Below are 56,290 nucleotides of genomic sequence, written 5' to 3'. Positions count from 1 at the left end.
GCTGAACTACGACAAGCTGCCGTTCTTCAACACAGGCAAGACCTACTCGGCGTATTTCGCCGAGGCCGGCGGCCTGGCGCCCGGCAACGCTGTTCAGGTGTCGGGTTTCCGGGTAGGTCAAGTCTCGAGCGTCGAGCTGGACGGACCGCGGGTGCTGGTTAAGTTCCATGTCGCCGGCGACGTGCGGCTCGGTGATCGCACCGAGGCAGCAATTAAATTGAAGACCTTACTCGGCAGCAAGGTCCTCGAGGTCACTCCACGCGGAGACGGAAAACTGACCGGTCCCATACCGCTCGACCGGACCAGGCCGGCCTATCAATTGCCTGACGCGCTGGGCGATCTCACGACAACCATCAGCGGGTTGAATACCGACCAACTATCCAACTCGCTGGCCGTGCTGTCCGACACCTTCGCCGATACCCCACCCGACCTGAAGGCGGCGGTGCAGGGGCTGGCGAGGTTCTCCCAGACACTGGACCAACGCGACGCCCAGCTGCGAAACCTGTTGAGTAACGCCAACAAAGCGACGAAGGTGCTCGCCGAACGCAGCGACGAAGTCGTCAACCTGGTCGCCAACACCAACGCCCTTTTGGCGCAACTGAAAAGCCAGAGCAGCGCACTGGACCAGATCTCCAGCAATCTCTCCGCGGTGGCCCGCCAGGTAAAGGGTTTCATCGCCGAGAACCGCGACACCCTCAAGCCGGCGCTGGACAGGCTCAACCAGGTATTAGGAATCGTCGACAACCGCAAAGAACGCGTGCAGAAGGCGCTCACGGGGCTGAACAGCTTTTCGTTGAGGCTTGGCGAAACGGTGTCGGCCGCCCCGTTCTACAAGGCTTACGTCGCTAACCTGTTGCCCGGGCAGTTCGTCCAACCGTTCATCGACGCGGCCTTCTCCGACCTGGGCCTGGATCCGAACGTGCTGCTGCCCACTCAGCGCGCCGACCCGGAGGTCGGCCAGCCGGGAACACCGCCGCTGCCGGTACCCTTCCCGCGGACCGGCCAGGGCGGGGAACCGCGCATGACCATCCCGGACGCCATCACGGGTAACCCCAGTGACCATCCGTGTGGTCTGCCCGGTGCGGCATTGCCCGGTCCCGGCTGCTACCCGTACCGGGAGCCACCACCGGCACCACCACCCGGCGGCCCGCCGCCAGGACCGCCCGCGCCTCCGAATCCGCAGCCGGTTCAGGGCGGTGGACAGTGAATTCACGCAACGCCAAGATCGGCTTGGCCTTCGCGCTGGTCCTGTTGCTGATCGGCGGCATCGTGACGGCGGTAAGGTCGGTCAGCGGTATTGGCCGCACCACTGTCACCGGCTACTTCGCGGATAGCACCGGGCTCTACAACGGGGATGACGTCGTTATTCTCGGCGTCCGCGTCGGCAAGATCGAGAAGATCGAACCACAGCCCAGCCGTGTCAAGATCACCTTCTGGTACCACGGCAAATACAAGGTGCCCGCCGACGCCAAGGCCGTGATCTTGTCACCGTCCCTGGTGACACCTCGATCCATCCAGTTGACACCCGCCTACACGGGTGGTCCGGTGATGGCCACCGGCGCGGTAATCCCGCAGGTTCGCACCGCTGTTCCGGTGGAATACGACGACTTGCGCCAGCAACTCGAGAAGCTGACGCAGACGCTGCAGCCCGCCGAACCGGGCGGCACCAGCACTTTGGGGGCATTTATCAACACCGCCGCCGACAACTTGCGTGGCCAAGGCCCAGATATCCGTGACACCCTCATCAAGCTGTCACAGGCGATATCGGCGATCGGCGACCACAGCAACGACCTGTTCTCCACCGTGAAGAACTTGTCGATCCTGGTCTCCGCGCTGCATGACAGCAGCGACCTGCTGCGTCACCTGAACCAGAACCTGGCCGCGGTGACCAACCTGTTGGCCAACGACCCAAATGAGGTCGGAAATGCGGTTCGCGATCTCAACGAGGTGGCCGATGACGTCCGAAACTTTGTGGCCGATAACCGGGAGACCCTGGGTGACACCTCCGACAAGCTGGCGTCGGTGTCACAGGCGCTCAACGCGAGCCTCGACGACGTCAAACAAGTTCTGCATGTCGCGCCGACAGCCTTTCAAAACTTCCTTAACATCTATCAGCCCGCCCAGGGCGCGTTGACCGGTTCGCTGGCGGTGAACCAATTCGCCAACCCGATCCAATTCCTCTGCAGTGCGGTAGAGGCGGCCTCGCGGCGCGGTGGCAAAGAGTCAGCGAAACTCTGTGTGCAGTACCTGGCGCCGATCATCAAGAACCGTCAATACAACTTCCCGCCGCTGGCCGAGAACCTTTTCGTCGGAACCACCGCGCGCCCCAACGAAATAACTTATAGCGAGGACTGGCTGCGGCCCGATTATGTTCCCCCGCGGTCAGCAGAGCCCACCGGCCCCGCCAACCCCGCGCCGGCAAACACCCCACCGGGGTCCCCACCCTCGCCACCAGCGCCGGCGGCACCGCCGGCGCCCGCCCAACCAGTAGCCACCAACCCGGCCGCCGGCCTGCGCGGGATGATGGTGCCGTCCGGAGGTGGACAGTGATCCGATCAGGGCGCGTGTCGCGAGCAGCCGTAGGGCTGGCGGCGGCACTTGTGGTGGCGGCACTCTCCGGCTGCGGGTTCCGCGGGGCGAACTCGTTTCCGTTGCCGGGAACTCAGGGCGGTGGGCCGGGTTCGTACACCGTCCAAGCGCAGATGCCCGACGTGCAGAATCTGGAACGGAATTCCCGGGTCCGGGTCAACGATGTCACCGTCGGCAAGGTGACGAACATCGAGCTTCAGAACTGGCATGCACTGGTCACCATGACGATCAACGGTGATGTCAACCTGCCCGCCAACGCGACCGCCACGGTCGGGCAGACCAGCCTGCTGGGTTCGGTGCACGTCGAATTGGCGCCACCCGCTGGGGTCCCGCCTCAAGGCAAGCTCAAAAACGGGTCAATGATCCCGATGTCGTCAGCGGGCACCTATCCATCAACCGAAAGGACATTGGCCGCGGTTTCGTTGGTGCTCAACGGCGGCGGCCTAGGGCAGATCCAGGACATCACCAAGTCTTTAAGCACTGCTTTCACCGGCCGCGAGGCGGACCTGAGGAGCCTGCTCGGGCAACTCGATAAGTTCGTCGGGTACCTCAACGACCAAAAAGACGACATTATCGCCGCAACGGAAAGCTTGAACAACCTAACTGGTCAATTCGCCGACCAGAAGCCGGTGATCGACAAAGCGTTGAAGACCATACCGGGCGCATTGACCGTGCTGAAAGACGAGCGGACCGCCCTCGCCGATGCGCTCGGTGACGTCAGCAGATTCGGCGCACTTGCCGCTGACTCAGTCAACAAGACCAAGGAAAACCTGGTCAAGGAGCTGAGGGATCTCGGCCCGGTGCTGCAGTCACTGGCCGATGCCGGGCCGGCGCTGACCCGTGCACTGGACTTCTACGGGACCTTCCCGTTCCCCACGAGCACACTCAGCAAATGGATGCGCGGCGACTATGCCAACCTGACAGCCGTCATCGACCTGACGCTGAGCCGGCTGGACGCGTCCTTTTTCACCGGTACCCGGTTCGAGTGCAATCTGACCGAGCTGGAACTGCAGTGGGGGCGCACCATCGGCCAGATGCCCAGCCCCTGTACTGGTGGCGGCCCATACAATCCCGGGAACCCACTGGTTGTTCCCTACCACTTCGACCAGGGGCGCTGACATCGTGCTCACTAGGCGAATAAAAATCCAGCTGATCGTTTTCGCGGTGGTCAGCCTGACCGCGGGCACCATCATGTTTTTCAACTACATGCAGATCCCGACGACGTTCTTTGGGGTCGACCGCTACACCGTGACGGTGCAGCTGCCCGAGGCTGGCGGCCTATATCCGGGCGGCAACGTCACCTACCGAGGCGTCGAAGTGGGCCGGGTGCGCGACGTGCGCCTAACCAGTAGCGGCGCCGAGGCGGAGCTCCAGTTGGACTCGGATGTCCACATCCCAGCCGACCTCAGCGCCCAGGTGCACAGCGTGTCCGCAGTCGGCGAGCAATATGTCGAGTTGCTGCCACGCACCGGGAACGGCCCGTCGTTGAAATCTGGCGATGTGATCCCGGCAGACCGTACCTACGTTCCGCCGAACCTCAACTCGCTGCTGCAGGCGACCAATCGTGGCCTGAGCGTGATCCCGCGCGACAACCTCAAAACGGTGGTCGACGAATCGTATGCGGCGGTGGGCGGCCTCGGCCCGGAGCTTTCCCGGCTGGTGAATGGCACCTCGAAGCTCGCGATCGACAGCCGCGAGAACCTCGACGCGCTCGTGACCCTGATCGACGGATCAAAGCCCCTGCTGGACAGCCAGATTCAGTCGTCGGACGCCGTGCACGCCTGGGCCGCCCATCTGGCGACCATCACGTCGCAGCTTCGAGACAACGACTCCGCGGTCAGGGGCGTGCTTCACAAGGGCGGCCCAGCGGCCGCCGAGGCCCGGCAGCTGTTCGACCGGTTGAACCCCACGTTGCCGATCGTGCTGGCCAATCTGGTGAGTATCGGGCAGGTGGGGGTCACCTATCGGGACGACCTGGAAGCTGTCCTGGTGGAGCTGCCGCAGGGGGCGGCCGACGTCCAAGCGACCGGGGTTCCCAATAGGAACACCAAACAGCCTTACCTGGGTGGCTACCTCAGCTTCAATCTGAATCTCAACTGGCCGCCGCCGTGCACCACCGGGTTCCTGCCGCCCCAGCAGCAGCGGGCCGCCAGCTACGAGGACTACCCGGATCCGCCCAAAGGCGACCTATATTGCCGGGTACCGCAGGACTCGCTGCTCGACGTGCGCGGTGCGCGCAATCTGCCGTGCGAGACGCGTCCAGGCAAGCGCGCTCCGACCGTGAAGCTGTGCGAAAGCGACGAGACGTACGTTCCCCTGAACGACGGCTTCATTTGGAAGGGCGATCCCAACGCGACGTACACCGGTCAAGCTGTCCCCCAGCTTCGGCCGGGAGACGAGCCGCCCGGGCAGGCCCCGCCACCGTCGCCGCCCGGTCCGGCGCCACCGCCGATCGCGGCCGTCCAATACGACCCAGCCACCGGCATGTACGTTGGGCCAGACGGGCACATGTACAGCCAGACTGATCTGGCCCATGGGGCTACCAAGGAGAAAACATGGCAGAGCATGCTGATACCTCCCAAGAGGAACTGAGCGAAACGGGCCAGGCAGGGACAACCCCCGCATCCGTCCACACCGACGAGGGTTCATCGGATGTGCCTGACCCGGCCACCTCGAACGAGACGAGCGCCGAGGCGGCGCCTCCCTCGGTGGAGGCGGCGGAGGGTCTGACCGACGAGGCCGACGACTACGACGCCGCGGTTGATGACGGAGTCGCCGACGCCCCGGAAGACGCTGCACCGGAAAAGGAGCGGGCGTCGCCGTTAAGGCTGGCCGCCATATGGGGGTTGGTCACAGTTGCTTCTTTGGGGGGTTTGGCCGGTTGGTTCGGGTTTCGGCTGCATCAGTCGCACCAGGCCCAAGAACAACGTGCGCTATTGGTTCAGGTTGCAAGACAAGGGGCGCTGAACCTGACCACAATCGATTGGCAGCACGCCGACGGCGACATAAAGCGCATCCTGGACTCGGCGACAGGCACTTTCTACGACGATTTTTCCAATCGATCGAAACCCTTCATCGAGGTCGTCAAGAAAGCGCAATCGAAGTCGGTAGGAACAATCACCGAGTCGGGTTTGGAGTCGCAATCGGGCAGCGAAGCGCAAGTGCTGGTTGCCGTGTCCGTTAAAACATCGAACCTCGGTGCAGCCGATCAGGATCCGCGGCATTGGCGAATGCGAATCACCGTGCAAAAAGTTGGAAGCGATGCGAAAGTCTCCAACGTCTCATTCGTGCCATGAGGAATTTGCAGGTCGGCAAGCATCGAGTGCTAAGCCTACGAGCCAGAAGGGGAACCACCGCTGTGCCGGTCGAAATTGATTCCGCCACCGAGCAAGACGAAGCGATTGCCGCCGGCGAGACCACCGACCAGGCCGCAAGCGCAACAAGCGAACCTCAGGGGCTCGATGAGACCCACGACTCGGGCGAAACAAAAGACCTTCCTCAGTCAGGGGAAGCGTCGGTCAAGGATGAGGATACTGAAGCCGAAGACGCGAAAGACGTTGAGCTCCCAGTACGTAAGCGCAGAGTTAAATGGTCCCGAGTATTGGTATTCGGGGTGCTGCCCGTGTTGGCATTGCTGATCGCAGCGGCCGCCGGCTTCTTAAAGTGGCAGGATGCATGGGTCCGTAACTCTGGGACCGCTGGCATCGAGTCCGTTGCAGCGGCAAAGGAATCCACCGTTGCGCTACTGTCCTACCAGCCCGACAGCGTCGAAAAGGACCTGGGGGCCGCCCGCGACCGGCTGACCGGAAAGTTCAAAGACTCCTACACACAATTGGTCCAGGACGTGGTGATACCGGGTGCCAAGAAAGACCACATCTCGGCGATCGCCACCGTTCCCGCCGCCGCCTCAGTGTCGGCGACACCAAACCACGCGGTCGCTCTGGTGTATGTAGACCAGACTGTGGCCGTCGGCAACGACGCGCCCACGGACACCTCATCGACCGTCCGGGTGACGATGGACAAGATCGGAAACCGGTGGCTGATTTCGTCATTCGACCCAGTTTGAGGCCGGTATGGGCCCAGGCAGATGTCTCCTGCGGGTCTGACTGGGTCATCCACCGTGACATGGTCGACGGATGACACTGCATAACAGTGGGTTTGAGCTGCGGCAAATCGATAAGTGCGGTGCCTCCGGAGCGGCGGGCGGCGGCGTGCTTAGCATGCCTACATGATCTCGACGCTCGAAGACGTGCTTCGTCTGCTGGACCTGCAACAGATCGATGACACAGCGTTCGTGGGCACTCAACCCGACACTCCCAACCACCACATCATCGGAAGCCAGGTCGCCGCACAGGCGTTGATGGCGGCCGGCCGGACGACACTCGGGCGACCGGCGCACAGTATGCACATGTACTTTCTGCGGCGAGGTGACGCAAGGCAGCCGATCCAGTTTGATGTGACCCCGCTACGTGACGGCGGCACCATCTCCTCACGTCGAGTGACCGCGAGCCAGTCGGGAGTCGTCCTCTTCGAGGCGCTCGCCTCGTTCACAATCATGGCCGACGACGTCGACTGGCAACAACGAATGCCGGACGTGGCGGGGCCGGACGCGGTCCATGGACTCGACGATCTATTGACGCCCTACGCCGAGGAATTCGGTGACTGGTGGCCGCAGCAAAGTCCCTTCACCATGCGGTACCTCGACGCACCGCCGCGGGTCGCCCTTGACCTCACCGACCCGCCGCCGCCGCGGCTTCGGATCTGGCTTCGTGCGAACGGCGAGGTCACAGACGATCCGTTGGTCAACAGTTGCGTGGTGGCCTATCTCAGCGCGCTCACACTGCTCGAGTGCGTGATGACGACGATGCGCACCACACCGATGGGGCCTCGACTCTCGGCGCTAGTCGACCACACCATCTGGTTTCACCGTGCTGCCGACTTTACTGACTGGCTGCTCTTCGACCAGTTCTCGCCGAGCATTGTGGGCCGCCGCGGTTTGGCGACCGGGACCCTGTACAACCGGTCGGGCGAGTTGGTGTGCAGCGCAACCCAGGAGGGCTACTTCGCTGAGCAGCGATAGTGACCGAATCAACGGCGTTGACAGCGCTGCGATTACGTGATCGCGCCGGCAATCTTGAGTTCAATAAGGCGGTCGTCGTCAATGCCCAGTTCGCGCAGTACTGCGTCGGTGTGCTCCGCGAATTGCGGCGCTCTGGTCAGGCTGGCTGGATCGTCGTCGAACTGCACCGGGCTGGCGACCAACTTCTGCGGATGACCTTCGGCATCGACGATTTCGGCGATGCGACCGTTGGCGGTCAGTGCTTCGTCATTGGCGATTTCCCAGGCGTCCTGCACCGGGGCCCACTGCCCTCTGCCCCTGCGTAGCAAGGCTTGGCATTCAGCGAAACTCAAGTTGCCGATCGCGTCCGCAACGATTTGTCGAGCGGTTTCGCTGTGTTCGGTCATCGCCTCGAGCGTTGTGAACCGGGGATCTTCAGCGACATCGTGCAGATCCATCAGCCGGCAGAACTCCGGCCAGTACCGCGTCGGCTGCAACATTGACAAGGCCCCGGCATCCCGGTCGGGCCCTTTCAGTCCGAAGCCGCTGCCGACGAGATAGATGATGGCGGGGTTGATTCGGCGGACGTCGTCGACGTCGATCGACAGCTTCTTCCGCGTCGACGGCAGGTAGTTCGTCAGGAATACGTCGCTTCGCCGAATCAGTTCGTCGAGCAGGGGACGCGCCTCCGAATTGTCGAGGGCCAGCCCAACACTGCGCTTTCCGCGGTTGGGCGCCTCCATAATCGGTGCGAACGACGATCCGGGTACGGTTGCCGCGGCGCCCAACACTTTGACCAAGCCGCGCTGGGCGTCGCCGGTGACAGGATGCTCGATCTTCACCCCATCGGCGCCCTAGTCGGTGAGCACCGTGCCTGCCGAGGGAACAAAGGTGAACTGGGCGACCTCCAGCACGCGAACTCCGGTGAGCGGTTTACGCATCAGATGTCCTTCAAGTGAGGGTGGGCACGGGGCCCACTCAATGCATGATGTCTCGGACCTTCGTCTTCTCGTAGCCCTTGAGGAGCTCAGCGCTGGCGTTCTCCATGTGTCGCCGCCAATGCGCCTCGGCCTCGGCGCCGTCCCGGGCGGCCACCAAGTCGGCGAGTCGGGTGTAGGACCGCATCAGCTTGGTGTACTGAGCCTTGGGCACGACGTTCTCAACGCTGAGAAATGCGGCGGTCATATGCCTTTCGAAGATTTCGTGCAGCATGCCGACGATCACGGTCAGTGTCGCGTTGCCCGACAATTCGACCAGGCGGCGGTGCAATGCGGTGGACGCCGCGCCCAGCTTGCCCGTCTCCCACGCAGCGGGGACCTTCTCGATGAGTTCGCGTAACTCGCGGTGGGCCGCAGCGGTGCCGTCCTCTGCGAGCAGCCGGGCCGCATACGGTTCAATGCCCATCCGTGCCGTCATCACGTCGGCGAGCGTCGTTCCCGCCATCTCGAGCAGGAAGCCCGCCGGCCGCGCGACGATTTCGGGGCCCGGGACGCGAACCCGGGCGCCGGTGCGTGAGCCGCGCCGCACCTCCACGAGGCGGTCGGACTCCAAGACTCGCACCGCTTCTCGCAGTGACGGCCGGCTGACCTGAAAGTGATCCATGAGTTCGGCCTCGTAGGGGAGGAAGTCGCCGTCTTTGAGCTGTCCCTCGACGATCATCCGCCGCAACGTGTCCGCCACGATCTCGGCCGTCTTCGGCGACCGCACCGCGCCGTTATGTTGTGACGTGGTCATCGGCGCGAGCGGTTCCCGCTTGGCCATCGCGACCTCCTGAACTCGACATGTAGTACTCAGTACACCATGCAAGGCGCGCATCCGGTGCATTCGTGGCCGGCGTCAATGCAGTTGCGAAAGAACGCGCGTCGCGGCCGCACCATAGCCAGCACGTCGTTGGCGTCCGACCAGAAAGCTTGGCGGTGATGCGAATGCTAAGTCGGGCAGTCGTTTGCGAGTCGCCAGCATTTCGCGTGCCTGCGTGTCGTCGCCGCAGATCGCGATCGACCACAGCATATCGTCGGGGACGTGGTCGGCCATCGTCTCCGGATGGCCGCTGCGGAAGGCCGATCGGATCCGGGCGACCTCGTCCGTCCAGCCGTGCAGTTCGACGAGTGAGTCGTAGGTCTTCACGGTGAGGTAGAAGGCGATCTGGAGCCGCGCGTCCCGGATGGCCCGGGCCGGGTCGTCGTTGTCGATCGCGGTGATCAGCCAGCCCCAGCGGCGTAGCTCGGCCGCGTCACGCCCACTTGATTCGGCGCCGCGGGCCAGTTCGGGCTCGACGAGTTCGGTCCACCAGCGGTCGGTGAACAGGCCATGCCCCAGCACACCGTCGGCGCTGCGACCTACTGTCTGCAACATGATCTTGTTGAAGGCGCCGATCAAGATGGGCACGTCCAACCGGCCGAGCACGGGTGCCCGGATGTCGGCGTCGATCGTGTAGAACCGGCCCTCGTATCGAACGCGTTCGCCGTTCTCGGCGTTCAGGAACGCCCTGATCGCCTCGATCAATTCGGCCATCCTAGGTGCGGGGTGGGTGGCGTCGACACCGAACCAGTCTTTGTTCATTCGCGAGGTGCCCGATCCAAGTCCCAAAAAGATCCTGCCCGGCGCGAGTGTCCAGAGCTGCCGCACGGCCGCGGCATGCACGAAGGGGGACCGGGCGAATGCATATGCGATTCCCGGGCCAATGTAGGCCTGCGAAGTGCCGAGGGCCATCTCGGTCGCTGTGATGTACGCGTTGAGGTCGGCGAACTCACCGGCACAAAACGCCTGCGCGCCGGCGGTCTCCGCTTGTGTTGCCAGCGCAGGCCCCGGCCAAGGCAGACCCCAGTCCATGCATCCTCACATCCATCCACAGCACATCATTAACCTAGTAAGACAAGTAATTGTACGTCCTGATTGGTCGCCGCGGGGAAATTCGCCGGCCGGCACGCTCGTTTAGACAAAAGTGTCAAAAATGAGTAGCCTCGAAATAAATCTGTTCAGGTGTCCCGCGTGGAAAGGGCGTTCGGATAATGCAAACCCTGCCGAGCATGCTGCCCACCGGTTGGTTCCAGGTGGCCTGGAGCGCCGACATCGCCGTCGCCGAGGTCGTCCCACTGCACTACTTCGGCCGAGACCTGGTCGCCTTCCGGCAGCTGGACGGGGTGGTGAAGGTGCTTGACGCGCACTGCCAACATCTTGGCGCGAGCCTGGCCCACGGGGGGTGCGTCGTCGAAGAAGGCATCCAGTGCCCGTTTCACGGCTGGGTGTGGAACGGCGCCGGACGCAATGTCCACATCCCGTACCAGGATCGGCCGAATAAGGCCCGACGAGTACGTTCCTACCCGGTCGCGGAGCTCAACGACTCGATCTTGATCTGGCATGACAGCGCAGGCCGGGAGCCGCTATGGGTTGCGCCGGACGCTTTCGCGGTGCTCGGAGACCATGTCCGCTCGCGGCGGTTCCACCCCTTTGGCGCCGATTGCCGGACGCGGCATGAGGGGGTAAGGGTGCATCCCCAGGTGATCGCCGAGAACGCCGTCGATCCCCACCACTTCCAATTCGTCCATCGCACCCCGATCAGTCCCGTGGTACTGCGTGAAAGCACCGATAGCTCGACCTGGTCGGCCAAGGTCGGCTTTGGCCGGAGGTGGAGCGACGGCCTGGACCGCACCGGCGACACGATGAACACGATCGAAATCTATTGGTCAGGAATCGGGCTCAGCTACAACGGCGAACACGTCCGCGACGGAATCCGAGTCATCTCCATCTGCGCGACACCGGTGGACGACACCAGATCCGACATCTTCGCCGGCTACTGGATCAGCGAGGAACCGTCAGAAGGCCCGGATGATTTTGAGGCGCGTCTGGCCGCAGCGAAACTCGCCCTGCCCGACGACATCCGGATCTGGGAGCACCAGAAGTACCTCGAACCGCCGGGTCTGGCGACCTCGGAGGCCGCAGGCTTTCGCGCGTTGCGTCGGTGGGCGAGCGGGTTTTATCCCGAACCGGAGGCCGCCGCCGAGCCGGTCGCGCATGGTGTCTGAGGGCTCGCCCCCGCGGGTAACACGCAAGTCCGACCGCACCCGAGAGTCAATCCTGGACGCTGCGCGGACCGCGTTTGCGCGCAAGGGTTTTTCGGGCGTCACCATCAAGGACATCACTGACCTCGCGCCGGTCACCCGGGCGAACTTCTACTACTACTTCTCCGACAAGACCGAGCTTTTCATCGAGCTCGGCACCGACACCTACCGCGAAGCGCTGGCGGTTGTCGAGGCTTTCATGGAGCAGGAAAGCCCGCCCAGCCGAAAGGACGTCGAGGCCTGGGTTGCCGGCTACTTCGACTACCTCGACCGCAACGGTGCGTTCGTCATCCGCTCCACCGAGGACATGCCTCCCGATCGCAAATTCCGCGCCGCGGTCGCCCGCTCGCACCGCCGAACCGCCGCCGCGCTCGGTGAGGGCATCGCAAAGATGGCGCCGGCACCGCCCGACCTTGACCCCGTGGCTACCGGGCTGGTGATTATGGCGATGCTCGAACGGTCATGGCTGATGGTTCGCCACAACGAGGTCCCGTCGACGACGCGCCAAGCGGTGCTCATGGCGGCCACCGAGATGCTGTGGCGAACGGTCAACGGTCAGACCTGACCGATGTCCATTCGTCGATGAGCTTATCGATTGTGGTCAGCCGACCCAGCACGGCAATAGTGTTGTCCAGCACCTGTTCTGCATAGTCCTTGGGGGTGCCGCCGACGGCGTCGCGCGGGACGACGAGTTCGAAACCCGCCTGCGTAACATGCCCGGCAGTGTGGGTGATCGCCAGGTTCAGCGAAACGCCGGCAAGGACGATGGTGCCCACGCCGAAGCCTTTGAGCACGGGCAGTAGTTCGGAATCGAGCGTTGGGAAAAGGCCGTGGTGGCGCGGTAACACCAGATCGGTGGGTGCCAGTAGCTCGGGAAGCACTGTAGTGGAGGCGGTTCCGGGTGCCCAGTGAGCGGTTGCGGGGCCCAGGGCCCGCCAGATGCGCGCTGTTCCGGTCGGCCGGCCGCCGAGGTTGCCCTCATAGGTCGCGTGCACAACCCGCGCGCCGAACTGGCGGGCGGAATCGAGAAGTCGGCGCACACTGGAGACGAGTTCAGAGCTGTCGGCGGCCAAAGCGGGCAAGACGGACTCGGGGCCCAGCACACCGTTCTGGCATTCCACACAGACAACGGCCGTGGTCTCGGGGTCCCATGGTGTCGGAGCCATCCCTGCACCCTAGTGCATTTTTTGACACCTGTGACGAAAAATTCGGTAGATCCCTTACAAAGTATCGAGTTTCGCCTTGTTTACCTCGGAAGACTCTAAGGTGAAATCGTGGAGATCCGCGATCACATCTCATCCGGTAAACCTGCCCTGGTACTCGCTCGGACTGGCACGGTGATCGACTTTGCCGAGCTGGAGAAGCGTGCCAATCGTCTGGCTCACTTCTGGTATGCAGCCGGACTTCGCGAGGGTGACACGGTTGCGGCATTACTCGAGAACAATGAACACGTCCATGCCGTGATGTGGGCGGCCCGCCGAAGCGGTCTGTACTACACGTTGATCAACACTCACCTGACGGCCGCCGAGGCCGCCTACATCGTCGACAACAGTTCAGCAAAGGCGCTGATCGGGTCACGCGCGACTCGCGACGTCTGCGAAGGCCTTGCCGAGCATTCCCCCAGGGGGTTACCTGAGCTGCTGCTGATCGCCGACGACGATCTGGACGGATGGTACCGCTACCCGGAATGTGTTGCCGACCAACCCGAGACGCCGATCCCCGACGAAAGCGAAGGCGATCTGCTGCAGTACTCGTCGGGAACCACTGGCAGACCCAAGGGGATCCGCCGTGAGCTTCCGCATCTACCACCAAGCGAAGCACCCAACATCCTGATGCCGTTGATGAATGCCGTCGGAATCACCAGCGAGTCGGTGTATCTGAGCCCGGCGCCGCTGTATCACACCGCGCCGTCGTTCTGGTCGATGGTGGTGCAGTCGCTAGGCGGCACCACCATCGTGATGGAGAAGTTCGACCCGGAACATGCGCTCGAGTGCATCCAGCGCTACGGCATCACTCATGGCCAATTCGTCCCGGCGAATGTTCGTGCGGATGCTCAAACTGCCTGAAGCGGTGCGTATGTCCTACGACGTTTCCAGCCTGCAGCGGGTGGTGCATGCGGCCGCGCCATGCCCGGTGGACATCAAGAAACAGATGATCGCGTGGTGGGGGCCGATCATCGACGAGTACTACGCCGCTTCGGAGGCGGTGGGAGCCTCGTTCATCCGCGCCGAGGACTGGCTGACCCACCCCGGCTCGGTCGGCCGACCCTTGGTTGGGGTCCCACACATCCTCGACGAGAGCGGCCATGAGCTACCGCCTGGTGTGCCCGGCGAGATCTATTACGAGGGAGGGCATTCGTTCCAGTACCTCAAAGACGATGCGAAGACGGCGGCGGCCCACGACGCGCACGGCTGGGTGACCGTCGGTGACATCGGCTATCTCGACGTGGACGGCTACCTCTATCTCACTGATCGCCGTCATCACATGATCATTTCGGGTGGGGTGAACATCTACCCACAAGAAGCCGAAGACCTGCTGATCACCCATCCCAAGGTGCTCGACGCGGCAGTCTTCGGTATTCCGGATGACGAGATGGGTCAGGCTGTCAAAGGCGTGGTGCAGACGGTAGATCCGGCTGATGCCAACGACGGCTTCGCGGCAGAGTTATTGGAGTGGCTGCGAAACCGGTTGGCGCACTACAAGTGTCCGCGGTCTCTCTCGTTCGAGGCGCAGCTGCCCCGGACCGATGCCGGTAAGTTGTACAAGCAGCAGCTCGTCGCCAAGTATTCGGCGAAGGGATAGGTGATCAGCCCAGTTTCAGAGGCACGCGCTCAAGTGAAAAGGTGCTCGCGGGGAACACAATCTGCGGTTCCTCACCGACTTTCACCGAAAACTCGGGAATGCGCCGGAGCCATTCGGCCACGATCAATTTCAGCTCGAGGCGGGCCAGGTGCGACCCCAGGCAGCGGTGTGGCCCGCCACCGAAGCCCCAGTGCCGGTGCACCTTTCCATCCATCACCACGTCGTTGGTCGAGATCTCGTCGCTGTCGTCGCGATTGATGGCAGCGACACACAACCGCACCATGGTGTCGGCGGGCAGCGTGACGTCCCCGATGGTGACCTCGGTGGTGGTCACGCGGGGCAGCATCGGCGCCGGCGGCTCCAGCCGGACGATCTCCTCGACGAACACATCGATCTGGTCGGGATCGTCGCGGAGGGTGGTCCTCAGCTCCGGGTTGCGGGCGAGCTCCAGCAGTGCGGAACTCATCGCCGCGGTGACGGTGTCCAGCCCGGCCAGGACGAAAAGGAAGCTCAGGCCCATGATTTCGGCGTCGTCGAGTGGCTCCTCGCCATTGAGCAACTGAGACAAGATGTCCGGCCCGGGGTTGGCCCGCCGCGCGTTGATCGCCTCGGTGAGGTACTCGACCAATTCGAGTGCCGGCGTCAGGTCGGCATCCTCCAGTGACGGCGCTTCCGAGATCGCGATGACCGCGGTTTTCCATGCGACGAGCTTGTCGCGATCCTCCAGCGGCAGCCCGAACAAGGTCAGGAATACCTGTGAGGGGTAGGGGATCGCCACGTCGGCCACGACTTCGCACTCGCCTTGTGCGGCTACCCGCTCGATGATCTCGATCGCCTGCTGCTGAAGCGAGGGCAGCATCTCTTTCAAGGTGTGCGGACTGAAGAAGGGCTGCAGGATCTTACGGAACCGGGTGTGTTCCGGCGGATCGAACGAGATGGGCACCAACGGCAGCGGGCTGCCGAGCACGTCAAAAGCCTTCTTCGAGGAGAACAATTCGGGATCGCGCAGCGCGGCCAGCACGTCCTCGCGGTGGGTCAGATAGAATATTCCGTCGACGGACACCACCCGCCCTGCGTCGCGAAGGACCTTCCACCCCACCCCGCGGTCTGCCGCCATCGGCAGGCTGGCGAAGGAAAGTTCGGGTGCGCCAAGGGTTTCCACGTATGCTCCCAAAGGTTAGAACGCCGACCGGTGCAAGCCACCGTCGACTTCGATCCAACTACCGGTGAGGTAGCCGGCAGGTTCTGAGCACAGGTAGGCGATGAGCGAGGCGATCTCGCTCGGTTTGCCCATTCGCGCTGCCGGCACCCGAGCTTCGCGCAGCATGAACTCGCGTCGCTCCTGATCGGTGCTCGCGCCGAGGTGCTGCTCCAGGTAGGCCAGTGCGTTCTCAGTCTCAATCCAGCCGGGCGCGACGGTGTTGACCGTGATGCCGTACTGGGCGTACTCGTCGGAGACCGTCTTGAGCAGGCCGATCGTCGACGGCCGACTGGTGTTGGCCACTGCGTGGTGGATGTTGCCCGCCGGCTCCTTGGCGGTCGCCGACCCGATGTGCACGAATCGGCCCCAGCCCGCGTCCCGCATCGCCGGCAGAACCGCTCGCAAGAGCAGGATCTGGCTCATCGTGTGCATTTCGAAGGACTCGCGATAGACATTCACATCGGTGATGTCGGCGAAATCGCCGGGCCGCTGGTATTTAGCTTGGCCGACAACGATTAGCGGCGCCCCGTGCTGGGCCGCAATCTCGCGGACGGCGTCGGTCAGCTGCCCGTCGTCGGCCACGTCGGCAGTGACACCGATGGCAGTGCCCCCTTCGGTGCGGATTGCCTCGACCGCGGCGTCGACATCGGTCTTAGTCCGCGCCAGTATCGCAACCCGCGCACCTTCCGCGGCAAGCAGTTTGGCGACCTCGAAGCCGATTCCCTTGCTGCCGCCTACGACCAGCGCCGATCGGCCGTCGATACGGTAATGCATCCGCTGCGCCGACTAGCCTCGCCGCACGTCCATGCCGGCGTCCACCTTGAGCATGCTTCCGGTGAACGAACGGCCCGCGTCGCTGAGCAAGAAGAGGATCGTGTTGCTGACGTCGCGTGGCTCGATCAGCGGCAAGTCCGGCAGCGCGGTCTGGACCGCATTGACCATGCGAGGGTTGTCCTCAATCACCTTGAACAGAGCCGGGTTGTCAGTGATCATCGGGGTCGCGCAGTTGGTCGGCGCCACGGCATTGACGCGAATGCGGTCAGGGGCAAGCATGGCCGCATACGCGCGGACCAGGCCGACGACGGCGACCTTCGACATCAAGTAGGCATCGCTGCCGCCGCGGCCGTCGGTGAGGTCCAGCAGGGCGATCATCGAACTCGTCGCGATCAGATTGCCACCCTCACCGCGTTCCTTCATATGGGGGATCGCCACCTGGAAGGCGTTCCACACCCCGATGAGCATGATGTCGAGCCCTAACCTCAGCGCCTCCGACGCGTCGCGCTCATCGGCGTTGGTCAGGACGACCCCGGCATTGGCGAGCACCGTGTCGACGTGGCCGAACTCGGTGACGCCCGCGTCGAACGCCTCCTGTAGCGCAGCCTTGTCGCGGACGTCGGCCTTGCGGGTCAGCATCTTCCTGCCGGTTTTCTCCACCAGGCGGGCCGTCTCCTCGAGATCGTCTTCGGTGCCAAGTGCATAGGGCACGATGTCGAGGTTCTCGCAGATGTCGATGCCGACGATGTCGGCACCTTGCTCGGCGCACATCACCGCGTGCGAACGGCCTTGCCCGCGAGCGGCTCCGGTGATGAAGACAACCCTGCCGTCCAGTGAACCCATGTCTTTAAGCCTCCAGTAGCTCGCGCTATCGGCCGCGCTCTGTGGGATGGTGATGGCGCGACGCAGTGACGTGCGCCACGTTACGCCGCGGAATTGGAATCATACAACTATTTGGCTAATTTGGTGGGCGACGGAACACTCCGAGCCTTGGAAGGGATATCACATGTCCGACAGCCCCAATGGCGGTCCACGCCCACCCGACGGTGACTGGTTGGGGAGCCCCTACCTGAGGTTCGAACGTGAAGGTGCGTTTGCGATCTGCACCCTGGACCGCCCCGAGGCTCGGAATGCGATGACGCCCGCAATGTACTTCGGGATCCGCTACGCGGTGAGTCGGGTCAATGCCGACCCCGACCTCGCGGGCCTGCTCATCACGGGCACCGGCGACGTCTTCGCGCCGGGAGGTGACCTGGGTCAGAAAGCAGCAGACAACTGGATGGACTTCGCGTCCACCCTGGGAACCGACGTCACGCCGTTCGACACGCTGCGGCAGTCGGCCAAGCCGGTCGTGTCCGCGGTCAACGGCATCTGTCAGGGTGGTGGCCTGCAGATCGCGATGTGCAGTGACCTCGCCGTGGTGAGTGATCGGGCCGTCTTCCGGGTGCCCGAATTGTTCCGTGGCATCGCCGACACGTACTACAGCCAGGTGCTGGCCCGGCTCATCGGACCGGTCCGGACCAAGGACCTGATGTTCACCGGACGGACGCTGAACGCGCAGGAGGCGCTCGACTGGGGCATGGTGAGCAGGGTGGTCCCGCACGACGACCTGATGAGCGTTGCCAAGGAGTTGCTCGCGCAGTGTTGCCGGACCGCTCCGGGAGCGCGCGGGTTGGTCAAGGCGAGCCTGGACAACTACCTCGGGCTGTACGACCGGATCGGCATGACGACCAGTCTTTTTGGTCCCGAGGCGGCCGAAGGTTTCCGGGCGTTCAAGCAGAAGAACTCGCCGGACTGGGTGCACCCGAAACTTCGGGTGGAGGGCCGGTTGTAGCGCGTCGCTACAGCTGGCGCGAGGCCGGCCCGTCCGCCCATTCCGGTTACTTCGGAGTGAAGCGTTGCGCGCCGTCGAGGCGCATCACCTCGCCGTTGACGTAGCCGTTTGTCAGCAGGAACGTGGCCGCGTCGGCGAACTCGTCGGGGGAGCCGAGTCGTTTCGGGAACGGTACGTTGGCGGCGAACTTGGCGATCGCCTCTTCGCCGACCGACTCCATGATCGGCGTCTTCATCGTTCCAGGTGCAATGGTGTTGACTCGGATACCCGCCGAACTCAGGTCACGGGCGGCAGCGATGGTCAGCCCGATGACACCGGCTTTTGCGGCGGCATAGGCAGTCTGCCCGATCTGCCCTTCGTAGCCCGCAATCGAGGCGGTGAGCACCAGCGCGCCCCGCTCGCCGCCATCGCGGGGTTCTGCGGTGGCCACGGCTGCGGCCACGAGTCGGGCCATGTTGTAGGTGCCATTGAGATAGAGATCGATCGTCTTGGTGAAGCCGCCGAAGTCCGCGGGGCTGCCGTCGCGCTGCACGATCCGTTGCGCCACACCGAAACCGCCGTGCGCGACGACCGCGTAGCGCAGCTGGCCGAGCTGGTTGGCCTGCTCGATCGCGCCGAGAACGCTGTCCTCACTGGTCACGTCGGTGCTCACGAACAGCGCCCGACTGCCCAGCTCGTCGGCCAGCGCCTTGCCCTTGTCGGCAGCGAGATCGGCGATCACCACGCCGAGTCCGTCGGCATGGAGCCGACGGACCGTCGCCTCGCCCAGGCCGCCCGCGCCGCCGCTGACAATCGCCGACGCGCCTTCGAATTTCGCTACAGTCACCAATTCTCCTTAATTACCGTTGTTTTCCAGTTGAGCCGGGTCGCCCGTCACCAAACTCCACGGATCGTCCGTGGTCAAGACCAGCCGACCGAGTCGCCGCGCGTAGTTCGCGGTCGTGCCGTAATCCCCGGTCCAGCTCTGAGCGCGCAGGGTGAACAGCCACAGCGGGTGCTCGCTGGTGACACCAATCGCGCCGTGTAGCTGATGGGCGACGCTGGTGACCGGGTCGACGGCACGGCCGACCGCGACCTTCGCGACCGTGACGGCGTAGTCGGTGTGGGGGGAAGCGAAGCCGTGCTCGGCAGCGGCGGCGACAGCCAACTCCGCAGCAGCACGGGCTCTTTCGATTTCCCCGGCCATCCCGGCCAGTGACTGCTGCACGGACTGGAAGGCGCTGAGCGGACGACCGAACTGGACGCGCTGGCGGGTGTGCTGCACCGACAGCGCTGCGGCCGCGTCCAGCACCCCGATGGTCTGCACACAGCGTGACCATGCGCCGCGACGAGCCAGCTCGGCGCCGAGCGCCGGGTCGACGTCATGCAACTGGTCGGCCGGCACGTCGAACACGAGCGAATCGCGGGGTTCGCCCGCTAGGTTGTGACCTTCCCGCAGTTGGCCGGGGATCACGTCGATGACACCGATCCGCAGGCCGGCGGATGTGGTGACGGCTAGCAGGGCGGCGGCGCACGCTCGCGCCCACGGCACCGCGTCCGCGGTGCCGGTGATCCGGTCGCCGTCGATTTCACCATCGGCGACCGCAACGGTCAGCGGGCCGCGGGGTAGCTCGATTCCGACCTGCTGGCCGAGCCAGCCGGCAAGCGCGTCGGTTTCTGCCAACGGCACCGCACCGGCGTGGCGGGCCACGCCGTAGAGCGCAATGGCCAGCTCGTGCGGGCCGGCTCCCATGTCCGGCGTGCTGGTCAGCCTGGCCAGCCCGGTTTCCTCGAGTTTGCGCCAGAGCTCGGTGTCGAACTGGTCGGGGATGCCGCGATGGCCCAGACCGGCGTCGTAGGAGCGCCGCCCAAGGTCGTCGACCAGTTGACGCAGCTGCGTGTCGTCGTCCTTAGACCCTGTCACGGCGAAAACCCCGCCAGTCAGCGCGCTCATCGCAGCCCCATTCCGCGGGCGATCACGCCGCGCAACACCTCGTTGGTACCGCCGCGCAGGGTGAACATGGGCTTGTGCAGCCACGCGATGCTCAGCATCGTCTCCAGCTCGGAATCCGGTGGCACTGCCTCGAGCAGATCGGCGATCAATCCCACGGATTCGGCTTCGAAGCGGGTGCCGAGGTCCTTCACCAGCGCGGCTTGATTCGCCGCATCGCCGCCGTCGGTGAGCGTGCGGGCCACCGACAACGAGAGCTGCCGCAGCGAGATCAACCGCGCCATCAGGTCGCCGATGTCGGCCGCGGTGCGGTCATCGGGCATCGGCCCACGATTGAGTGCCCGGATGGCGGCGAACAGTAGAGGGCCGGTGGATAGGATCCGCTCGGGCCCGCTGCGTTCGAACGACAACTCGGACGTGACCTGGTGCCAGCCGTTGCCGACCTCGCCGAGCACGTCGGCATCGGCTACGAAGACCTGATCGAACAGCACCTCGTTGAAGTGATGTGCGCCCGACATCAAGATGATGGGTTCGATGCGGACGCCCTCGGCATCGCACGGCACCAGGAATTGGCTGAAACCGGCGTGGCGATGTTCGGGATCCGGCGGGCTGGTGCGGGCCAGCACGACGACCTGATGCGCATGGTGGGCGCCGCTGGTCCACACCTTGCTGCCGGAGAGTAACCAGCCGCCGTCGGCGCGGATGGCTTTGGTTTGCACGGCGGCAAGGTCGGACCCGGCGCCGTGCTCGCTCATGCCGATTGACGAATAGAGCTTGCCGGCAACAATTTTGGGCAACAACCGTTCGCGCTGCTCCTCACTGCCGTAGGTCAACAGGCCCGGTGCGACCTGGCGATCGGCGGTCCAGTGCGCCGCCACGGGCGCACCCGCCGCGATCAGCTCCTCGGTCACCACATAGCGGTGCAAATGCCCGAGACCGTGGCCGCCGTATTGCTTCGGGATGGTCAGGCCGACGAATCCGGCGGCGCCCAGCCGCGCTGAGAACTCCTCGTCCCACCCGGCCAGCCACGAGTCGACGCCGGGCTGCCACCCGAATTCAGCGCGGTCGGACTGTAAGAAGTCCCGCACGGCGGAGCGCAGCTTGACCAACTCGGGCACACGGGCGCTCAACGCGTCGAACGAATTCACCACAGCCGCTTCCTAAACCGTGGGCACCGGGGCCGACGGGAGGTAGAAGTTGGGCTTCAGGTCCTCTTCGCTCGGGGCCAGTAGGTAGCCCGACAGGTCGTCGCGGCCTTCTTCCCGCAGGATCTCTTCGTCGGTGTAGAAGTGGCCGCTGCACGTGGCGGCGGGGCGGGTGACCAGCGCGTGGAGCGCCTCAGCCATGATCTGTGGGCTACGGGCCTGCGCGCGTACCGCTACCTCCCCCAACGCGACCATCATCCCCGTGCTGGCGATCGTGGTGGCCGGCCACAGCGAGTTCACCGCGATCGGCACCGAGGCGAACTCCTCGGCCCAACCCAAGGTAAGCAGGCTCTCGGCGTACTTGCCCACGGTGTGCCCGACGTGGGCGCCGACCCAGCCGGGGTCCATGTTCAGTGGGGGAGAGACGTTGACCACATGTGCGTTGGCAGACCGGCGCAGATGCGGAAGTGCAGCCTGCACAACCGCGAACGGCCCCTCCACATTGACTTCAAGCAGACGCCGCAGGTTCTTCGGCGGGAGTTGCGCGGTCGGCCGCAGATCCAGGGCCCCGGCGTTGTTGACGACGACGTCGATGCCACCGAACGCGTCGGCGACCGCCGCGACGGCTGAAGCGACCGCGCCCGCGTCGCGCACGTCGCAGGTCAGCGGTAGGGCACGGCCGCCCGCGCGGCGCACGGCGTGGGCGGTCTCGGCAAGGGTGCCCGCGATCTTGGGATTCGGTGTCTCAGTTTTGGCCAGCAATGCCACGGCGGCACCGTCTTCGGCGATACGCTCGGCGATGGCGGCGCCGATGCCGCGGCTGGCACCGGTTACCAGCACGACGCGATCCCTCAGACTGCGAGGATGGGGATTGCCCACGGTTCGTTGACCCTTCCGTCCGTCGCTAGGCTGTGAGGTTGAATGCTATAACTATATAGCTAGTTTGTTGCGCGATGAAATGCGCGCTCATCCACAAAAGCGGGGATCTATGACTCGGGTCTTTTCGATCGGCACCTACCTACCGCCATGGACGGTGCGCGACCGGCGGGTCAAGGGACCCGACGAGGACGCGCTGACCATGGCCGTCGCCGCCGGTCGCGCCGCCGATCCCGAGGCCACGGCGCAACGCGTGGCGTTGGTGTCACGTGACTTTCCGCTGCTGGAGGGCGGCAACGGCGCGGTGCTGTTGGCCGCGTTGTCCCTGCCGGCCGACACCCCCGTCGCCGAGGTCCTTGGCGGTGCGCCCGCCGTGTTGGACCAAATCTGCAGCGCCGGCGAAGGCACCTTGGTGATCGCCGCCGACGACAACGATCTTGCCGCGGGGGCCGGCGCGGTGCTCACGGGCGACGGCGGCGTCACGTTGACCCCGGCGGCGCGCCAGACGCGGAGCCTGCCGCTGACGGCCCGAGGGGAGGACGGCGCGCGCCATGCCTACGTCGACCCCCGGCTGCAACGCGAGGTGGGGGTGCGCTCCACCCTGACCCGACTCGGCCTGACCGGAAGCCCGGCGCTGGCCGCCGTGGCAGGCGTGCCGCTGGCGCAAATCGCGAGCGACTTCGACACATCGCGGGCCGTCGCCGACCCCAGTGTCTCCGCGGCGGCGATCATCCGGCTGCTCGCCGACGCGATCGAGGCGGGCACGCAGGGCTTGTTGCTCGCGGTCGAGCAGTCCAGCATCAGCGCCGCCGACCTCGCGTTCGAGGGTGCGACGCCCCGGATCTCCCGCGACGAATTTTCGACGCGGGAATTACCCAAGATGCGCGTCGCCGACGGCGTCGGCATACCGATCTCGATGCCCGCATATGCGCGCGCGTTCGAGCCTAAGATCCGATGGGAGGCAGCGGTTTTCGACGAGAGCCCAGGAATCGATGCCGCGCCGCAGTTCCCGCCGCGGCTAAGGGTGAACAACGCCGGGCGACTGGCCACGGAATACCGGCTCGAGCCGCTGCCGCGGACCGGCACCGTCTACACCCACACCACGGTGCGGATCCCGGTGCCCGACCTGCCCAGCCCCTACTCACTGGCCGTCGTTCAGCTCGACGGCAGCCCGGTGCGGGTGCTGCTGAAGGTCACCGGTATACCCGCCGGTGACGCGAGGATCGGACAGCCTGGCTCGGTGGTGTTGCGCAGGATCGCTATTCGGGCCGGCATCCCCGACTACGGTTACGCATTCTGGCCGGGCCGCACGCTGGAAGGAACCGTTGCATGAGAAATGTTGCCATCGTCGGCGCGGGGATGACGCCCTTCGCCGAACACTTCGAGCTCGGCGTCAAGGACCTGATTCCGATGGCGTATGCCGAAGCGGTCGCCAAGGTCGACAAGGGCATCGAGAAGGCTGAGATCGAAGCCGCGTGGTTCGGCGAGCTGTCGACCACCGACGGGTTCCCGTCCGGCATTCTGGCCGACACCCTCGACCTCACCGACATTCCGGTTACCCGCGTCGAAAACGCCTGTGCGACGGGCAATGACGCGATCCGCAACGGAACGCTGGCGATCGCCTCCGGCCTCTACGACGTGGTGCTCGTGGTCGGGGCCGACAAGGTCCGCGAGACCTCCTCGAACACCACGTTCTGGGACTGGGCGGCGATGACCCGCGACAACGCATGGGACTACCCGCTGGGGCTGGTTGCGCCCGCCAATTTCGCGCTGCACGTGATGCGATATCTGCACGAGTCGCCGGCGACCAAGGAGCACATGGCGATGGTGGCGGTGAAGAACCACTTCCACGCGGTGAACAACCCGAAAGCTCAACTGCGCTATGAGATCACCGTCGAGCAGGCGCTGGCCGCGCCGATCGTGGTCGAACCCTTCGGGCTCTACGACTGCACCCCGCAGAGCGACGGCGCGGCCGCGGTGATCTTGGCTGCCGAGGACGTCGTCGACCGCTACACCGACCGTCCCGTGTGGGTTCGCGGCGTGGGGCTGGGTATGGACCGGGTGATGCACCAGCACAAGACGGACATGACGACGTTTCCGCCGACGGTGCGTGCCGCCAAGGCCGCGATGGCGATGGCCGGGGTGACGCCGCGCGACATAGACGTCGCCGAGGTGCATGACTGCTTCACCGGCGTCGAGCTGATCAGCTACGAAGATCTGGGGTTCGCACACCGTTTCGAGGCCTACAAATTGGTGGAAGGCCGCGAACACTATGTGGGCGGTTCGATTCCGATCAACCCGAGCGGCGGGTTGAAGGCGAAAGGGCACCCGCCGGGAGCTACCGGCGTGGCGCAGTGCTACGAACTGTTCAACCAGCTTCGCGGTGAAGCCGAGAATCAAGTCGACGGTGCGCGAATCGCGTTGGCCCACAACATCGGCGGGCCGACCGCGGTTTCCGCGGTCACTGTCCTTTCCAACGAGAAGAACTGACGGGACCATCACATGACCACATCCGAGATCGCCACGCTGCCCGGCTACGAAGAGTTTGCGCCGTGGCTGCTGGTGGAGAAGCGCGGCAACGTCCACGTCGTGAGCATCAACCGGCCCGAGGCGTTCAACGCCGTCAACGAACAGGTCCACCACGCGTTCGCCACGATCTGGCGGGTGCTCACTGCCGACGACGACGTACGGGCGGTGGTGACGACCGGTGTCGGCAAGGCGTTCTCGGCCGGCGGCGACATGGTGATGTTCGGACGCCTGATTGATGACGCGGTGGCGCGCCAGTTCCAGATCACCGAGGCCCGCACGGTGTTCCTGGAGGTGATCAACTTCCCCAAGCCGCTGGTGTCGGCGGTCAACGGCCCGGCTGTCGGGCTCGGCTGCTCGATCGCGTTGCTGAGTGACTTCCTCGTGATGGGGGAGAGCAGCTATCTAGCCGATCCGCACGTCGCGGTCGGGTTGGTGGCCGGGGACGGTGGCGCGGCGATGCTGCCGCTGCTGATCGGCCTGATGAAGGCCAAAGAGTATGTGCTGCTAGGGGATCGGATCACCCCGGCGATCGCAGACAAGCTGAACCTTGTCACCAAGGTGGCCACCGATGACACCGTGCTCGACGAGGCGCTCGAGATCGGGGAGCGACTCGCCGGTCTGCCGCCTCAAGCACTGCGCGCCAGCAAGGTTGCGATGAACATGCACCTGTCGCGGGCCGCGCTCGGCGTGCTGGAGTACGCGCTGGCCGAGGAATACACGTCGTTCTCGACCCCGGAGTTCAAGGAGCGGGTGGCCGCGTTCCGGGCGCGCTCGAAGAAGTAGCTTCCAGGGGCCGGCGCGGCAATCAGTCAGCGGTAGGCGGTCGCTCGCGCGGTGATCGCCACCTTGCCGTCGTCGCCGATGGCTTGCGCATCGGCCACGCCGGTGTTGCGGCCCACGCGCAGCGGCGTGCCCTCGTAGCGGGATTCGCCGCCGGCGAAGAAGGGGCGCAGGAAGTTCACCCGTAACGACCCGGTCTGCAGCAGATCCTCGGTCTTGTCCCGGTTCATCGCCGCAGACGCCGCCAGCTCCAGGCCGGCCGCTGCCACGCCGCCGTGCACGATGTCGATGTCGTTGTTCAGGTTGTGGTCGACCCGCTGCGCCAGCACCGCCGTCGGACCATTGTCCGCAACGTGCACCGCCATCAGGTCGGCGAACGTGGTGTCGGCCGACCGCCGTAGCGTCTCCGAACGATACTGGGGGACAACGTCATCCGCGTCGATGAAGAACGACCGCACCGTGCCGGTGCCGATCACGGATCCGCGATAGGTGAGCGTGCAGATTCCCAGCGACGTGGCACCCAGTGGACCCGGCGAGTGCGCGCTGGCCAGCACCGTGCCGTCGAGGTCACCGACGTCGGGGCTGAGGTCCATCGACAGCTCGCTTGACACCGTCCACTGGCCCGGCCGTCTGCGGTAATGGTTGACGATCCCGGCAGCGGCGTCGACGAGGATCGCCAAGGGGCCCACAGTGGGAGCGCCGGTGTACGGATTGCGGAATCGGTGCATCGGCATCGACAGCACGGCGGTGGCCTTGGCCGGGTGTGATTCGACGTATTCGATACCGAACCGGACCTGTATCGAGTCGGGTGTCTCGAGATCGTGCTGGTTTACCTGTTCGTCGACACCGGTCATTCGAGAAGGTCTACTACAGTGGACAATTCGGCCCCGGTCAGGACGAACTCCTCTGCCTTCTGCAGATGGCGCTTCCAAAGCTCGCCGGCTTTGTCGGCGTCGCCGTCCTTGATCATGTCCAGGACCATCCGGTGGGTCTTCGCCGAGCGGCGGACCGCCTGCTCGGCGCGCGTGCCCTTGGTGGGCTGCAGCGACCGGTTGGCCTTCTCGATGATGTGATGCAGCATGTCGCTGACGATTTGCAGGGTGCTATTGCCCGACAGCCGCGCGATTGCGGCGTGGAAGTCGGTGAGCTGATCGACGGCTTCGCTGCCGGGATTCAGCTGCGATTCGCGTTCGACGATCTGCTCGAGTTCGGCGATCACCTTGGGATTGCGGTCCTTGGCCAACTGCTCGACCATCGGAACCTCGAGCGTCACTCGTGCGTCGTAGACGTCCTTCACCGTGACGCCTTCGTATTCGAGGATCAAGCCGGCGTAGCGGGCGAGTGTTTCGCGCCGTGGGCGGGTGACGCGGGCCCCGCCGCGTACCCCACGCTGAACCTGAATCAGCGACTCCGATTCGAGCACGCGGAACGCTTCCCGCAGTGTTGGCCGGGACACGCCGAAACGCTCCATCAGCTCCGATTCCGGCGGCAACATGGTGCCTTCGGTGATCTCGCCGCGGATGAACATCCGCCGCAGCACCGCGGCCACCCGATCGGCCATCTTCGGTTCTCGAAGACTGGTGACCTCCATTGCAACCTCCGCCGCTATGCGAATATGCGAATCAACTAACCATTTAGCAGGTTAGCCGAACTAGCCGGTTGAACCGGGAATTGGCGACCTTCAGTTAGCAACGTCACCCTTAATACCCCATCGCCCGTCCCATGAGGTCCTTCATGATCTCGGTGGTGCCCGCATAGAGCCGCTGCACCCGCGAGTCCCGCCAGAGCCTGGCCACTTCGTACTCGTTGATATAGCCGTAGCCGCCGTGCAGCTGCAGGCATCGGTCGATGATCTCCCACTGGACTTCGGAGGTCCACCATTTCAAGCCTGCGGCATCTTGATCGGACAATGTGCCGTCGTTGACCGAGAGCACGCATTGATCGAGATAAGTTTGTGCGGCGTCGAGTTTGGTCTGCATTTCGGCGAGGAAGTGCCTATTGACCTGAAACTTGCCGATTGGCTGCCCGAACGCGGTGCGCTCCGACGCGTAGGCCTTGGTCAGGTCGAGCGCACGGCGGGCGGCGGGCAGCGCGTAGCAGGCCACGCCGACCCGCTCGCTGGGCAGGTTGGAGACCAGATGATAGAAGCCGCGGTTGAGCTCTCCCACCAGGTTCTCCTTGGGCACCTTGACATCCTCGAAGAACAATTCGGCAGTGTCGGCGGAGTATTGGCCGATTTTGTCGAGCTTGCGGCCACGGGTGAAACCCTCCATCCCGTCCTCGATCATCAGCAGGCTGATGCCCTTGTGCCGGGCGGAAGGGTCGGTCTTCACAGCCGTCAGCACCAGCTTGGACAGCAGCCCGTTGCTGATGAATGTCTTCTGGCCGTTGACCACCCAGTGGTCGCCCTCGTCGCGGGCGGTGGTCTTGATGCCGGCCAGGTCGGATCCGGCCGCGGGTTCGGACATCGCGATGGAACCGATGTACTCGCCGGCGACGAACTTGGGCAGCCAGCGTTCCTTCTGCTCCTCGGTGGTCAGATCATTGAGGTACGGCACCAGGATGTCGTTCTGCACGCCGAGGCCGATGCCGACCGAGCCGGTCAGGAACATTTCCTCGGAGATGATCTGGTTGAACCGGAAGTCCTTGACTCCGAGTCCGCCGTACTTTTCGTCGAACTCCCAACCGATCAATCCGTGTTCGCCCGCGGCCAGCCAGGCCTCGCGGCTCACCTTGCCGTCGCGTTCCCATTTCTCGACGTTCGGCACGCATTCGCGTTCGAAGAAGCTCCTGGCGGTGGCGCGGAACTCGTCGTGGATCTCGTCGAAGATGTTGCGGCGCATATGCTTCCTTCTACTCGGCCCACGTCACGACGGCGGGCAGCGCGCGGCCGGGTGCCCAGCCCTCGTCAGAGTCCTCGAAGAGCCGCTCGGCGAGCAGCCCTTCGAGCTGATCGTGCGACCCGCAGAGCGCGTCGACCTGGAATCCGCGAGTGACATAGCGGTGCAGGTCGTGCTCGGCGGTCAGTCCGATTGCCCCGCACACCTGCAGTGCCACGTCGCTGACGGCGCGGTGCGCCCGGCCCGCGGCGGCCTTGGCGGCCAGCGCCAACAGTTCGCCGCCGTCTCGCCATGACTCGCCTAGCAGCGCCCGCGCGCCCGCGAGCACCGCCGAAGCATCGGCCAGTGCATGCCGCGGCGATTGAAATGACCCGATCGGTGCGCCGAACTGGACGCGCACGCCGACGTGCTCGACCGCGATGCGCAGCGCCTGCTCGGCCAGTTCGACCAGTTCGGTGGCCAGACCCCGATGGGCCGCGGCGACGGCTTGCTTCCATTCGGTGGAGGCCTCGATTAGCGGGACGTCGAGTGATCCGCTCGCCCGGGTCCAGTGCGTCGACACATCAAAGGTGTCCAGCCGCTGTCCGTCGAGTCGCGCTGCGTCGACCACGCCTACCGACACCGTGCCCGTCGACCCGGACACCGGCACCACGATTCGACCCTCCAGCGGCCCCAGGACGATGCCTGAGATCCGGTCAGCATCGGAACCCGCCACACAACCGGTGGACAGGTTGGGCAGCAGCACGTGGTCCGCGGGACCGTCGAGCACTGCGGCCAGTTCGGCCAACACGATGCGGTCCAAGCAGTCCGTCAGGGCCAGTGATCTGCCTTGCGCGCGGAACAACAGCTCACCCGCCTGGACGGGGTACTCGGCCTCGATCTCCGGCCAGCCCAACTCGGCCAGCCGCCCACCGATTGCCAGGTGCTCACCGGCGTTCTTGCCCGCCAGCTCCTCGAAGAGGCGAAACACCGCCTCCTCGACCATCTGCCACGACTCGTCGGGCGCCGGCGCGTTCCTCATCGTTTCTCCTTGGGCAGCCCGAGCAGGTGGTCGGCGATGATGCCGCGCTGCACTTCGGCGGTGCCACCCATCACCGTGGCGGCCCGCGAGTACCACCACTCGGCCCGCGCGGTGTCCAGTTCCGCGCCGCCACGGCCCGTGCCGGCGATCAGGTGCTCTCGCTCGATTTCCAGGATGAGGTCGTTGACCTCCTTCTCGGCGCGGCCGAACAGCAGCTTGTCGATGCTGCTATCGGCACCGACCGCCTCGCCCGCAGCCAATCGGCGCACGGTGGTGGCGGTGCGTGCCTGGGCGGCCGCCACGTCGACATACACCCTGGCGAAGCGCTGGCGTTGCGCGTCGGTAGCGCCGGCGGTCACCATGTGCTCACGCAATCGACCCAATTCGGTGAGCACCTTGTTGAGCACGGCGTAGCCGTACATGCCGCGTTCGTACTGCATCAGATGCATCGCCACGGCCCAGCCGCCGCCGACGTCGCCGACGACCCGCTCACCGTCGACCCGGACGTCGTCGAAGAACACCTCGGCGAGTTCGCGGCGTCCGCTGGCCAGCGCGATCGGGCGAATGGTGACGCCCGGTGCGTCGGCGTCGACCATGATCATCGTCAGCCCGCGGTGTCGGCTCTCGGGTGTCCCGGTCCGGACCAACGCCAACAGGCGCGTGGCGGTGGGCCCTTGGCTGGTCCAGATCTTCTGACCGTTGACGACGAACCCCCCGGCCCCGTCGTCGACCGCGCGGGTGCGCAGGCTGGCCAGGTCGCTGCCCGACTCGGGTTCTGAGAAACTTTGGCCCCACCACTCGGTGCCGCGCAGATAACCCGGCAGATACGCCGCGGCCAGACCGGGGGCGAACTTCAACAGGGCGGGGCCGAGCGTCTCCAGCGTCCAGTGTTGGGCCGGAATGGGCAGCATCGCGTGGCCGAGTTCCTCGTAGTACACGGCACGGTGAATCTCGTTGCCGCCCAATCCACCCGCGGCCTCCGGCCAGCCGTACCGGTTCCAGCCGTCCGCGTTCAGAGTGGCCATCACCGTGGCGTCGTGCGCAAGTCCGTCCTCGGCGCTGGTGAACGCGGCCACGCGCCACTCGTCGGCTGTCTTCAAATCACGCAGGTAATGTCGGAAGTCCTCGCGGTAGGCCGCGACGCTGGACAGGTATTCGAGGTGGCGACCGCTATGCAGGGCGCTAGTGACAGGGACGGACAACTGCTGCCCTTCCGTTGGTTCTCGCGTCTCGCCAGCCGGAGCTGAATCCGCTAAACAGTTATCTATAACAAGGTACACTAGCTCCACGTCGACAACTCTGCGAGAGGGAGTGCCAATGACGGCTTCACCGGTCGCCGCTACAACTGTCAAGTTCAATCCCGAGGCCAGGCTTTTTATCGACGGCCGGCTGCGGGATTCGTCGACCGGTAAGACCGTCGACAACATCAACCCGACTAACGAGGAAGTGCTCGGGCTCGCCACCGACGCCAGCGCCGAAGACATGGAGGAGGCCATCGCCGCTGCCCGGCGTGCCTTCGACTCCACCGACTGGTCCACCAACCACGAGTTCCGTCAACGCTGCCTGATGCAGTTGCACGACGCGCTGCAGGAGGAAGCCGAAGACATCCGCGCCGAGCTGATCGCCGAGGTCGGTGCGACGGTGGGGATGACCCACATCGCACAGATGGGATGGCCGCTGGCCGACGCCATCCGGTGGCCGGCCCAGCTGATCTCGACCTTCCAGTGGGAGCGGATGCTCGATCAGGACGCGAAGATGGGCGTGCCGTACAACCGCGTCGTGGTCAAGGAACCGATGGGTGTCGTCGGCGCCATCACGCCGTGGAATTTCCCGTTCGAGATCATCAGCAACAAGGTGGGCCAGATCCTGGCCACCGGCAACACGATGGTGCTCAAGCCGGCCATGGAGACGCCGTGGAGCGCCCTGCGGTGGGGCCGGATCATCGCCGAGAAGACTGACATCCCGGCCGGTGTCGTCAACATCGTCCCGGCGTCGGACAACGACATCGCCCAGGTGCTCGCCACCGACCCGCGGATTGACATGGTCTCCTTCACCGGATCAACAGCTGTCGGCAAACTCATCCAGCGGCTCTCGGCCGACACCATGAAGCGCAACATGCTCGAGCTCGGCGGCAAGTCGGTGTACCTGGTGCTCGATGATGCCGACATGGGCACCGCGCTGCCCGGCTGTATCGGCGCACTGATGCATTCCGGGCAGGGGTGTGCGCTGGCCACTCGGATGCTCGTCCCGCGTTCCCATTACGACCAGGCCGTCGAGGTCGCCTCCGCGACATTCGGCTCCCTGACCGTCGGCGACCCTGCGGATCCGAATACCTTCTGCGGGCCGCTGGTCTCGGCCAAGCAACAGGCCCGGGTGCTGAACTACATCGAGATAGCCAAGCGTGACGGAGGCCGCGTCACCACGGGCGGCGGAGTCCCCGACGGCCTGGACCGCGGATACTTCGTGGCACCGACCGTCGTTGCCGACGTCGCACCGGACCACACGATCTTCCAGGAGGAAGTGTTCGGGCCGGTGCTGTCCATCACGCCGTACGACGGGGGTGACGACGGCGCCGTCGAGTTGGCCAACAACTCCGCCTACGGCCTGGCCGGCGGCATCATGGGCTCCGACGAGCGCGCCATGGCCGTCGCCCGCCGCATCCGCACTGGCTCACTGATGATCAACAGCGGCATGTACTACGGCGCCGACGCCCCCTTCGGCGGCTACAAGATGAGCGGTATCGGCAGGCAGAACGGTATCGAGGGCTTCGAGCAGCATTTACAGACCAAGACGATCGGATACCCCCTGTGAGCGACATCCTCAGCGGAATACGCGTCGTTGAGCTGGCGGCGTGGACATTCGTTCCGGCCGCCGGCGCCGTGCTCGCCGATTGGGGTGCCGACGTCATCAAAATCGAGCACCCCGAGACCGGTGACCCGCAGCGTGGCCTGATCAGCTCCGGGATCGTCACCGGCGCAGGGGGAGTGAATCACTTCATCGAGCAACCGAACCGCGGCAAGCGCAGCATTGGGCTGGACACCTCGACCCCGGACGGGCTCGAGCTGCTGATGAAGCTGCTCGAAACCGCCGACGTCTTTGTCACGAATCTGCTGCCGGATTCGCGCCAGCGGATGGGCATCGACGTCGAGCAGGTACGGGCGCGCAACCCCAAGATCATCTATGCCCGCGGCCACGGCTACGGCACCCGTGGCGACCTCGCCTCGCAGGGCGGCTTCGACCTGGCCGCCTACTGGGCGCGCGGCGGCGTCGGCGATGCCTATTCGGCCGGCGACGGCACCTACCCGCCGATTCAGCGACCGGCATTCGGCGACTCCTATGGCGGGCTGGCGATCGCGGGCGGAATCGCCGCGGCCCTGGTGAAGCGCGAGCGCACCGGCGAACCGTCGGTGGTCGACGTGTCGCTGCTCAACGCCGCGATCTGGCAGTTGGGTCCGGACATCGTCGGATCAGGCGTCACCGGTCAGGACATCCCGAAGTTCAACCTCGACGAGATGCCCAACCCGGTGGCCAGCATCTACAAGACCCGCGACAACCGGTTCATCGCCTTCGTGCTGCTGCAGGCCGACCGATTCTGGGCGGACTTCTGCACCCGGCTGGGCCGCACCGATCTGATCGAGGACGAACGGTTCGCCAACGCGGTCGTGCGGTTCGGCAACCGTCAGGAGTGCATCGGCGAGTTGCGCAGCGCGTTCGAGTCCGAAGATCTCTCCCACTGGGAGAAGGCATTTGCTGGTTTCGACGGGGTGTGGGACGTCATGCACACCGCTCACGAGGTGCACAGCGACCCGCAGGTGATCGCCAACGGGTATTTGCCCAAAGTCACCGATGCGAACGACAACGAGTTCGCGCTGGCGGCCAGCCCCGTGCAGTTCGACGAGGCTCCGCTGGACCTGACGTGTGCGCCGGGCCACGGTGAGCACACCGATGCGCTACTTGCTGAGCTCGGCTTCAGTGAGGAAGAAATCATCGAATTCAAAATCAATTCGGTTGTGCTGTAGTGGGTTCGGAGGAACTTGCGCGGCGCTTCCTGCACGTCAATCTCAACTGTGAATCGCTGGACGCCACCGAGGGGCTCTACGTCGAGCAGCTTGGACTGTCGGCGCGAATGCGCACCGATCCCAAAGTTCCGACCGACGGCAGCATCCTCGGCATCAACGGCGACGAAACGTTCTGTGAGACATCGTTTCTCTACGATTCGCGAGGCGGCCGCGCCGGCTGCGCTTTGGAGGCCATCGAGTTTCACAATCCGGCGCTGAAAGCCGACCCGAACAGTGACCCGACTCGTCCCGGCATCCGGTCGACGCTGCTGACAGTGGCCGATCTCGATGCAACCGTCATAGCGTTGCGTGAGGCCGGCATCACCGTGGGCGGGCCGGTCGACGGCCTGATCTCCGGCTCTAAATCGGTTCTCGCGGTCGACCCCGACGGAGCGGTCATCGAGCTCACCGAAGCCCCGAGCGATAAGCCGGGGGCGGTGTTCGCCGGAATCCGCATCGCCGCCATCGACGCAGTGGCCACCGGAGAGTTCCTTGCCGCGATCGGTTTCACTCAGGTGCAGGCGCCGATTCAAGTCGAGGTGGCCGGCGACCAACTCACGCCTGGCGGGTCACCCGATGCCGTCAAATGCGCGGTGGCGCGCTACGCGCTTCCTGAGGACGCCCATCAGTTCAGCCTCACCATTGTTGAACATCCCGACACCCGTGGCGCGGACCCGGTGCCGTGGGGCGGCAACCATCAAGGGCTGTACCGCTGCGCGCTGCGGGTGGAAAACACCGAGGCGGCAATGGCGTTGGTCCCGAATTTCGTTGAGGCCATGGGTGATCCGGTGTGGTGCCCGTTGCCGGGGACGAAGATCGAGGGGCTGTATATCTCCTTCCTGCGTTCGCCCGACGGAGTGGTATTCGAATTCGTCGAGCGGCCGCTGAAGTACTTCAGTCCGGCCGTGGAAAGGGGTTGAGCGTTGGACCTGGGAGTGCGCGGCAAGGGTTATGTCGTCGTCGGCGGGACGGCGGGTATGGGACTGGCGGCAGCACGGGCGCTGGCTCGCGAGGGTGCGTCGGTCGTCGTGGTCGGGCGCGACCCACAGCGGGGAAAGAACGCCGCGGAAGAAGTCGCCGCAGCGGGTGCGGCCTCGGCGCATGACCTGGTCTTCGACGTGAGTCAGCCCGGAGCGGCAGTGGCCGCGGTCGACGAGGCAGTGCGGCTTCTCGGCAGGCTCGACGGCATCGCGGTCACAATGGGCACCGCCGGAATGATGCCGATCGACGCCGACGACGACGCCTGGGACACCGCGTTTCACGACGTCTTGCTGGCCACCGTCCGCAGCGTGCAGGCGGCACTGCCGCACCTCGCGGTCAACGGAGGCGCGATCGTGACCACCGCCGCGTACTCGGCGCGCTCGCCGCACGAGCCCCGGCTGCCCTACGCCAGCCTCAAGGCGGCCGTTGCCACCTTCACCCGCGGCATCGCGCGCACCCATGGCAAATCGGGCATCCGGGCGAACAGCGTAGCCCCCGGTGCCGTGGAAACCGATGCGCTGCATGCCATCCGGGGATACGTCGCCGAAAGCAAGGGCTATCCCTACGACGAGGCCCTCGAGCGGGCACTGGTGGAGGATTTCGGGTTCGACGCCGCGCTCGGGCGCCCCGGACAGCCTGATGAGATCGGCGCACTGATCGCGTTCCTGCTGTCGGACATCTGCGCGTTCGTCACCGGCCAGACCATCTACGCCGACGGTGGCGCGCCCTAGTAACGAACTCAGGCCGTCGGCAGCGGCCCGGCCAGCCCGCGGGGCGAAGTGCCGTAGAGCCAGCTGACGGCCTGTCCGATCTCCGAAAAGCCTAGGGAGGAACCGTCTTTGGCGTGGTAGGCGCCAGGAGCCTCGGTAAAGCCCTCGATGCGGGTCAGCTTGTCGCCGTTGATACGCAGGATCTGCCCGGTGAGCCACGACGACTGCGCAGATTGCAGCCAGGCCACCACAGCGGAGCTGCGGGCGGGATCCAGCGCGGGATCGTCAGCCCGGGCGCCGAAGACATCGGCGGTCATTCGCGACATCGCCAGTGGCGAGATCGCATTGACTGCAACACCGTAACGCTGTGCCTCCATCGCGGTGACGAGCGTCAGGTTGGCGATCGCGGCCTTGGCCGCGCCGTAAGCGCTCTGCCCGACATTGCCCCACAAGCCCGCGCCGGACACCGTATTGACGACGTGCGCGTCAATCGGGTTGCCTGCCTTGAACTGAGCGCGCCAGTACTCGCAGGCATGTCGGGTGACCGCGAAGGTACCTTTGAGATGTACGGCGATGACGGCGTCCCAATCGGCCTCGCTGGAGGCGGCCACCATGGAATCCCGCAGGATGCCCGCGTTGTTCACCACTCCAGTCAGGCAACCGAAAGTGTCGATGGCGGTGGAGATCATGTCGGCGACGTCGTCCCACGCCGACACCGAACCCGTGTGCGCGACGGCCTTGCCGCCGGACGCCTCGATCTCGGCCACGACGTCCGCCGCGGGACCTTCCTCGTCACTGCGTGAGCCATCCCTGCCGACACCTGGATCGTTCACCACGACGGCCGCACCCTGCTTGGCCAACTCGAGGCAGTGGGCTCGGCCGATTCCCCGGCCGCCGCCCGTCACCAAAACGACCTTGCCGGTCAGTGGACCTTCAGGCATGCTCGTTAGCCCCTTCACTTCGAGAACAATTCGGTGATGAGTTGCCGGCGTTGCGACCAGTCTGCTGCGCGCAGGTCGACGTATCCGGACTCGGTAACGATTACGTCCACGTCATGGGCGGGCGTGGAGGCGGGACGGCTGAGCTGCTCGACGAGCGGTGAGCGTCCGTTCAGCTGAGTCGGAACGGCGATGATCGACAGACCGCCGCGGCTCATCCTCGCGGCGGCGCAATAGTCGGGGTGGCCGCCGATGCCACCGATTACCTTGTCGCCCAAGCCTTCGACGTTGATCTGCCCGTATAGGTCGATCTCGATGGCGGTGTTCACTGCGACCAGCGGTGACCCGCGCGACAGCCGGGTGAGGTCGTGGGTGTAGTCGAGTCCGCTCAGGATCCGGCGTCCATCGGCCCAGTCGTAGAGCACGTCGCTGCCCAGGAGATACGTCGCGGAGGGTGTACCCGCCAGCAGGCCGCGCTTGTCGAGGTCGACGACGGCGTCGGTGAGTAACCCGGTGTCGATATGCAACGGCACCTGTGCCCGGCGTAGCAGTGCGGTGCCGAGCTGGCCTGGCCCGTACTGGATCCGGGCATCTTCGGGGAGCAACTTCAGTACTGCGTCCGCGAGCTCGTCGTGTATCGGCTCGGGGTCGCGCTGCGGTACTCGCAGCGGTCCGGTTGCGACCGTGCCGATCACCTCGACAGTCGACGGATCGAGTGCAGGCCCGGCATCCGCCGCGGGAGCCGAGGTGTCGATGACCGCGAGAGTCCTTGCGCCGTTATCCATTACCGCGCGTTGCCAGGACACCTCGGGGCCGAACTGCAGCAAGCCATCTCTTCGTACCAGCCGGGTGAGCAGCACCTGAGGCCGCAACACGTCAGCCAGCAGCGCGGGAATCGCGGCCAGCCGCGTCGGCAGGAATCGCACCTTCGAGCTGCGCAATACGTCGCGCACGCCCCAACCGGGCATCAACGCAACCACTTCGGCGAACGCGTCTGCGTCCAGGCCGTCGATCGGGGCGGGCAGCCAGCCCAGTACCAGCCGCACCGAACCGACCTCCCTGGCCGCGGCGCTCAGCGCCGCGCCAACCGACCCGCCGTCGTCGAGGCAGCCCAGCGCGCCAACTCCGTCGCCGAGGGCAACCGTCATTCCGGGCCGCAGCGCGGCGCGCAGCGCGGCAGTGAAGCCGGCCCTGCTCAAAGGGCTCAAACTCGTTGTCATCGCGGTTCTTTGGGAAGTCCGAGTACCCGCTCACCGAGGATGTTGCGCTGAATCTCGCTGGTACCGCCCAGAATGGTCTGCGCCCGCCCGACCAGCATGTGATGCACCAGCCCGTCGTCGGCCGGGTCGACGCACGCGTCGATGCCCAGCACCTCAGTGGTCATATCACCCAGGTCCTGATCGGTTTCGGAGGTCATAAGCTTGAGTACCGAGAAAGCCGGCGACGTGAGGTCGCCGGAGTCGATGGCGCGCTGCCAGGTGTAGCGCAGCAGCCACATCCGGGCCCACAATCGGGTCATCGACCTCGAGAGCACCGGGTCGAGTAGGTCGCGGTCACGGGCAGCGTCGACCATGCGTTCCTGTAGGCGGAACATCGAGACCGCTTGCGAACCCAATGTCAGGCGCTCACGCCCCAGCGTCACCATCGCCACGGTCCAGCCCTGACCGACGTCACCGATCAGGGCGTCGTCGTCGAGTTCGGCGCCGTCGAAGAAGACTTCGTTGAACTTGCTCTCACCGTCCATCTGCGTCAGCGGACGGACCGTGACCCCCGGGATGTCCATGGGCACAACGAACATCGACAAGTCACGGTGCTTGTCTGGACCTGTGCGGGCGAGCAGCAGCCCGAATCGGGCCGAGGCGGCCGCCGAACTCCACACCTTCTGGCCATCGATCCGCCAACCGGTCGTGGTGCGTTCGGCTCGGGTGCGAACGCCGGCGAGGTCTGAACCGGCACCTGGCTCGGAGAACAACTGACACCAGACGTCGTCGCCCAACCGGATCCGCTCCAGGTAGCGGCCCTTCTGTTCTTGGCTGCCGAACTTGATCAGCACCGGACCGACCAGGTCGGCGCCGGTGATGTTGAGCTGGCGGGGCACGCCGGCGCGTGCGCACTCCTCGGCGAACACAGCCTGATAGGCCACCGTCGCTGCGGCACCGCCGAACTCGCGCGGCCAGTGCAGACACGCGTAGCCGTGGTCGGCCAGGTAGCGGTGCCAGATCCGTCCGGGCCCAACATCATCCGCGGTGGGCGTGGGCCCGTAGTTCCGCAGACCGGCCGGCCTCGGTGCGCTGTGCAGAAACGAGCGGATCTCGGCGCGTAGGGCGTCGACATCGTTGAGCTCTTTCGTCACTTCTGGCGAAGCCGACAGCTGAGTCGACGGGTCCAGCATCGATAAACGGTCCCAGTGCTGGCCCGGGGTGCCCAGTATCACCTCGTCCGTGCGGGCGCGCCGGAAGTACAGGTGTGCGGAATCTTCCCAGGTAAAGCCGATGCCTCCGTGAATCTGGACGTTTGCCTTAGTCGCGTTGCGCAGCGCCTCTGAGCAGACGGCCTTGGCCATGCTCGCCCGCCAGCCCGCTTCGCCGGCGGCCGCGGAGTCCGGATCGTCGAGAGCTTCCAGGGCCGCCTGTGAGGCCGAGCGCGCCCACTCGAGATCGACCAGCATGTCGGCGCACTTGTGCTTGATGGCCTGAAAGCTGCCGATCTGCCGTCCGAACTGCTCACGCGTGCGGGCGTAATCGGTAGCGATCTCGAGCACCCGCTCGCAGGCGCCGACCTGTTCCGCCGACAATACCGCCAGCGCAATGTCGACGTTGCGGTCGACGACGTCGCCAAGGGGTCCTTCGCCGGACAGCCGCAGTGCCGGCGCCGAGCTCAGCGTGATGGTGGCCATCGGCCTGGTGCGGTCGAGCACGCGTTCGGCCTTCGCGACGACGCTGTCGATAGTCGGGTCGAGCAGGAACACCGCCGGCTCGCCATCTTCGTCGATGGCGACCACGACGAGGTCGTCGGCACCGGAGCCGCCCAGCACGTGGCGCACCGTGCCGTCGAGGTTCCAATCATCCCCGGCGCGGGTGGCGCTCAGCGTCACCGCGGACCGTCGCCACAACCCGCCGTCGCCGGTAAGGGCGGCGGCGGCGGTGCGGCGACCTTCGATGAGCCCGGTGAGTCGCTTGTCGGCATCCGGGTCGCGCTCGGTCAGGTCGAGCAGCAGGCCGGTGGCCAGCACCGTGGAGCTGACGAAGGGCACCGGGGCCAGCGCGCGGCCGAGCTCGTGAGCGACCACGCCCAGCGCCGACGCGCCGTAACCTGCGCCGCCCAGGTGTTCGGGCAGCGCTATGGCGGCTATCCCCACCTGGTTGCACAGCACGTCCCACAGCACCGTGTCGAAGCCGGAATGTCCGGCTCCGCCGCCGCGGTCGCCCTCGCCGTATGCCACGGCGCGCACTCGGTCCTCGGATGCCAGTCGCTCACAGGCGGAGCGCACCGACTGCGCGAGTTCCTGACGTTCGTCAGCGGACAACGCCGTCATCGGGTTCCTCCTGCGATCTGCCGGGCCAGCTCGGACTTGGCGACCTTGCCGAGCCCCGTCAGCGGGAACTCGTCGACGAGGACGAGCCGCTCGGGCCACTTCTGCTTCATCAGCCCGCGTTCGTCGAGGAATGCGCAGAGCTCGTCGAGGGTGACGTCGCGATGGCGTGGCGAACGACGCACCACCGCGCACACGAGCTCGCCGCGCAGTTCGTCGGGCTGGCCGAGAACGGCGATTTCGTCGACTAGGGGGTGGGCCAGCAGTTCGTTCTCGATCTCGTCAGGGGCGACGTTCTCGCCCTTGCGAATGATCAAATCCTTGGTGCGACCGGTGACCACGATGCGGCCGTCCGGGCGAAGGTGGCCCCGGTCGCCGCTGCGGAACCACCCGTCCGCGGTGAGCGCGTCGGCCCACTGGTCGTACTGCAGATATCCCGGTGTCAGGTTGTCGCCGCGCAGCTCGATCTCGCCGCTCGCTGCGATCCGCACCTGTGATCCAGGGATGGGCCGGCCCGCGCTGTTGGCCAGTTGTTCGTCGGTGTCGGTGGCCTCGCTGACGCAGATCATCGGCGCCTCGGTCATTCCGTAGGCATGCACGACCGGAACGCGTAGGTGCTCACGCACCTGTCTGTGCACCTCGGGCGGACACGCGGCACCCCCGCCGATCAGCATCCGCAGCGACGGCATCAGCAATTCGGTTGTCGGCGCGGCCATTTGGGCGGCCAGCAGCATCTGGTAGAAGGCGGTGCTCGCTCCGGTCACCGTCACCTCGCGTTCGGCGAGCACCCGGGGCAGGTCGGCTGCGGAAACCTTAGGGATGAGCACCACCGGAAAGTCGCCGAACAGAGCGGTGGCGAGGTAGACCATGCCGCCGATGTGGGCGATGGGGAATGCGATGGTGCCGACTTCCCGCGGATGACTGCCCACACCAAGATGAGCGACATAACCGCGGGCCGCGCTGAGCAACGTGGCGTCGGTGTGACGCACGGCTTTCGGGCGCCCGGTGGTGCCCGACGTGAAGTACACCCAGCGCGGCTCCGCTGCGGAGTGGAGCGCTTCGTACTCGGCGCTTGTGGCCGGCGACGTCTGGAGTCGGCGGACAAGGTCGGCAGGCACCGTGATTGTCGGCAACCCTGGTGCGGCATTGGCGGCCGTCGACTCATCAACCAGCAGGATGTCAGCGCGCGCGACGTCGACCGCCGCGCACACCTCGCGGCACCGATAGAGGTGTAACACCGGGGCCTGCGTAACGGGCATGCGGGCCAGCGCCAGCATCACCACCGCCGCGTTGACGTGTGATGGTAGCTGCCAGGCGACCGTCATTCCGGGACGTACACCGGCATCTGTCAGCCATCCCGCGGCAGCCGAAACCAGTCCCGCGACCTGCGACACGGTGAGTGTCTCGCCGTCGACGTCGCGCAGCAGCGGGCGATCCGGCCGGCCGGCAGCGCACTCGTCCAGCAGCCCGGCGATGGTGCCAGCCGTCACCGCGTTCCTCCCGTCCCGGCCGGCCGTCAGCCCACCCGCGGCCCGGGCGTGAAACTGACCGGCAGTTCGCGCACGGCGTACACCTCGCCCGCGTCCTCGAACAGTTTCGCCTCACCGGCCAACTGGAAGTCGGGTAGCCGCTTGAGCACCTGGGTGATCATCACGTCGAACATCAGCTTGGCATAGTGCGAGCCAAGGCAGCGGTGCATGCCCACACCGAAAGCCATGTGCTTCTTGGCATTTGGGCGATCGAGGTCGAGTTCGTCGGGGTTCTCGAACATTGCGGGGTCTCGGTTGGCCGCAGCCCACATCAGGATCGCCCGGTCGCCCTGGCACAGGTGTTGGCCGTGAAAGTCGGCGTCGCGCGAGACAGTGCGCGCCAGGCCGAGCGTCGGCGTGTACAGGCGCAGCAGCTCATCGGTGGACTTCTTCACCAGGCTCGGATCGGCGGTGAACTTGGCGCGCAGCTCGGCGTCCTTGCACAGCCGCAACAGCACATTGGCGGTGAAGCCACTGGTGGTGTCCATGCCACCGAGCATCATCAGCACGGTGTACATGGTGATCTGGCCATCGTCGAGCGGTTCGCCGTTCAGCGTTCCGCGCAGGATGTCGCTGAACAGGTCATCACCGAGTCCCTCCGCCCGACGCTGCTCCATGTGCTTGACGATCTCGCCGAACATCTCCATCCCCGCGATTCCGGCCTTGTCCGGGTCATGGGCACGGTCGTGCACGGTGGTGTGCACCCAGCCGACCCAGTCCATGAACCGCGACTCGTCGAAGTTCAACAGCCGCAAGATCAACCGCGCCGGCAGCGGCGTCGTGAGCTCACCGACGAGGTCGCACTCACCGCGCTCGATGAAGGCATCGATCGCCTCATTGGTCATCTCGATGGCGGACTCACGAAACCGTTCCGCCGAACCCGGGGAGAATCGCTTGAGGGTGACCTCGCGCAACTCCTGCGTCTCGGGAGGATCCGACTCGATCGGCAGGATCGGCAATGGCAGCTCACTGGCGGGCACACCGACCGAGGGGAAAGAGTTGAACAGGTCGTCGTCGCGGGCCGCTTCGAAGACCGATGCGTAGTCGACCAACGCCCAGAAGCCTTCGTAGTGCTCGGAATATGCTACTGGACAGCCCGATTCGCGCATCTCACGGAACCGGCCGTAGGGGTCATCGCGAAACTCGGGTGAGTGGTGGTCGAGGTCGACCTCGGCGCGCGGGCGCGATTCCGCCTGGGTGTCGGTCATCGGCAGTACTCCCTTCGGGATGGCGGCTACTTGGACAAGATGGCGACGGCTGCGGTTCCGGGGGCCCCATACAACTGGGCCAGCCCGACCTGCGGATCGTTCGGCACCTGACGGTCACCGGCGATACCGCGCAACTGCTGGACGAGCTCGTAGACCTGGCGAAGGCCGGACGCGCCGACCGGTTCGCCGTTCGCCAGTAGGCCGCCGTCGGTGTTGATAGGCAGCCGTCCGCCGATCTTGGTGGCGCCGTCAGCGAGCAGCGCCTCCTGTTCGCCGTCCTTGCACAACCCCGTCTCGGCCATGTGGATGATCTCGGAACCCGAGTCGGTGTCCTGCAATTGCGCGACGTCGACGTCCTCAGGGCCTATCCCGGCCAACTCGTAGGCGGCGCGGGCGGCCTCCGCGGTGGTGCCGGGCACGATCGGCAGCTCGATCGAGGTACGCAGCAGTTCGTAGGCGCCTTCGCGGCGGCTGCGCAGCGCGGTCGAGCGCAGGTAGATCGGGGTATCGGTGTACTGCTTGGCTTTATCGGCCCGGCACACCACGACGGCGGCAGCGCCTTCGTTCGGGTTGCAGTACATGTATTGACGCAGCGGTGCGTTCACGACCGGAGAGCTCAGGATCGCGTCGACGCTCATCGGCTTGCGGCGCCATGCGTGCGGCGCCAGCGCTCCGTTGTCGAAGTTCTTGGCGGCAACGCGGGCCAGGGTCTCCTCGGTGATGCCGTGATCGTGCATGTAGCGCATGATCTTGGTGCCGAAGTAATGCGTGGTCAGGAACATGCCCTGATCGCCGTACCACTGCGGCAACCCCGATACCGACGGGTCGGCGCCGAAGGCGCCGCGCGGGTGCTTGTCCAGCCCGACGCCGACCGCAATGTCGGCTTCGCCGAGTTGGACGTCTCGCGCGGCCAGGGTCAACAGCGAGTTACCGGTCGCGCAGCCGCTCAACGTGGCCCGCGCCGGTAGGCCGGTCATCCCGGCCAACCCCGTCACCGCCTCGGGATTGGCCACCTCGAGGCTGCCCGCATACAGGCTGCCCACGTCGGACCACGCCACCCCGGCATCGCGCAGTGCCCTGCTGATCGCCACGGCGCCCATCTCCAGCGCCGACCGGTCCTCGTACCGCCCGAACGGGTGAAGTCCAACGCCGATGATGGCGATGTCGGGCGTGCTGCTCATCGTGTTCCTTCCGGCAGGCGTCACTGTCGAACCAGCCGTCGACGGGAGCGCGCGTTGACTCAGATACCACTAAGCCTATAACTATATATCTGATTAGTCGGTGCGGGTCTACAATCGGATCGCTGCGCACTGACGGCGTTAGGGCATCAACTCGCAGATGAGGGCTGAGGGCGTTGAGTATTTCTTTGCTGCTGGAGATGGCGGCGTCGGGTGATCCCGACCGGGTTGCCGTGGTGGACGGCGACATTCGGTTGACCACCGCCGACCTCAGCGAGCTCGCCGACGGCGGTGCAGGCGTTATCGTCGCATCCGGGGCATCCCATGTCGCTTACGTCGGCACCGGCGGAGTACTACTCCCGCTGTTGTTATTCTCTTCGGCGCGCGCGAACACGGCGTTCACGCCACTGAATTATCGGCTGAGTCCAGAGGGGCTGCGCGAACTCATCGATCGGCTGCCCTCACCGTTGGTCGTGGTTGACGCCGAGTACCGCGAGATCGTGGCCGGTTTCGGCCAGCAGATGATGACGTCCGACGAGTTCATCGAGGCCGCGCGATCCACCGAGCCCGTCTCGGTCTTCGCCGACCCCGACGACGTGGCGGTCGTGTTGTTCACCTCGGGTACCACGTCGCGGCCCAAAGCCGTTGAGCTGACTCACAACAACCTGACCAGTTATGTCACCGGCACTGTCGAATTCGGTTCCGCCGATCCCGCCGATGCGGCGCTGGTGTGCGTCCCGCCATATCACATCGCGGGGGTCGGGGCCGCATTGTCAAACCTGTATGCCGGACGGGCAATCGTGTACCTGCGCCGGTTCGATCCGCACGAATGGGTTCGACTGGTCCGCGACGAGCGGGTGACCACCGCAACGGTGGTGCCGACCATGCTGTCCCGCATTGTGGCGGTCCTCGAGGAGCGGTCTGCCGAGCTTCCGACGCTGCGCAACTTCGCGTACGGCGGATCGAAGGTGGCGCGACCCCTGGTCCGAAGGGCGCTCGACCTGCTACCGCAGGTCGGCTTCGTCAACGCCTACGGGCTGACCGAGACCAGTTCGACCATTGCGGTGCTCACACCCGACGACCATCGCCTGGCCCACGAGGCGCGAGACGACGCCATCGCCCGTCGACTGACTTCGGTCGGTCGACCGGTCCCCGGCATCGAGGTGCAGATTCGCGCGGAGGACGGCACCGTGCTAGGGCCGGGCGAGACGGGTGAGCTGTTCGTTCGCGGCCCCCAGGTGTCGGGCCGTTACACCGAGATCGGTTCGGTGCTCGATGCGCAGGGCTGGTTCCCGACCAGGGACGTCGCGATGCTGGATGAGGATGGCTACCTGTTCATCGGAGGGCGGTCCGACGACACCATCATCCGGGGCGGCGAGAATATCGCCCCGTCGGAGGTCGAGGACGTGCTCATCGAGCACCCCGACGTCCGCGAGGTCGTCGTCGTCGGGCTGGATGACGCCGAGTGGGGGCAGGCAATCGTAGCGGTGATCGTGCCCGAGGCGGGTGCCGCGCCGGCACCCGAGCAGTTGCGCGAGTTCGCCCGCACCAAGCTGCGCGGGTCCCGCACGCCGGACCGCATCGTGTTCCGGGATGAGCTGCCGACCACGCCGACCGGCAAGGTGCTGCGCCGGGAGATCCTCGAAGGCCTCAAACCGGCGGCAGCCGAGCACTGAATCCGTCTCCCAGACAACAACAAGGAGTCCGACATGATCAAGAACGGCACGCGCCTGCAGAGCCAGGTGTGTGATACCCAGGTGATCGTCGTCAAAGCCGCTGAGAGCCTCGACGATCTGCGTTGCGGGGGCCGGCCGATGCTGCCACTGGACGCCGAGCGGCCCGCCGACGCCACGCTCGACGCGGCCTTCGCCGACGGCACCACGATGGGCAAGCGCTACGTCGACGACGGCGACGCCGAGGTGCTGGTCACCAAGGCGGGCGCCGGTTCACTCAGCATCGGGGGAAAGCCGTTGGCGCTCAAGGAAGCCAAGCCGCTGCCGGCCAGTGACTGACAGCGAGTGGGGAGTGGCCGCCGTCTCGAGGCCGGGCCGTTTAGCATATCGGGCGGGTCGGTGGGGTCAGCGCAGCCGGCCTTCGACGAACACGCTTTCCGGGACGGCGGCATCGAGGCCCGCCGGGACGGCTCGGTTGCTTGCGGCCATCAGATCCTCTGCGCTAGTCGCAGCGGTGACAGTCCAGCCATGCGCTTGCAGCCAGTCGACGACCTCGGTTCGCTCTTCTTCATAGAGCAGGTTGCCAGACTCGGTGATGTCTTTGCCGCCCAGCTTGATTGCGGCCTGTCGGTAGCGTTCCGTTTGCTCCTCGCGACGCGCGAAACTCTCTGGGCTGAAGAACTCGTTGGTGAACGCTTCGACCGCGACACGGCTCCCGGGAGCGCTGAGCGACTGAATTCGATCGAACAACAGGTCCTGGGCATCGGCTGTTAGATAAGGCAACAGCCCTTCCGCCGACCACGCCGTCGGGGCCGACGCGTCAAACCCGGCCTGCACCAGTGCCTTCGGCCAATCCAGACGGAGGTCGACGCCGACGCTGACATGAGAAGCGATCGAGTCGACCGCATGCGATTTCAAGGTGCCGATCTTGAATTCCAGCACCTTCGGCTGATCGATCTCGTAGACCACACACCCTGCGGGCCAGGCGAGTCGCCAGGCGCGTGAGTCCAGACCGGCCGCCAGGATCACGATCTGCCGGATGCCTTCGCCGGCCGCCCCCAGAAAGTAGTCGTCGAAGAACTTCGTCCGGCACGCCGTATAGCCCAGCATCGCCTGCATCCGGTCCTCGAATTGTGGATCGGCACCGACCAATTCGGCCGGTAACTCATCGTCCAGATAAACCCGCCAGATGCCGTCGCCGGCAGCTTCGAGGAACAGTTTTGCGTAGGGATCGCTGATCAGCGGATCGGCGCTGTTGGTCTCCGCGGCCCGCCCGCCGGCAACCCCTAAGGCGGTGGCGCCGACGCTCTCGTTGATGTCCCACGTGTCATTGTCGGTTCTGGCCATCACGGTCCCTTTCGTGGCTCTCGGCGAAACGAGCTATTCCGAGCCTACCCGAAAAGTTAGGCGTGCTTACTAAATGGCTGTTAGCGCTACGTGTGGCCTCCTGCGCTGTTGGCTGCTGCGGACTGTCGGTGACTTAGGCGTTCGCCATTTGCGGGGGCTTGACGGCGTCTGGGTCGGGGTTGGCGATCGGCAGCCCCATGAAGCGACGGGCGTTGTCACCCATGAAGTCATAGGTGCGACGCTCGTCCATACCCTCGGCGTACTGCCAATAGCGCTTTGGCTCCGCCAAGCCCTCGGGATGCGGCCAATCCGAGCCGAACATCACCTTGTCCCATCCGACGGTCTGTACGACGTCGGCCACGGAACCCTCCCAGAACGGGCTGACCCAGATGTTGCGTCGGAACACGTCGTGCGGATGCTCGGGGAAGTTCTGCGGCATCTTGCCGTATGTCGACTGCAGGTCGTCGAACAGCGGCTTGATCCATGCGCTGCCGTTCTCGACGCTGGCGATACGCAACTTCGGGAATCGGGTCAACGTGCCGTGGCAGATCAGGCTGGTCAACATGTCGGCGATCTCTCGGTGGCCCAGCGCGGTCCACTTGAACGCCGACATCTCGAACGCGCTGCTGGTCGACGGCGGCTCCCACTTGTCGATGTACTCCTGCAGCGGAGGTTGGCTGGCGTGCAACACAATCGGTAGGCCTGCGTCCTCGACCTCGCGCCAGAACGGATCGAACTCGGGCAGCGCGGGGGACCGCCAGCCCTTATATCCATTGACTGGCGCCGGCTTGATGAGCGCGACCTTGGCGCCGTTGTCCAGGATGTACTCGAGCTCGCGTCGCGCTGCGTCGACCAGGCCGAGGTTGAGCACCGGCGTCGAGTACACCCGGTTGGCGTGGTTGAACCCCCAATGCTCCAGCATCCATTGGTTCAGCGCATGGATGATCGCCACGGTCAGGTCGGGATCCTCAGCCGATGAGTGCTCGACGAGGTTGGCCAGCGTCGGGTAGTTCAGGCACGCGTCGACGCCCTGGCGGTCGAGCTCGGCGATCCGGTCCTCGGGGTTGCGCGCGCCCGGCGGGGTGTCGATGCCACGACCGGACATCTCTCGCATCGACAGGCCCTCGGGGTTTTGGCCCGAGTAGAACTTCTCGTGCGCGCCGGGGGCTGCGACCCGTTCGAACGTCGGGTTCGGCATGTAGTCGGTGATCTTGTTCAGGATCGCGATGCGGGTGTGCCTGCCGATCTGGACGAACTGCACCTTGGACTGGAACTCCTTCGGCAGATATTTCGTCAGCGCATCGGGGGTCTCATACATGTGCTGATCGGCATCGAAGATCGGTGCGTCGGTGAACTGCGTCATCGTGGTGCCTCTCGCTACTCGACTATGGGCTTGGCTATGAGCTTCGCCGAACTTGACACTTGTGTCAAGTTCGGATGATTCCGTGCCATGATCTGTCGAATAGGTGTATTGATTGCAGTTGACGACACTGTCATATAAGGTCGCCGCATGACGGTGACCTCGGCTTCGGCCACCGAACGGGAATCGGACCCCACCCGCGGTGAGCGCACCCGCGCGGCGATCCTGAACGCCAGTCGCCGTCTGTTTCTGGAACGCGGCTACGCGGGCACGCCGATCAATGCGATCACTGAGGCGTGTGGCATCTCTCGGGCCGGCTTCTACACCTACTTCAAAGACAAGCGCGAGATCTTCAACGTCCTCGGCAAAAACGCCTACCGCGAAGCCCTGGCCGTCATCGCGGAATGGGCCGAGGCCGACGCAGCGTTCGGCCCAGCCGACATCCGGGCCTGGGTCGGTCATTACTTCGACTACATGGATCACCACGGCGCATTCGTACTCGCTTCGGCGCAGTCGGCGCCCGACGACGACGATTTCCGAAACTCCCGCAACCGCATGGTGACTCGGGCGTCATGGAAGCTTGGCCAGGCGATTGCCGGAAACGGCACACACTCGCCAGACGTCGTCGGCGTCGCGGTGATGGGGCTGCTAGACCGCGCCTGGCACACGGTGCACCGGCAGACCGTGGCCGTCGACCGCGACGAGATGATCGCGGTGGTCGCGGAGATGATCGTCGCGATGGCAGCGCCTCTCGCGTCGTGAGCCCGCTGTCGCTCGACGCGCCGGACGTCATCGAGCTCATCCGTGCCCACCACCGCGTGTTTCTCTTCTGCCGCGACGGCGCCGGACGTCCGATCGGCTACGCCATGCGTTCGGTCGCCTATCGCTCCGCCACCCGCTGCCTCTACTTCGCCACCTACGCCAAGAGCGCCAAGGTCCAACACCTGCGCTCGGCTCCCGAGGTCGCCTGCTTAGTCGGCGACGACGAGGGTTGGGTCTCTGTTTGTGGTCATGCTTCCGTCTACCAACCGTCCGCAGCCGAGGTCGACGAGCTCATCGGCGAAAGCTCACCGGATCAACGCGTGCCGGAGGCGGTCGTGACGAACGTCCGCGACCGCCTCCTCAGCGGCAAGCGGTGCTTCGTCGTCCTGACGCTCAACCAGATCCGCGCCGCCGATCTCCCCGATCGACGTGCCTAATCCGCGCAGCTCCGGTCCGATTGCGATGGCCGAGGACGAACTAGCCGAGTTCTTGGCGCAAGGGCCGTCCGGCGCGATCTGTGTCGTCGACACCGACGGCCAGTTGCTGGCCCTACCGGCGCGGGTGGTCGACTTCGATTCCGCCACAATCGCCGTCGTCGTTGATGGTGTGAAGGGTGACGCCGCACAACGCGCTGAAATCCAGGCGTGTGTGGTGGCTGACACCTTCACCGCCTATCGGGACATTCGCGGTGTGATCTCGCAGGGAACAGTGATCTGGCCACCCGCAACGAATCACGTGACCACGCTGACGGTTAGCCGCACACGGACGTTCTCGTTCGCCAACGCTTAGAGGATTGAACGCCGGGATTCTGGCTATTCAGTAGCCATGTCAGGATTCGATACCAGCCAACCGATTACCGACGAGGCGTCCCTCGAGGACATCGACGAGACTGACGGCGCGACCAAGCCGAAGTCCGCCACACCTCCCGCTCAACCCGACGAGCTGGGCGACGCGACGCCCGGCCCGCGCTGACGCGCTCAGGCTTCCGTCACGAGGTGTATCAACGCCTCGGCGTCGGCGATGCTACGCAGCAGGTCGTTGAGATGGGTGCATGTGCTGGTGCCGTGTAATTCGCGGCGCACACGAAAGTGAAGTTCCTGCAACGTCATTCCGGTGATTCGCGCAGCACTGGCGACGGCTCCCGGGCATTCCTGCCACGGCAGCACTCGCGGTGTGGCCCGCGAATCGACGATGACGCCGGTCTGGGCGTCCACGACGGCGTCCAGGGTGTACTCGTGGATGATCGTCTCCACCCCGTCGCTTCGCACGTAGGTGTCGCGGAACATCGCATCGATGCCGACTCGCCCGGTGCGTTCTTCGTAGACGTCGATGCGCCGCCTGCGGCGCATGGCGTGGCGCGGCAGCGCCGCCACTTCGTGCCAGGCCCAGGGGTCCGCAGGATCTTGGCCGTGGTCGAGGTCGGGAGCCTTTGGGCCGGTGACGATCACGGGATCGCCCGCCTCGAACGAAGTCATTAGCAGACCCCCGGTCGCGAAGCCGGCACACTGGTCTGCGACCGGCAGGTAGTATCCGGACTTCGCGACGTCGCCGAGCAGGTTGGACGCCGACAGCGCGTGGCCGGAGATCAGCGTGGCGACGGGAACGTCATCGAGCAGGGTGTAGCGCAGGTCGCGGGCGTGCCGCAGCTCGGGAGCCACCGCGTCGGCCGCGGCGCGGAACCCGCTCATCGCGGGTGCGCCCGCCAGTCGAGACATCGCGACGACGGCTGGCGTGACCTCGACGTGACGCACGACGCGGGCGACCAGCTCGATGGTGGCCGAGAGTGTCGCGGAGCCGAGTTCGGTCACCGTTTCGTCGCCGGCTGTCCACAGATCGCGCGCCCGCCCCCTCAGATATACCGGGTCCAGCGAGCCCTCGTCGCGGGTCATGTCGATCGACGTGGTCCGGCGCGCGGATCGCGGCCGGCGCGGCGGATTGCCGGTCGTGGGGTCGTGCACGCCGTGCAGGGGATGAAGCCCGAATTGCGGAGAGCCCAGGTCCGTCACTGGATGGACTCTAACTCTCCTCGGCCGGTCGGAACGCGAACGTCACCAGCGACTGACCGTCGGCGGTCTCCAGGGTCGTGGTGGTCGAGACCAGGCGCTGACCGATCCGCAGTTCGTCGGCGGTCGCGTCGACGATCAGCGTCTCCACCAGAACGCCCTCGGCCAGCTCGACGAAGCCCACCACATACGGCTGGAACACCTTCGGATCCCGATTGCCCTTGTAGGGCAGCGGTGGCGGGAACTCCTGCGTCGTATAGGTGTACAACGTTCCGGCGGTGGACAATTCGATCGGCTCGATGTCCTGCTGAATGTCAGGGTCGCCGTCGAACAGCTCGGGCCGCTCTGCAGGGAACTTCACCGCACCCGACGAACGCCTGCGCGACGCGAACAGCACCGCACGGCCGCCGTCGACCCGGAACAGTCCCTCGGTGATCAGTGCGGTCATCTCAGGCCACCTCAATGACCATCGCGGCACCCATACCACCGCCGGCGCACATCGACAGCACGCCGATACCCCCACCGCGCCTGCGCAATTCGTAGATCGCCGAGGTGACCATGCGGGCGCCGGTTGCGGCGATCGGGTGGCCCAGGCTGATGCCCGAGCCGTAGACGTTGACGATCTCCTCGTCGAGACCGAGTTCGCGCGCACACGCCACCGCCTGAGCGGCGAACGCCTCGTTGATTTCGAATAGTGCGACATCCTCGAGCTTGCGGCCCGCCAACTCGAGCGCCTTCGGGATAGCTTTGATCGGCCCGCTGCCGGTCCGCGTCGGGTCCAGTCCGACCTGCGTCCAGGAAAGCACGCTTGCCAGCACCTCCCGCTGGGTGTCCGGGCTGGCCAGCGCGACCACTGCCGCTGCGTCGTTGATCCCGGAGGAGTTTCCTGCCGTCACGGTGAAGCCTTCGATCTCAGGATGCAGCACCTTCAGCCCGGCAAGCGACTCCATCGAACTCCCGCGCCGTGGATGCTCGTCCTCGGCGAAGGCAATCACGCTGCCGTCGGCCTGGGGCACCTGGAGCGGGATGATCTCGTCGGTGAACGCCCCAGCGTCGATGGCCTTGATCGCACGCTGGTGGCTGCGCAGCGCCCACTTGTCCTGGTCCTCGCGGGTGATCCCGTACTGAAGGTTGCAGTTGTGCGCGACGGTGATGGACATGTCCATAGCGGGCGCTTCCGCAGTCGGCGGATGCGACTCGGGGAACCACTGCGCATAGTCCTCGGGCGACTTGCCTGTGGTGAAGAGCTTGCGCTTCTGCATGATTGGGCCGGTCGACAGCGACTCCATACCGCCGGCCAGGATGGCGCGGCTCATCCCGGACGCGATCTGCCCGGCGCCCACGGCGATGGCCGAAAGACTCGATGCGCACTGGCGGTTCACGGCGAGCCCGGGAATGTCGAGCATGCCGAGGGCCACCGCGATGTAGCGGGCACTGTCGCCGCCGCCCTGCATGCTCTCGGCCAGCACCAGGTCGTCGAAGTCCGCCGCGTCCAGTCCGGAGCGTTCGACGACGGCCTGCACGACGGGTTTGGCGAGCTCGATCGCGGGCATGTTGGCCAGCGTGCCCTTGCGCGCCGTTCCGATCGGTGTGCGGGCAGCGGCCACGATCGCTGCGCGGGACGTGGTGGTGGCCATGTGTCTCCCAAGTCGTCAGAGTTGACGGGCTGCTTGCCCGACGAGCGAGGCCAGTCTATACCGTTAAATAGATATCGGTATATCGGCGCAGGCGACGTTGGGAGCAGCGATGAAGTTGATCAGGTCCGTGGACGATGCACTCGCGACGATCGGTGAGGAACTGGGCGTCAGCCGGTGGGTGGAAATCGACCAGAGCCGGATCGACGCCTTCGCCGACGTCACGATGGATCATCAGTGGATCCACGTCGACGTCGAGAAGGCCAAGGCCGAAAGTCCTTACGGCGCAACCATCGCGCACGGCTTTCTCACGCTCTCGCTCATCCCCGGTGTGAGCAAGGACAACTACCGCGTCGAGAACGCCAAGATGGGTATCAACTACGGCCTGAACAAGGTGCGATTCCTGTCCGCGGTCACCGCCGGTAGCCGCATCCGAGTCCGGTCCGAGCTCGCCAACGCCACCAAGGTCGCCGACGACACCGTGAACCTGACCGTGCGACACACCGTCGAGATCGACGGAGTCGACAAACCGGCCGCCGTGGCCGAACTGATCGCTAGGTTCGTCTGGTGACCAGTGGCCCGTTCGACGGCAAAGCCGTCCTGACCGGAGCGGGTAAGTCGCAGGTCGGCCGCAGGCTGGGCCGGACGGGATTGGACCTCACCCTCGAGGCGGTGCTGCGGGCGATCGCCGACGCCGGGTTGAGCGTCGACGACGTAGACGGGATCGCCAGCTACCCGGGACCGGGTGTGCCGGACGCGGGATTCTCCGGTGCCACCGTCCAGGAGGTCCGCAACGCACTCGGACTGCGCTCCCGCTGGTACGTCTCGGCGATGGAGACAGCGGGGCAGATCGGGCCGGCAATCGAGGCCTGTATGGCGGTCACGCTCGGGCTGGCCAACCATGTCGTGGTTTATCGGTCGGTGTGGGAGTCCACCGCCGCGCAGCAGGCCGGCGGCGGCCGCGCCTCGGTGCTGTTCGGCGGCGGGGAATTGCCGCCGCACCTTGAGTGGATGGCGCCCTTTGGCGCACTGTCGGCGGCGAACTGGCTGGCGATGCCCGCTCAGCGCTATATGCACGACTTCGGTCTGACCCGCGAGCACCTCGGCCGCATCGCGATCAACGCCCGCACCAACGCCGGACTCAATCCCGATGCGATCTATCGCGAACCGATGACGATGGACGACTACCTTGAAGCGCGGATGATCTCCGAGCCGCTGTGCCTCTACGACTGCGATGTGCCCTGCGACGGCGCCACCGCCGTGATCGTGTCGCGCCGTGACGCCGCCAATGGCCTGCCGCGACACCCGCTGACGGTGGAGTCCGTCGGGTCCGGGATGTTCGAGCGGGCGACCTGGGATCAGCGCTGCGACATCACCACGATGGCCGCGCACGATTCGGCGGCCACGCTGTGGGAGCACACCACCCTGACACCCGCCGATGTCGACATGGCCCAGCTCTACGACGGCTTCTCCTTCCTGACCGTGATGTGGCTGGAAGCGATGGGCTTCTGCGAGCACGGCAAGGTCGGCGAGTTCGTCGGCGACGGTTCGGCTATCGCACTGGACGGTTCGCTGCCGATCAACACCAGTGGCGGGCAACTCTCCGGCGGTCGCCTGCACGGAATGGGCTTCCTGCATGAGGCGTGTGTCCAGCTGTGGGGCGAGGGCGGCGACCGGCAGGCGCCCCGCACCCCCGAGGTGGTGGCCGTCGGTGTGGGCGGCGGGCCGGTGGCCGGATCGATGCTGCTGAGTAGCCGGTAACTCATGTCGAGGGCCGAAGTCGACGACATGACGCTCGGTGACATCGTGACCGACAACGCGGTCCGCTTCCCCGACGTCGTCGCCTACCGGTACGGCCAGCGCACCGTGACCCACGCACAATTACGGGACCGGGCAGTCCGATTGGTGTCGGCCATGGCCGAGAACGGGGTGAAGCGCCAGGACCGCATCGCGGTGTTGAGCCGCAACAGCATCGAGTTCGGCGAAGTGAACGCGGCCGCCCAACTTGGCGGAATCATCATGGCCACCATCAACTTTCGGCTTTCGCCACCCGAGATGGATGATGCGCTGCGGCGCGTCGCCCCGTCGATCGTGTTCTGCGCCGCCGAGTTCGTGCCGGTGATCGGCGATCTCATCGCGGATATGCCGTCGCCACCGATGTTGGTGGTCATCGGCGGACAGGCTCCGCCGGGGATCACGGGTTACGAACGATTTGTGGAGGAAGGCCGCAGTGGAGCGCCCGACTTCGTAGCCCGGCCGGACGACACCGCGTATCTGCTGTTCACCAGCGGCACGACCGGCGCATCCAAGTGCTGCATCCTCGGGCAGCGAGAGATGCGCCGGGTCGCATTCACCATGAACAACGAGATGCGTTGCGGCAGCGCCGATCGCGGGCTAATCAACATGCCAATGTTCCACTTCGGTGCGCTCGGGATTATCGGTGGACTGCATGCTCGCGGCGGAACCGTGGTGCTGCAGCAACAGTTCGACGCGGCCGATGCGGTGAGGCTGATCGCCGACGAGCGGATCACGGTGCTGCATCTGGCGCCGGTCATGCTCAGGGCGCTCCTTGATGAGGTGAGTGATTGCTCGGCGGTGGAATCGGTTCGCACGGTGGTCTATTCGGCTGCGCCGATGACCGCGGCCATCCTGCGGCGGGCCCTCGCCGTGCTGCCGGACGCGGGTTTCCTCAACCTTTACGGACAGACGGAAGCCATTGTCTCTGGACTGCCCCGCGAACTGCACATCCTCGACGACCCCAACGCTGCCGAGCGGCTGAGCTCGGTTGGCTTCCCATTTCCCGACACCCGGGTACGTGTGGTCGATGCGGACGGTGGCGTCCTGCCCGTGGGGCAGGCAGGTGAGATCGTCGTGCGGTCCGACTCGATGTTCCGCGGCTACTGGCAGGACGAGGCGGCAACGCAGGCGACGCTGCGGGACGGGTGGTGTCGCACCGGCGACATGGGTCGACTGGACGGGCGCGGTCTGCTCTATCTGATGGACCGCAAGAAGGACGTGATCATCAGCGGCGGCGAGAACATTTATTCGCCCGAGGTCGAGGATGCGGTCAGTGCGGTTGACGGAGTAGTCGCCTGCGCTGTCGTCGGGGTGCCCGACGACAAGTGGGGCGAGGCGGTCTGCGCGGTCGTGGTGCCGCGCAGCGGTGCGTCGCCGACGCTGGAAATGGTGCAAGAGGGGGTCCGGCAACGACTGGCGCGCTACAAGGTGCCTCGTCGACTGGTGCTGGTCGCCGAACTGCCTGTACTGGCCAGCGGCAAGGTGGACAAGAAGCGACTGCGCGCCGAGCTGAAGGCCGCCGCCGGCTGAGCTCCTATGCTCACGCTTCGCGCAAGAGCGAACGGCGCAACAGCTTGACCATCAACTCAGCGGCCTGCTCGTCGCTGTCCGGTCCGCTAGCCCCCGTCGGCTCGGACATCCGGCCCAGGACCGCCGCGAAGACCGCGCCTGCGACGTCGGCGTCGATGCCGGGCGGCAGGTCGACGGTGGACAACAACGCGGCAACCGCCTGGAAAATCGCGCCAATACCGTGGTCCACATCGGCGTTGGAGAGCTGTTCTGCGACCGTGCCGTCGAACCACGCCCGAATCACGCCGCGGTAGGTGCGATGGAATTGGACGTAGCCAAGCATCCATTCGGTCAGAGAATCCGCGGCCATGGCAGGCAGGGCGGCGGCGTGCTTTTCGATCTCGGCGACCGCTCGGCGGGTCAGCTCGGCCAGGATCTTGTCCTTGGTGCTGAAGTACCGGTACAAGGTCGCGCGGCTGACGTCGGCGGCGGCCGCGATCTCCGCCATGCCGATGGCGTAGTAGCCGCGTTCGGCGAACAACGCCGAACTGACCGACAGCACATCCTGCGGAATCGGCGATGCCGACGCCTCGACAGCCGCAGGTGTCGCCGCGGCATAGCCGAGGGCGC

The 56,290-nt window shown here is 65.5% G+C and carries 53 protein-coding genes and 3 pseudogenes (2 of these 56 only partly in view); 27 read left to right on the top strand and 29 right to left on the bottom strand.

Going from position 1 to position 56,290, the window contains the following annotated elements:
• The 7 genes from BRW65_RS15295 to BRW65_RS15265 form a co-directional block, all read left to right on the top strand.
• Positions 1-1,207, top strand: the 3' portion of a protein-coding gene (locus BRW65_RS15295; protein ID WP_051641726.1) for an MCE family protein. The gene continues 80 nt to the left of window position 1, outside the view; the window shows 1,207 of its 1,287 coding nt (coding positions 81-1,287); its start codon lies beyond the left edge, outside the window; it ends in the stop codon at positions 1,205-1,207.
• A complete protein-coding gene (locus BRW65_RS15290; RefSeq protein WP_139273121.1) occupies positions 1,204-2,550 on the top strand; it encodes a virulence factor Mce family protein in 1,347 nt (448 codons plus the stop codon). The genes BRW65_RS15295 and BRW65_RS15290 overlap by 4 nt, the downstream gene beginning before the upstream one ends.
• Before the next feature lie 14 nt (positions 2,551-2,564).
• The gene (locus BRW65_RS15285; protein ID WP_036473653.1) at positions 2,565-3,707 is read left to right on the top strand and encodes a virulence factor Mce family protein; all 1,143 of its coding nucleotides are present in this window, start codon (positions 2,565-2,567) and stop codon (positions 3,705-3,707) included.
• 1 nt (position 3,708) lies between these two features.
• Complete coding sequence (locus BRW65_RS15280; protein WP_073875938.1) at positions 3,709-5,181, top strand: MCE family protein; 1,473 nt, start codon at positions 3,709-3,711, stop codon at positions 5,179-5,181.
• On the top strand, positions 5,145-5,885 hold the full coding sequence (locus BRW65_RS15275) for an Mce protein (RefSeq protein ID WP_073875904.1): 741 nt from the start codon (positions 5,145-5,147) through the stop codon (positions 5,883-5,885). Before BRW65_RS15280 ends, BRW65_RS15275 begins: the two co-directional genes overlap by 37 nt.
• Positions 5,886-5,947: 62 nt before the next feature.
• Positions 5,948-6,655, top strand: a complete 708-nt coding sequence (locus BRW65_RS15270; protein WP_073875902.1) for a hypothetical protein — start codon at positions 5,948-5,950, stop codon at positions 6,653-6,655.
• A 162-nt stretch (positions 6,656-6,817) separates the two neighbouring features.
• Positions 6,818-7,669, top strand: coding sequence for an acyl-CoA thioesterase (locus BRW65_RS15265; protein WP_073875900.1), 852 nt, complete (start codon positions 6,818-6,820; stop codon positions 7,667-7,669).
• Positions 7,670-7,701: 32 nt separating this feature from the next.
• On the opposite strand, the pseudogene BRW65_RS15260 reads toward BRW65_RS15265, so the two are convergent.
• The 3 genes and pseudogenes from BRW65_RS15260 to BRW65_RS15250 form a co-directional block, all read right to left on the bottom strand.
• Positions 7,702-8,589 (bottom strand): annotated as a pseudogene (locus BRW65_RS15260) (CoA transferase).
• A gap of 37 nt (positions 8,590-8,626) precedes the next feature.
• Positions 8,627-9,409, bottom strand: coding sequence for a FadR/GntR family transcriptional regulator (locus tag BRW65_RS15255; RefSeq protein WP_023862278.1), 783 nt, complete (start codon positions 9,407-9,409; stop codon positions 8,627-8,629).
• A 75-nt stretch (positions 9,410-9,484) separates the two neighbouring features.
• Complete coding sequence (locus BRW65_RS15250; RefSeq protein ID WP_023862277.1) at positions 9,485-10,480, bottom strand: LLM class flavin-dependent oxidoreductase; 996 nt, start codon at positions 10,478-10,480, stop codon at positions 9,485-9,487.
• Between the two features lie 179 nt (positions 10,481-10,659).
• On the opposite strand from BRW65_RS15250, the gene BRW65_RS15245 reads away from it, so the two are divergent.
• Both BRW65_RS15245 and BRW65_RS15240 read left to right on the top strand, forming a co-directional pair.
• On the top strand, positions 10,660-11,673 hold the full coding sequence (locus BRW65_RS15245) for a Rieske 2Fe-2S domain-containing protein (protein WP_073875898.1): 1,014 nt from the start codon (positions 10,660-10,662) through the stop codon (positions 11,671-11,673).
• Positions 11,663-12,274: a TetR/AcrR family transcriptional regulator gene (locus BRW65_RS15240; RefSeq protein WP_073875896.1), complete on the top strand. Its 612-nt coding sequence runs from the start codon at positions 11,663-11,665 to the stop codon at positions 12,272-12,274. Before BRW65_RS15245 ends, BRW65_RS15240 begins: the two co-directional genes overlap by 11 nt.
• On the opposite strand, the gene BRW65_RS15235 is transcribed toward BRW65_RS15240, so the two are convergent.
• Entirely contained in the window at positions 12,258-12,875 is a 618-nt protein-coding gene (locus tag BRW65_RS15235; protein WP_036473669.1) for an isochorismatase family protein, read from the bottom strand. The two genes, BRW65_RS15240 and BRW65_RS15235, sit on opposite strands and share 17 nt — an antisense overlap.
• 108 nt (positions 12,876-12,983) lie before the next feature.
• Here BRW65_RS15235 and fadD4 point away from each other — a divergent pair.
• Positions 12,984-14,511: pseudogene (gene fadD4 / locus BRW65_RS15230) on the top strand (fatty-acid--CoA ligase FadD4).
• Positions 14,512-14,515: 4 nt separating this feature from the next.
• Here the strand turns inward: fadD4 and BRW65_RS15225 are convergent.
• From BRW65_RS15225 to BRW65_RS15215, 3 genes are read right to left on the bottom strand one after another with little or no spacing between them, the layout of a single operon-like run.
• A complete protein-coding gene (locus tag BRW65_RS15225; protein ID WP_244168101.1) occupies positions 14,516-15,628 on the bottom strand; it encodes a cytochrome P450 in 1,113 nt (370 codons plus the stop codon).
• A gap of 60 nt (positions 15,629-15,688) precedes the next feature.
• Entirely contained in the window at positions 15,689-16,486 is a 798-nt protein-coding gene (locus BRW65_RS15220; protein WP_073875892.1) for an SDR family oxidoreductase, read from the bottom strand.
• A 12-nt stretch (positions 16,487-16,498) separates the two neighbouring features.
• Positions 16,499-17,329 carry a mycofactocin-coupled SDR family oxidoreductase gene (locus tag BRW65_RS15215; protein ID WP_073875890.1) on the bottom strand — a complete coding sequence of 277 codons (831 nt, stop codon included), beginning with the start codon at positions 17,327-17,329 and terminating at the stop codon, positions 16,499-16,501.
• A gap of 163 nt (positions 17,330-17,492) precedes the next feature.
• On the opposite strand from BRW65_RS15215, the gene BRW65_RS15210 reads away from it, so the two are divergent.
• Positions 17,493-18,320: an enoyl-CoA hydratase/isomerase family protein gene (locus BRW65_RS15210; RefSeq protein ID WP_036473677.1), complete on the top strand. Its 828-nt coding sequence runs from the start codon at positions 17,493-17,495 to the stop codon at positions 18,318-18,320.
• Between the two features lie 46 nt (positions 18,321-18,366).
• Here BRW65_RS15210 and BRW65_RS15205 read toward each other — a convergent pair whose 3' ends face one another.
• From BRW65_RS15205 to BRW65_RS15190, 4 genes are read right to left on the bottom strand one after another with little or no spacing between them, the layout of a single operon-like run.
• Positions 18,367-19,146 carry an SDR family oxidoreductase gene (locus BRW65_RS15205; protein ID WP_073875934.1) on the bottom strand — a complete coding sequence of 260 codons (780 nt, stop codon included), beginning with the start codon at positions 19,144-19,146 and terminating at the stop codon, positions 18,367-18,369.
• Positions 19,147-19,155: 9 nt separating this feature from the next.
• The gene (locus BRW65_RS15200; RefSeq protein ID WP_073875888.1) at positions 19,156-20,253 is read right to left on the bottom strand and encodes an acyl-CoA dehydrogenase family protein; all 1,098 of its coding nucleotides are present in this window, start codon (positions 20,251-20,253) and stop codon (positions 19,156-19,158) included.
• On the bottom strand, positions 20,250-21,401 hold the full coding sequence (locus BRW65_RS15195) for an acyl-CoA dehydrogenase family protein (protein WP_084187829.1): 1,152 nt from the start codon (positions 21,399-21,401) through the stop codon (positions 20,250-20,252). The genes BRW65_RS15200 and BRW65_RS15195 overlap by 4 nt, the downstream gene beginning before the upstream one ends.
• Positions 21,402-21,410: 9 nt before the next feature.
• Positions 21,411-22,274: an SDR family oxidoreductase gene (locus BRW65_RS15190; protein WP_139273119.1), complete on the bottom strand. Its 864-nt coding sequence runs from the start codon at positions 22,272-22,274 to the stop codon at positions 21,411-21,413.
• A gap of 109 nt (positions 22,275-22,383) precedes the next feature.
• Here BRW65_RS15190 and BRW65_RS15185 point away from each other — a divergent pair, with 109 nt between their 5' ends.
• The 3 genes from BRW65_RS15185 to BRW65_RS15175 are packed head-to-tail and all read left to right on the top strand — an operon-like array spanning position 22,384 to position 25,583.
• Positions 22,384-23,604: a Zn-ribbon domain-containing OB-fold protein gene (locus BRW65_RS15185; protein WP_073875886.1), complete on the top strand. Its 1,221-nt coding sequence runs from the start codon at positions 22,384-22,386 to the stop codon at positions 23,602-23,604.
• A complete protein-coding gene (locus BRW65_RS15180) occupies positions 23,601-24,761 on the top strand; it encodes a thiolase C-terminal domain-containing protein (RefSeq protein WP_073875884.1) in 1,161 nt (386 codons plus the stop codon). The genes BRW65_RS15185 and BRW65_RS15180 overlap by 4 nt, the downstream gene beginning before the upstream one ends.
• 12 nt (positions 24,762-24,773) lie before the next feature.
• Positions 24,774-25,583: an enoyl-CoA hydratase/isomerase family protein gene (locus tag BRW65_RS15175; protein ID WP_073875882.1), complete on the top strand. Its 810-nt coding sequence runs from the start codon at positions 24,774-24,776 to the stop codon at positions 25,581-25,583.
• A 26-nt stretch (positions 25,584-25,609) separates the two neighbouring features.
• Here BRW65_RS15175 and BRW65_RS15170 read toward each other — a convergent pair whose 3' ends face one another.
• The 5 genes from BRW65_RS15170 to BRW65_RS15150 form a co-directional block, all read right to left on the bottom strand.
• Entirely contained in the window at positions 25,610-26,434 is an 825-nt protein-coding gene (locus BRW65_RS15170) for a PaaI family thioesterase (protein ID WP_073875880.1), read from the bottom strand.
• Positions 26,431-27,171 carry a FadR/GntR family transcriptional regulator gene (locus BRW65_RS15165; protein ID WP_073875878.1) on the bottom strand — a complete coding sequence of 247 codons (741 nt, stop codon included), beginning with the start codon at positions 27,169-27,171 and terminating at the stop codon, positions 26,431-26,433. Before BRW65_RS15165 ends, BRW65_RS15170 begins: the two co-directional genes overlap by 4 nt.
• 109 nt (positions 27,172-27,280) lie before the next feature.
• Positions 27,281-28,423, bottom strand: a complete 1,143-nt coding sequence (locus BRW65_RS15160) for an acyl-CoA dehydrogenase family protein (protein ID WP_046185448.1) — start codon at positions 28,421-28,423, stop codon at positions 27,281-27,283.
• A 10-nt stretch (positions 28,424-28,433) separates the two neighbouring features.
• Entirely contained in the window at positions 28,434-29,441 is a 1,008-nt protein-coding gene (locus tag BRW65_RS15155; protein ID WP_073875876.1) for an acyl-CoA dehydrogenase family protein, read from the bottom strand.
• A complete protein-coding gene (locus BRW65_RS15150; RefSeq protein WP_073875874.1) occupies positions 29,438-30,643 on the bottom strand; it encodes an acyl-CoA dehydrogenase family protein in 1,206 nt (401 codons plus the stop codon). The genes BRW65_RS15155 and BRW65_RS15150 overlap by 4 nt, the downstream gene beginning before the upstream one ends.
• Before the next feature lie 115 nt (positions 30,644-30,758).
• Here BRW65_RS15150 and BRW65_RS15145 point away from each other — a divergent pair, with 115 nt between their 5' ends.
• From BRW65_RS15145 to BRW65_RS15130, 4 genes are read left to right on the top strand one after another with little or no spacing between them, the layout of a single operon-like run.
• Entirely contained in the window at positions 30,759-32,252 is a 1,494-nt protein-coding gene (locus BRW65_RS15145) for an aldehyde dehydrogenase family protein (protein WP_073875872.1), read from the top strand.
• Complete coding sequence (locus BRW65_RS15140) at positions 32,249-33,460, top strand: CaiB/BaiF CoA transferase family protein (RefSeq protein WP_073875870.1); 1,212 nt, start codon at positions 32,249-32,251, stop codon at positions 33,458-33,460. Before BRW65_RS15145 ends, BRW65_RS15140 begins: the two co-directional genes overlap by 4 nt.
• On the top strand, positions 33,460-34,419 hold the full coding sequence (locus tag BRW65_RS15135) for a VOC family protein (RefSeq protein ID WP_073875868.1): 960 nt from the start codon (positions 33,460-33,462) through the stop codon (positions 34,417-34,419). The genes BRW65_RS15140 and BRW65_RS15135 overlap by 1 nt, the downstream gene beginning before the upstream one ends.
• A gap of 15 nt (positions 34,420-34,434) precedes the next feature.
• Positions 34,435-35,211 (top strand): SDR family NAD(P)-dependent oxidoreductase, encoded by a 777-nt coding sequence (locus tag BRW65_RS15130; RefSeq protein WP_073875866.1) that lies wholly within the window; start codon positions 34,435-34,437, stop codon positions 35,209-35,211.
• 8 nt (positions 35,212-35,219) lie between these two features.
• Here the strand turns inward: BRW65_RS15130 and BRW65_RS15125 are convergent, their stop codons facing one another.
• From BRW65_RS15125 to BRW65_RS15100, 7 genes and pseudogenes are all read right to left on the bottom strand, one after another.
• Complete coding sequence (locus BRW65_RS15125; RefSeq protein WP_073875864.1) at positions 35,220-36,131, bottom strand: SDR family NAD(P)-dependent oxidoreductase; 912 nt, start codon at positions 36,129-36,131, stop codon at positions 35,220-35,222.
• Between the two features lie 14 nt (positions 36,132-36,145).
• Positions 36,146-37,348 carry an acetyl-CoA hydrolase/transferase C-terminal domain-containing protein gene (locus tag BRW65_RS15120; RefSeq protein WP_073875862.1) on the bottom strand — a complete coding sequence of 401 codons (1,203 nt, stop codon included), beginning with the start codon at positions 37,346-37,348 and terminating at the stop codon, positions 36,146-36,148.
• Complete coding sequence (locus tag BRW65_RS32800) at positions 37,345-38,520, bottom strand: acyl-CoA dehydrogenase family protein (RefSeq protein WP_347876623.1); 1,176 nt, start codon at positions 38,518-38,520, stop codon at positions 37,345-37,347. The genes BRW65_RS15120 and BRW65_RS32800 overlap by 4 nt, the downstream gene beginning before the upstream one ends.
• Before the next feature lie 30 nt (positions 38,521-38,550).
• Positions 38,551-39,663, bottom strand: a pseudogene (locus BRW65_RS32795) (acyl-CoA dehydrogenase family protein); the annotation flags it as partial.
• Positions 39,660-41,150, bottom strand: a complete 1,491-nt coding sequence (locus tag BRW65_RS15110) for a class I adenylate-forming enzyme family protein (protein WP_073875858.1) — start codon at positions 41,148-41,150, stop codon at positions 39,660-39,662. The pseudogene BRW65_RS32795 and the gene BRW65_RS15110, both read right to left, overlap by 4 nt.
• A 26-nt stretch (positions 41,151-41,176) precedes the next feature.
• Positions 41,177-42,397 carry a cytochrome P450 gene (locus BRW65_RS15105; protein WP_073875856.1) on the bottom strand — a complete coding sequence of 407 codons (1,221 nt, stop codon included), beginning with the start codon at positions 42,395-42,397 and terminating at the stop codon, positions 41,177-41,179.
• A gap of 26 nt (positions 42,398-42,423) precedes the next feature.
• Positions 42,424-43,578 carry a thiolase family protein gene (locus BRW65_RS15100; protein ID WP_073875854.1) on the bottom strand — a complete coding sequence of 385 codons (1,155 nt, stop codon included), beginning with the start codon at positions 43,576-43,578 and terminating at the stop codon, positions 42,424-42,426.
• Between the two features lie 173 nt (positions 43,579-43,751).
• On the opposite strand from BRW65_RS15100, the gene BRW65_RS15095 reads away from it, so the two are divergent.
• On the top strand, positions 43,752-45,251 hold the full coding sequence (locus BRW65_RS15095; RefSeq protein WP_073875852.1) for a class I adenylate-forming enzyme family protein: 1,500 nt from the start codon (positions 43,752-43,754) through the stop codon (positions 45,249-45,251).
• Positions 45,252-45,284: 33 nt separating this feature from the next.
• A complete protein-coding gene (locus BRW65_RS15090) occupies positions 45,285-45,587 on the top strand; it encodes a hypothetical protein (RefSeq protein WP_073875850.1) in 303 nt (100 codons plus the stop codon).
• 66 nt (positions 45,588-45,653) lie between these two features.
• Here BRW65_RS15090 and BRW65_RS15085 read toward each other — a convergent pair whose 3' ends face one another.
• Together BRW65_RS15085 and BRW65_RS15080 are read right to left on the bottom strand one after the other, a co-directional pair.
• Positions 45,654-46,595: a class I SAM-dependent methyltransferase gene (locus tag BRW65_RS15085; protein WP_073875848.1), complete on the bottom strand. Its 942-nt coding sequence runs from the start codon at positions 46,593-46,595 to the stop codon at positions 45,654-45,656.
• A 133-nt stretch (positions 46,596-46,728) separates the two neighbouring features.
• Entirely contained in the window at positions 46,729-47,958 is a 1,230-nt protein-coding gene (locus BRW65_RS15080) for an amidohydrolase family protein (RefSeq protein WP_073875846.1), read from the bottom strand.
• Between the two features lie 147 nt (positions 47,959-48,105).
• Between BRW65_RS15080 and BRW65_RS15075 the strand changes: the two genes are divergently transcribed.
• From BRW65_RS15075 to BRW65_RS31740, 4 genes are read left to right on the top strand one after another with little or no spacing between them, the layout of a single operon-like run.
• Entirely contained in the window at positions 48,106-48,717 is a 612-nt protein-coding gene (locus BRW65_RS15075; protein WP_036473726.1) for a TetR/AcrR family transcriptional regulator, read from the top strand.
• Positions 48,714-49,154: a pyridoxamine 5'-phosphate oxidase family protein gene (locus BRW65_RS15070; protein ID WP_073875844.1), complete on the top strand. Its 441-nt coding sequence runs from the start codon at positions 48,714-48,716 to the stop codon at positions 49,152-49,154. The genes BRW65_RS15075 and BRW65_RS15070 overlap by 4 nt, the downstream gene beginning before the upstream one ends.
• A 25-nt stretch (positions 49,155-49,179) precedes the next feature.
• A complete protein-coding gene (locus BRW65_RS15065; protein WP_036473730.1) occupies positions 49,180-49,506 on the top strand; it encodes a hypothetical protein in 327 nt (108 codons plus the stop codon).
• A gap of 36 nt (positions 49,507-49,542) precedes the next feature.
• Positions 49,543-49,689 carry a hypothetical protein gene (locus BRW65_RS31740; protein ID WP_165796519.1) on the top strand — a complete coding sequence of 49 codons (147 nt, stop codon included), beginning with the start codon at positions 49,543-49,545 and terminating at the stop codon, positions 49,687-49,689.
• Positions 49,690-49,694: 5 nt separating this feature from the next.
• Here BRW65_RS31740 and BRW65_RS15060 read toward each other — a convergent pair whose 3' ends face one another.
• From BRW65_RS15060 to BRW65_RS15050, 3 genes are read right to left on the bottom strand one after another with little or no spacing between them, the layout of a single operon-like run.
• Positions 49,695-50,723, bottom strand: coding sequence for a DUF2889 domain-containing protein (locus BRW65_RS15060; RefSeq protein ID WP_084187828.1), 1,029 nt, complete (start codon positions 50,721-50,723; stop codon positions 49,695-49,697).
• Between the two features lie 10 nt (positions 50,724-50,733).
• Complete coding sequence (locus BRW65_RS15055; RefSeq protein ID WP_073875842.1) at positions 50,734-51,168, bottom strand: Zn-ribbon domain-containing OB-fold protein; 435 nt, start codon at positions 51,166-51,168, stop codon at positions 50,734-50,736.
• 1 nt (position 51,169) lies between these two features.
• Positions 51,170-52,357 (bottom strand): thiolase family protein, encoded by a 1,188-nt coding sequence (locus BRW65_RS15050; protein WP_073875840.1) that lies wholly within the window; start codon positions 52,355-52,357, stop codon positions 51,170-51,172.
• 109 nt (positions 52,358-52,466) lie between these two features.
• Here BRW65_RS15050 and BRW65_RS15045 point away from each other — a divergent pair, with 109 nt between their 5' ends.
• Genes BRW65_RS15045 through BRW65_RS15035 form a run of 3 tightly spaced genes read left to right on the top strand, consistent with a single transcriptional unit; the run spans position 52,467 to position 55,681 of the window.
• The gene (locus BRW65_RS15045) at positions 52,467-52,925 is read left to right on the top strand and encodes a MaoC family dehydratase (RefSeq protein ID WP_073875838.1); all 459 of its coding nucleotides are present in this window, start codon (positions 52,467-52,469) and stop codon (positions 52,923-52,925) included.
• Positions 52,922-54,115, top strand: a complete 1,194-nt coding sequence (locus tag BRW65_RS15040; protein WP_073875836.1) for a thiolase family protein — start codon at positions 52,922-52,924, stop codon at positions 54,113-54,115. The genes BRW65_RS15045 and BRW65_RS15040 overlap by 4 nt, the downstream gene beginning before the upstream one ends.
• A gap of 3 nt (positions 54,116-54,118) precedes the next feature.
• Positions 54,119-55,681, top strand: a complete 1,563-nt coding sequence (locus BRW65_RS15035) for a class I adenylate-forming enzyme family protein (RefSeq protein WP_073875834.1) — start codon at positions 54,119-54,121, stop codon at positions 55,679-55,681.
• Between the two features lie 10 nt (positions 55,682-55,691).
• Here the strand turns inward: BRW65_RS15035 and BRW65_RS15030 are convergent, their stop codons facing one another.
• Positions 55,692-56,290 carry the end of a TetR/AcrR family transcriptional regulator gene (locus BRW65_RS15030; RefSeq protein ID WP_084187827.1) on the bottom strand. It continues 700 nt past the right edge of the window, so 599 of the gene's 1,299 nt are visible here — the last part of the coding sequence; its start codon lies beyond the right edge, outside the window; it ends in the stop codon at positions 55,692-55,694.

It is taken from the genome of Mycobacterium paraffinicum, assembly GCF_001907675.1.
Taxonomy (GTDB): Bacteria; Actinomycetota; Actinomycetes; order Mycobacteriales; family Mycobacteriaceae; genus Mycobacterium; species Mycobacterium paraffinicum_A.
This window is presented reverse-complemented; position numbering and strand designations above follow the sequence as displayed.

Bases quoted from the DNA above. Each gene is read 5' to 3' on its own strand.
- BRW65_RS15255 (WP_023862278.1), bottom strand. From the start codon at position 9,409: ATGGCCAAGCGGGAACCGCTCGCGCCGATGACCACGTCACAACATAAC.
- BRW65_RS15210 (WP_036473677.1), top strand. From the start codon at position 17,493: ATGTCCGACAGCCCCAATGGCGGTCCACGCCCACCCGACGGTGACTGG.
- BRW65_RS15065 (WP_036473730.1), top strand. From the start codon at position 49,180: ATGGCCGAGGACGAACTAGCCGAGTTCTTGGCGCAAGGGCCGTCCGGC.
- BRW65_RS15265 (WP_073875900.1), top strand. From the start codon at position 6,818: ATGATCTCGACGCTCGAAGACGTGCTTCGTCTGCTGGACCTGCAACAG.
- BRW65_RS15170 (WP_073875880.1), bottom strand. From the start codon at position 26,434: ATGACCGGTGTCGACGAACAGGTAAACCAGCACGATCTCGAGACACCC.
- BRW65_RS15225 (WP_244168101.1), bottom strand. From the start codon at position 15,628: ATGGCGGCAGACCGCGGGGTGGGGTGGAAGGTCCTTCGCGACGCAGGG.
- BRW65_RS15160 (WP_046185448.1), bottom strand. From the start codon at position 28,423: ATGCGCCGCAACATCTTCGACGAGATCCACGACGAGTTCCGCGCCACC.
- BRW65_RS15105 (WP_073875856.1), bottom strand. From the start codon at position 42,397: ATGACCGACACCCAGGCGGAATCGCGCCCGCGCGCCGAGGTCGACCTC.
- BRW65_RS15185 (WP_073875886.1), top strand. From the start codon at position 22,384: ATGACTCGGGTCTTTTCGATCGGCACCTACCTACCGCCATGGACGGTG.
- BRW65_RS31740 (WP_165796519.1), top strand. From the start codon at position 49,543: ATGTCAGGATTCGATACCAGCCAACCGATTACCGACGAGGCGTCCCTC.
- BRW65_RS32800 (WP_347876623.1), bottom strand. From the start codon at position 38,520: ATGCTGGACCCGTCGACTCAGCTGTCGGCTTCGCCAGAAGTGACGAAA.
- BRW65_RS15215 (WP_073875890.1), bottom strand. From the start codon at position 17,329: ATGGGTTCACTGGACGGCAGGGTTGTCTTCATCACCGGAGCCGCTCGC.
- BRW65_RS15125 (WP_073875864.1), bottom strand. From the start codon at position 36,131: ATGCCTGAAGGTCCACTGACCGGCAAGGTCGTTTTGGTGACGGGCGGC.
- BRW65_RS15100 (WP_073875854.1), bottom strand. From the start codon at position 43,578: ATGAGCAGCACGCCCGACATCGCCATCATCGGCGTTGGACTTCACCCG.
- BRW65_RS15085 (WP_073875848.1), bottom strand. From the start codon at position 46,595: ATGGCCAGAACCGACAATGACACGTGGGACATCAACGAGAGCGTCGGC.
- BRW65_RS15080 (WP_073875846.1), bottom strand. From the start codon at position 47,958: ATGACGCAGTTCACCGACGCACCGATCTTCGATGCCGATCAGCACATG.
- BRW65_RS15075 (WP_036473726.1), top strand. From the start codon at position 48,106: ATGACGGTGACCTCGGCTTCGGCCACCGAACGGGAATCGGACCCCACC.
- BRW65_RS15035 (WP_073875834.1), top strand. From the start codon at position 54,119: ATGTCGAGGGCCGAAGTCGACGACATGACGCTCGGTGACATCGTGACC.
- BRW65_RS15090 (WP_073875850.1), top strand. From the start codon at position 45,285: ATGATCAAGAACGGCACGCGCCTGCAGAGCCAGGTGTGTGATACCCAG.
- BRW65_RS15245 (WP_073875898.1), top strand. From the start codon at position 10,660: ATGCAAACCCTGCCGAGCATGCTGCCCACCGGTTGGTTCCAGGTGGCC.
- BRW65_RS15235 (WP_036473669.1), bottom strand. From the start codon at position 12,875: ATGGCTCCGACACCATGGGACCCCGAGACCACGGCCGTTGTCTGTGTG.
- BRW65_RS15045 (WP_073875838.1), top strand. From the start codon at position 52,467: ATGAAGTTGATCAGGTCCGTGGACGATGCACTCGCGACGATCGGTGAG.
- BRW65_RS15220 (WP_073875892.1), bottom strand. From the start codon at position 16,486: ATGCATTACCGTATCGACGGCCGATCGGCGCTGGTCGTAGGCGGCAGC.
- BRW65_RS15240 (WP_073875896.1), top strand. From the start codon at position 11,663: ATGGTGTCTGAGGGCTCGCCCCCGCGGGTAACACGCAAGTCCGACCGC.
- BRW65_RS15050 (WP_073875840.1), bottom strand. From the start codon at position 52,357: ATGGCCACCACCACGTCCCGCGCAGCGATCGTGGCCGCTGCCCGCACA.
- BRW65_RS15145 (WP_073875872.1), top strand. From the start codon at position 30,759: ATGACGGCTTCACCGGTCGCCGCTACAACTGTCAAGTTCAATCCCGAG.
- BRW65_RS15155 (WP_073875876.1), bottom strand. From the start codon at position 29,441: ATGAGGAACGCGCCGGCGCCCGACGAGTCGTGGCAGATGGTCGAGGAG.
- BRW65_RS15175 (WP_073875882.1), top strand. From the start codon at position 24,774: ATGACCACATCCGAGATCGCCACGCTGCCCGGCTACGAAGAGTTTGCG.
- BRW65_RS15165 (WP_073875878.1), bottom strand. From the start codon at position 27,171: ATGGAGGTCACCAGTCTTCGAGAACCGAAGATGGCCGATCGGGTGGCC.
- BRW65_RS15180 (WP_073875884.1), top strand. From the start codon at position 23,601: ATGAGAAATGTTGCCATCGTCGGCGCGGGGATGACGCCCTTCGCCGAA.
- BRW65_RS15120 (WP_073875862.1), bottom strand. From the start codon at position 37,348: ATGACAACGAGTTTGAGCCCTTTGAGCAGGGCCGGCTTCACTGCCGCG.
- BRW65_RS15250 (WP_023862277.1), bottom strand. From the start codon at position 10,480: ATGGACTGGGGTCTGCCTTGGCCGGGGCCTGCGCTGGCAACACAAGCG.
- BRW65_RS15275 (WP_073875904.1), top strand. From the start codon at position 5,145: ATGGCAGAGCATGCTGATACCTCCCAAGAGGAACTGAGCGAAACGGGC.
- BRW65_RS15200 (WP_073875888.1), bottom strand. From the start codon at position 20,253: ATGAGCGCGCTGACTGGCGGGGTTTTCGCCGTGACAGGGTCTAAGGAC.
- BRW65_RS15055 (WP_073875842.1), bottom strand. From the start codon at position 51,168: ATGACCGCACTGATCACCGAGGGACTGTTCCGGGTCGACGGCGGCCGT.